The 57,671-nt window shown below is 46.3% G+C and carries 44 protein-coding genes, 4 pseudogenes, 1 riboswitch and 1 other annotated feature (1 of these 50 running past the window's edge); of the genes and pseudogenes, 41 read left to right on the forward strand and 7 right to left on the reverse strand.

Translation table 11 applies throughout. The annotated features are described in order from the left end of the window. Window positions 1-200: 200 nt before the first annotated feature. Window positions 201-1,007 carry a divergent polysaccharide deacetylase family protein gene (locus M3661_RS23925; protein WP_397376548.1) on the reverse strand — a complete coding sequence of 269 codons (807 nt, stop codon included), beginning with the start codon at window positions 1,005-1,007 and terminating at the stop codon, window positions 201-203. Window positions 1,008-1,221: 214 nt separating this feature from the next. Here M3661_RS23925 and M3661_RS23930 point away from each other — a divergent pair, with 214 nt between their 5' ends. The 9 genes from M3661_RS23930 (at window position 1,222) to M3661_RS23970 (ending at window position 12,071) form a co-directional block, all read left to right on the forward strand. Then, complete coding sequence (locus M3661_RS23930; RefSeq protein WP_251489266.1) at window positions 1,222-2,361, forward strand: amidase domain-containing protein; 1,140 nt, start codon at window positions 1,222-1,224, stop codon at window positions 2,359-2,361. A 92-nt stretch (window positions 2,362-2,453) separates the two neighbouring features. Beyond that, window positions 2,454-3,914 carry an oligosaccharide flippase family protein gene (locus M3661_RS23935; protein WP_251489268.1) on the forward strand — a complete coding sequence of 487 codons (1,461 nt, stop codon included), beginning with the start codon at window positions 2,454-2,456 and terminating at the stop codon, window positions 3,912-3,914. Window positions 3,915-4,323: 409 nt separating this feature from the next. Next, the gene (locus tag M3661_RS23940; protein WP_251489270.1) at window positions 4,324-5,505 is read left to right on the forward strand and encodes an NAD(P)/FAD-dependent oxidoreductase; all 1,182 of its coding nucleotides are present in this window, start codon (window positions 4,324-4,326) and stop codon (window positions 5,503-5,505) included. A gap of 35 nt (window positions 5,506-5,540) precedes the next feature. After that, window positions 5,541-6,404 carry an RNA polymerase sigma factor SigJ gene (sigJ, locus tag M3661_RS23945; RefSeq protein ID WP_251489272.1) on the forward strand — a complete coding sequence of 288 codons (864 nt, stop codon included), beginning with the start codon at window positions 5,541-5,543 and terminating at the stop codon, window positions 6,402-6,404. A 129-nt stretch (window positions 6,405-6,533) separates the two neighbouring features. Beyond that, the gene (locus M3661_RS23950; protein WP_251489274.1) at window positions 6,534-7,073 is read left to right on the forward strand and encodes a MarR family winged helix-turn-helix transcriptional regulator; all 540 of its coding nucleotides are present in this window, start codon (window positions 6,534-6,536) and stop codon (window positions 7,071-7,073) included. 131 nt (window positions 7,074-7,204) lie between these two features. Next, a complete protein-coding gene (locus M3661_RS23955) occupies window positions 7,205-7,687 on the forward strand; it encodes a hypothetical protein (protein ID WP_251489276.1) in 483 nt (160 codons plus the stop codon). A gap of 3 nt (window positions 7,688-7,690) precedes the next feature. Continuing rightward, complete coding sequence (locus M3661_RS23960) at window positions 7,691-8,557, forward strand: NmrA family NAD(P)-binding protein (protein ID WP_251489278.1); 867 nt, start codon at window positions 7,691-7,693, stop codon at window positions 8,555-8,557. A 206-nt stretch (window positions 8,558-8,763) separates the two neighbouring features. After that, entirely contained in the window at window positions 8,764-10,314 is a 1,551-nt protein-coding gene (locus M3661_RS23965) for a DNA-binding protein (protein ID WP_397376549.1), read from the forward strand. 143 nt (window positions 10,315-10,457) lie between these two features. Then, window positions 10,458-12,071 carry a bifunctional metallophosphatase/5'-nucleotidase gene (locus M3661_RS23970; RefSeq protein ID WP_251489282.1) on the forward strand — a complete coding sequence of 538 codons (1,614 nt, stop codon included), beginning with the start codon at window positions 10,458-10,460 and terminating at the stop codon, window positions 12,069-12,071. Between the two features lie 253 nt (window positions 12,072-12,324). Here M3661_RS23970 and M3661_RS23975 read toward each other — a convergent pair whose 3' ends face one another. Continuing rightward, window positions 12,325-12,942, reverse strand: a complete 618-nt coding sequence (locus tag M3661_RS23975) for a L,D-transpeptidase family protein (protein ID WP_397376550.1) — start codon at window positions 12,940-12,942, stop codon at window positions 12,325-12,327. Between the two features lie 292 nt (window positions 12,943-13,234). Here M3661_RS23975 and M3661_RS23980 point away from each other — a divergent pair. Further along, window positions 13,235-16,369, forward strand: a pseudogene (locus M3661_RS23980) (non-ribosomal peptide synthetase); the annotation flags it as partial. 15 nt (window positions 16,370-16,384) lie between these two features. Further along, window positions 16,385-17,791, forward strand: a pseudogene (locus M3661_RS30850) (condensation domain-containing protein). A 271-nt stretch (window positions 17,792-18,062) separates the two neighbouring features. On the opposite strand, the gene M3661_RS23985 reads toward M3661_RS30850, so the two are convergent. Continuing rightward, on the reverse strand, window positions 18,063-19,328 hold the full coding sequence (locus M3661_RS23985; RefSeq protein ID WP_251489385.1) for a voltage-gated chloride channel family protein: 1,266 nt from the start codon (window positions 19,326-19,328) through the stop codon (window positions 18,063-18,065). Between the two features lie 128 nt (window positions 19,329-19,456). Then, window positions 19,457-19,517: riboswitch (Fluoride riboswitch) on the reverse strand. A 63-nt stretch (window positions 19,518-19,580) separates the two neighbouring features. Beyond that, window positions 19,581-19,694 (reverse strand): annotated as a pseudogene (locus M3661_RS23990) (ABC transporter substrate-binding protein); the annotation flags it as partial. Window positions 19,695-19,877: 183 nt separating this feature from the next. Here M3661_RS23990 and M3661_RS23995 point away from each other — a divergent pair. The 3 genes from M3661_RS23995 (at window position 19,878) to M3661_RS24005 (ending at window position 23,473) form a co-directional block, all read left to right on the forward strand. Further along, window positions 19,878-20,123, forward strand: a complete 246-nt coding sequence (locus M3661_RS23995) for a hypothetical protein (protein WP_251489284.1) — start codon at window positions 19,878-19,880, stop codon at window positions 20,121-20,123. Between the two features lie 18 nt (window positions 20,124-20,141). Further along, window positions 20,142-21,281: a GerAB/ArcD/ProY family transporter gene (locus M3661_RS24000; protein ID WP_251489286.1), complete on the forward strand. Its 1,140-nt coding sequence runs from the start codon at window positions 20,142-20,144 to the stop codon at window positions 21,279-21,281. Window positions 21,282-21,450: 169 nt separating this feature from the next. Then, window positions 21,451-21,706 (forward strand) — a binding site (T-box leader). Window positions 21,707-21,799: 93 nt separating this feature from the next. After that, the gene (locus M3661_RS24005) at window positions 21,800-23,473 is read left to right on the forward strand and encodes a glutamine--tRNA ligase/YqeY domain fusion protein (protein WP_251489288.1); all 1,674 of its coding nucleotides are present in this window, start codon (window positions 21,800-21,802) and stop codon (window positions 23,471-23,473) included. Window positions 23,474-23,695: 222 nt separating this feature from the next. Here M3661_RS24005 and M3661_RS24010 read toward each other — a convergent pair whose 3' ends face one another. Then, window positions 23,696-24,631, reverse strand: a complete 936-nt coding sequence (locus tag M3661_RS24010) for a DMT family transporter (protein WP_251489290.1) — start codon at window positions 24,629-24,631, stop codon at window positions 23,696-23,698. Window positions 24,632-24,978: 347 nt separating this feature from the next. Here M3661_RS24010 and M3661_RS24015 point away from each other — a divergent pair, with 347 nt between their 5' ends. From M3661_RS24015 to M3661_RS24100, 18 genes and pseudogenes are all read left to right on the forward strand, one after another. After that, window positions 24,979-26,175, forward strand: coding sequence for an exosporium glycoprotein BclB-related protein (locus M3661_RS24015; RefSeq protein WP_251489292.1), 1,197 nt, complete (start codon window positions 24,979-24,981; stop codon window positions 26,173-26,175). A 439-nt stretch (window positions 26,176-26,614) separates the two neighbouring features. Further along, window positions 26,615-27,811: an MFS transporter gene (locus tag M3661_RS24020; protein WP_251489294.1), complete on the forward strand. Its 1,197-nt coding sequence runs from the start codon at window positions 26,615-26,617 to the stop codon at window positions 27,809-27,811. Between the two features lie 293 nt (window positions 27,812-28,104). Next, window positions 28,105-29,094 (forward strand): helix-turn-helix transcriptional regulator, encoded by a 990-nt coding sequence (locus tag M3661_RS24025; RefSeq protein ID WP_251489295.1) that lies wholly within the window; start codon window positions 28,105-28,107, stop codon window positions 29,092-29,094. A 212-nt stretch (window positions 29,095-29,306) separates the two neighbouring features. Continuing rightward, complete coding sequence (locus M3661_RS24030; protein WP_065293852.1) at window positions 29,307-30,734, forward strand: aminotransferase-like domain-containing protein; 1,428 nt, start codon at window positions 29,307-29,309, stop codon at window positions 30,732-30,734. A 27-nt stretch (window positions 30,735-30,761) separates the two neighbouring features. Beyond that, a pseudogene (locus M3661_RS24035) lies at window positions 30,762-31,481 on the forward strand (SDR family NAD(P)-dependent oxidoreductase). 134 nt (window positions 31,482-31,615) lie between these two features. Beyond that, the gene (locus M3661_RS24040) at window positions 31,616-32,311 is read left to right on the forward strand and encodes a FadR/GntR family transcriptional regulator (RefSeq protein ID WP_251489298.1); all 696 of its coding nucleotides are present in this window, start codon (window positions 31,616-31,618) and stop codon (window positions 32,309-32,311) included. 32 nt (window positions 32,312-32,343) lie between these two features. Beyond that, window positions 32,344-33,144, forward strand: coding sequence for an ABC transporter ATP-binding protein (locus M3661_RS24045; RefSeq protein WP_251489300.1), 801 nt, complete (start codon window positions 32,344-32,346; stop codon window positions 33,142-33,144). Between the two features lie 315 nt (window positions 33,145-33,459). Continuing rightward, window positions 33,460-34,005 carry a GNAT family N-acetyltransferase gene (locus M3661_RS24050; protein ID WP_065293856.1) on the forward strand — a complete coding sequence of 182 codons (546 nt, stop codon included), beginning with the start codon at window positions 33,460-33,462 and terminating at the stop codon, window positions 34,003-34,005. A 182-nt stretch (window positions 34,006-34,187) separates the two neighbouring features. Next, window positions 34,188-35,162, forward strand: coding sequence for a DUF4179 domain-containing protein (locus M3661_RS24055; protein ID WP_251489302.1), 975 nt, complete (start codon window positions 34,188-34,190; stop codon window positions 35,160-35,162). Between the two features lie 39 nt (window positions 35,163-35,201). Next, the gene (locus M3661_RS24060; RefSeq protein WP_251489304.1) at window positions 35,202-36,185 is read left to right on the forward strand and encodes a DUF4179 domain-containing protein; all 984 of its coding nucleotides are present in this window, start codon (window positions 35,202-35,204) and stop codon (window positions 36,183-36,185) included. A 260-nt stretch (window positions 36,186-36,445) separates the two neighbouring features. Continuing rightward, entirely contained in the window at window positions 36,446-37,042 is a 597-nt protein-coding gene (locus tag M3661_RS24065; RefSeq protein WP_021255988.1) for an RNA polymerase sigma factor, read from the forward strand. Further along, window positions 37,011-38,231: a DUF4179 domain-containing protein gene (locus tag M3661_RS24070; RefSeq protein ID WP_065293859.1), complete on the forward strand. Its 1,221-nt coding sequence runs from the start codon at window positions 37,011-37,013 to the stop codon at window positions 38,229-38,231. The genes M3661_RS24065 and M3661_RS24070 overlap by 32 nt, the downstream gene beginning before the upstream one ends. 284 nt (window positions 38,232-38,515) lie before the next feature. Continuing rightward, window positions 38,516-40,357, forward strand: coding sequence for a fibronectin type III domain-containing protein (locus M3661_RS24075; protein ID WP_251489306.1), 1,842 nt, complete (start codon window positions 38,516-38,518; stop codon window positions 40,355-40,357). A gap of 167 nt (window positions 40,358-40,524) precedes the next feature. Continuing rightward, complete coding sequence (locus M3661_RS24080) at window positions 40,525-41,301, forward strand: DeoR/GlpR family DNA-binding transcription regulator (protein ID WP_065293861.1); 777 nt, start codon at window positions 40,525-40,527, stop codon at window positions 41,299-41,301. Beyond that, window positions 41,294-42,517: an MFS transporter gene (locus tag M3661_RS24085; protein ID WP_251489307.1), complete on the forward strand. Its 1,224-nt coding sequence runs from the start codon at window positions 41,294-41,296 to the stop codon at window positions 42,515-42,517. The genes M3661_RS24080 and M3661_RS24085 overlap by 8 nt, the downstream gene beginning before the upstream one ends. A gap of 262 nt (window positions 42,518-42,779) precedes the next feature. Further along, the gene (locus M3661_RS24090) at window positions 42,780-43,979 is read left to right on the forward strand and encodes an FAD/NAD(P)-binding oxidoreductase (RefSeq protein ID WP_251489309.1); all 1,200 of its coding nucleotides are present in this window, start codon (window positions 42,780-42,782) and stop codon (window positions 43,977-43,979) included. Between the two features lie 82 nt (window positions 43,980-44,061). After that, complete coding sequence (locus M3661_RS24095; RefSeq protein WP_251489311.1) at window positions 44,062-45,516, forward strand: MBL fold metallo-hydrolase; 1,455 nt, start codon at window positions 44,062-44,064, stop codon at window positions 45,514-45,516. Between the two features lie 187 nt (window positions 45,517-45,703). Continuing rightward, the gene (locus M3661_RS24100) at window positions 45,704-46,351 is read left to right on the forward strand and encodes an NAD(P)/FAD-dependent oxidoreductase (protein WP_065293865.1); all 648 of its coding nucleotides are present in this window, start codon (window positions 45,704-45,706) and stop codon (window positions 46,349-46,351) included. A 153-nt stretch (window positions 46,352-46,504) separates the two neighbouring features. Here the strand turns inward: M3661_RS24100 and M3661_RS24105 are convergent, their stop codons facing one another. Beyond that, window positions 46,505-47,506, reverse strand: a complete 1,002-nt coding sequence (locus M3661_RS24105) for a cation diffusion facilitator family transporter (RefSeq protein ID WP_251489313.1) — start codon at window positions 47,504-47,506, stop codon at window positions 46,505-46,507. Window positions 47,507-47,765: 259 nt separating this feature from the next. Between M3661_RS24105 and M3661_RS24110 the strand changes: the two genes are divergently transcribed. The 5 genes from M3661_RS24110 (at window position 47,766) to M3661_RS24130 (ending at window position 52,615) form a co-directional block, all read left to right on the forward strand. After that, window positions 47,766-48,827 carry a suppressor of fused domain protein gene (locus M3661_RS24110; protein WP_251489315.1) on the forward strand — a complete coding sequence of 354 codons (1,062 nt, stop codon included), beginning with the start codon at window positions 47,766-47,768 and terminating at the stop codon, window positions 48,825-48,827. Window positions 48,828-48,869: 42 nt separating this feature from the next. Further along, window positions 48,870-50,171, forward strand: a complete 1,302-nt coding sequence (locus tag M3661_RS24115) for a WD40 repeat domain-containing protein (RefSeq protein WP_251489316.1) — start codon at window positions 48,870-48,872, stop codon at window positions 50,169-50,171. 177 nt (window positions 50,172-50,348) lie between these two features. After that, window positions 50,349-50,927, forward strand: coding sequence for a DNA-3-methyladenine glycosylase I (locus M3661_RS24120; protein WP_251489319.1), 579 nt, complete (start codon window positions 50,349-50,351; stop codon window positions 50,925-50,927). A gap of 78 nt (window positions 50,928-51,005) precedes the next feature. Next, entirely contained in the window at window positions 51,006-51,965 is a 960-nt protein-coding gene (locus tag M3661_RS24125) for an AAA family ATPase (protein WP_251489321.1), read from the forward strand. Between the two features lie 14 nt (window positions 51,966-51,979). Beyond that, window positions 51,980-52,615, forward strand: coding sequence for an RNA ligase family protein (locus tag M3661_RS24130; protein ID WP_251489323.1), 636 nt, complete (start codon window positions 51,980-51,982; stop codon window positions 52,613-52,615). 164 nt (window positions 52,616-52,779) lie between these two features. Here M3661_RS24130 and M3661_RS24135 read toward each other — a convergent pair whose 3' ends face one another. Next, the gene (locus tag M3661_RS24135) at window positions 52,780-53,526 is read right to left on the reverse strand and encodes a MerR family transcriptional regulator (protein ID WP_251489325.1); all 747 of its coding nucleotides are present in this window, start codon (window positions 53,524-53,526) and stop codon (window positions 52,780-52,782) included. Between the two features lie 87 nt (window positions 53,527-53,613). Between M3661_RS24135 and M3661_RS24140 the strand changes: the two genes are divergently transcribed. From M3661_RS24140 to M3661_RS24155, 4 genes are all read left to right on the forward strand, one after another. After that, window positions 53,614-54,315 (forward strand): CPBP family intramembrane glutamic endopeptidase, encoded by a 702-nt coding sequence (locus M3661_RS24140; RefSeq protein WP_251489327.1) that lies wholly within the window; start codon window positions 53,614-53,616, stop codon window positions 54,313-54,315. A gap of 206 nt (window positions 54,316-54,521) precedes the next feature. Continuing rightward, a complete protein-coding gene (locus tag M3661_RS24145) occupies window positions 54,522-55,307 on the forward strand; it encodes an alpha/beta fold hydrolase (RefSeq protein WP_083189234.1) in 786 nt (261 codons plus the stop codon). Between the two features lie 441 nt (window positions 55,308-55,748). Continuing rightward, window positions 55,749-56,246, forward strand: a complete 498-nt coding sequence (locus tag M3661_RS24150) for a MarR family winged helix-turn-helix transcriptional regulator (RefSeq protein ID WP_021262764.1) — start codon at window positions 55,749-55,751, stop codon at window positions 56,244-56,246. Further along, a protein-coding gene (locus M3661_RS24155) for an ABC transporter ATP-binding protein (protein WP_251489329.1) crosses the window boundary here: on the forward strand, window positions 56,243-57,671 show its 5' portion. It continues 299 nt past the right edge of the window; the window shows 1,429 of its 1,728 coding nt (coding positions 1-1,429); the start codon lies at window positions 56,243-56,245; its stop codon lies beyond the right edge, outside the window. The genes M3661_RS24150 and M3661_RS24155 overlap by 4 nt, the downstream gene beginning before the upstream one ends.

Here is a 57,671-nt window from a genome sequence, read left to right on the forward strand (position 1 = left end):
AGATGGCGATCCACCTGGATCGCCTAGAAAGACGAGGATAACCACCATGGGTTCTCTTACATCCCTAGACTGCAAAACAAAAGAAACCCTGTGCTTTATAAAAAGACAGGGTTTCTCAACAATCTGAGGATGTCCATTCGGACATCCTCTTTTTCTATTCTGCATGTGGATATCGTCCTATTGTTGGGATAATAATCATGTTATTTTCGTGATGCATTGCTCTTTAATACAGAGGCTACTTTTTTGAACTGGATATTTTCTTGGTTCATTTTGACCATCTGATCTTTAAGAACCTCTGCTGTAATTCTCCCACCAGCACCGACATGCCCAATTGCGATACATACATCATGACGGCGGAAATGCTCGCGCATTAGCATGAACTGCTTATGAACAGCCGCCTTCGTATGTACATCATCTAGGAAGATGTGGTTCTCTAAGCTGGGAACCTGCACCTCGTTTGCGATCTTGCCAACAATGCTGCGAAAATTAGTATGGCTGTCCACGAAGAAAAGCCCACGTTCTTTGCATACTTTCAACACATTTCGCATAACACGCTCATCAACTGTAGCCTTAGAACCCATATGATTGTTCATGCCTATGGCGTGGGGGACATTGTCGATAGCTGCATGTACCCGTTTCTGAATTTCAGCATCGCTCAGATCCGTTGTTATTGCTCCAGGCCCAAGCCAATGTTTCTTGCCTGACAATGCTTCCATCGGCATATGAACGATAACATCATGACCTGCGGCGTGCGCACGCTTCGCGTCTCTTTCTGTACTTGGCATGAAGGGCATAACAGCGACAGTCACTTTATAGGGCAGCTCCATAATCTCTGTAGTACCCTTGGCGTTATTCCCGAAATCATCAATAATGATCATTGCCGTTTTTTCTCCGTGCTGCCGATCGGATAAGGATTGTACGTCAACAGGGAATAACGGCAAGCTAAGGAATGCCACTATAAGGCTAAGGGCAATCCGGTATGACAAGCGTTTATTTACATCTTTCACATCAGCACCTGCTTTCTTGCTTGCTTCAATGATATCCTTGCTTATCATTGTTCATCGAAAACGTACAAACCATGCTTATTATTTTTTAGCAGAATCAGTTATTCGATGCAGGGCATAGTAAAAGGGTGCTGTATTTATGTATTTCACGAGCAGGGTGCGAAGTTTATGTGGTCGAAGTGACAAAAGGAAAAAGAGGGAGGAGTTTGTCGTTAACATGTATAGATGGTTTGTTATCCCTATATTCGTTATCGTTTGTGTTGCTGTATCCTCCATACCGCAATACGCATTCTCCGCAGAACAGCAAACAGTAGATAATGAGCTTACAACATTTATTCAGCAATTATTTGCGAATCGAGCCAAATATTTACTTCGTCAGGAAGATGGGCTGCTCCGCGATTTTTATATGCCTGAACGCGCATCAAGCATGAGGGCGATGAAGCATGAACAGATGCGTGCACAATATGTACAAACGTGGGTGAAGCATAGGCAACTTCAATTGGCGGATGCTGCTAGCAGCCCAAGAGTAATTCGGGCGAATAAACGTAATGATCAGGTATTTGTCTCCGCTGTAGATTCATTGCGTCTCGGATATACGTACAATCAACCGTCATGTCAAGTCGAGCACTTCGGGATAGGTACGCGGCATGCGCTTACCCTGATAAGGAAGAATGGATCGTGGAAGGTACTACGAGAATGGTATTTAGACCCTCTGGAAGAGAATCCTGATCTAATCCCGAAATTAACCGAGTTACCGCGCAATTCAGCGTCTAATCGGGTTAATGACAAGACAAACCAAGCATCGGGTCTACATTCAACTTCAACTCGCTACAACCGTGATAAGGCTATTGATTATGCGAATAAATACGCAGGAATAGCTTGGGGGGCTGGTAACAATCATCGCTACAACCCCAGATATCGGGATTATACCGGGCAAGGAGGGGATTGTACGAATTTTGCTTCCCAATGTATTGGCGATCAAGAAGGCGGCGGATTGCGCATGAAGGGTGGATGGCATCACTATCGCTCAGGAGGCAGTAAAGCATGGGTACAGACCGATGCTTTCAAAAACTTCCTCATATACAGCGGGTACGGCAAAGTCATCAAAAAAGGAACCTACACTACAATTGTCCAGACCAGCAATCAGCATCCAAACGGCGCTTGGGCTGGTCTTAAGGCGGGAGACCTGATTGGGTACGAGCTTAATGGCGATATCGATCATTTTTCGATTGTAGTTGGCTTTGATGCTCAAGGTTACCCGCTCGTGAATTCACACACTGCCGATCGTTACCGAGTACCTTTTGATCTAGGCTGGGATAAATATACGATGTACTGGCTCATCCATATTCGTGATTAGCTTGGCAGAACTGGTCAGCACTTCGGCACATACCTCGTCCACTCCGATCATACAATGATGAGGACAAGAAGGAGTGGTCGGAAGGTGAACGAATGTTGTTGTCATCACTCGTAAAGCAAGCTGCACTTCGAAGTGCAGTTCTCGTCATTGGTAAAGGAATAGGCCTTGCAGGCAGAGTAGCCATAACAAGAATGCTCGGTGCAGAAGGCATTGGGTTATACCAGATTGCCTATTCCTTCTTCGGCATGGCCTTGATGGTCATTTCCGGAGGGTTGCCTACTACGCTCGCTTTATTTACAGCGAAGCAGTCTGATCGAGGTTGGAGGGTATTCCAGCTTTTATCCGTTTATACTGCATTAATTGGGATGGGACTCGCATTTTGGACACAATACTATGCGAACAACATTGCTGTGCTGATTGGAGATGTAGAACTTGCATGGGCGCTGCGAGCTCTAGCTCCGGCATTAATCGCTGTACCACTTCTCCAATTAGCACGCGGTTATATGCAGGGAATCCGCAGCTATGAAGCGATTTCCTTGTCCGAATTAACGGAGCAAGCAGTGCGGATTACGGTACTGATTATTTTCGTAAGCCTGTACGCTGCTCAAGGTGTAGGTCGAGCCATAGGCTACGGGTTGTATGGTACGACGATTGCAGCTATTGCCGCATTTTTGTTTTTGACGATATATGCATCTTCCACACGGCGTGCAGCGATAATGATCACATATTCCCCATTGAGCAAAGAAGGGTTAGGTCTTTTCCTAAGATCCTCCTTCGTAATCGGTTGCACGCGAATGCTTGTACCACTTTCAGACTTCATTGACTCCATCCTTATTCCAAACAGACTGCAGGCTGCAGGGTATTCTATACCAGATTCAATCGCGATGTATGGCATTATTACAGGAATGGCTGCTGTCATCGTCTATATGCCGACGATGATAACGGCCTCTGTCTCTTATACAGTAACGATGAAGATAGCAGCGAAGCACGAAGCAGGCATGGAGAGCGGGCGCGATATCGAACGAATTCTCCGATTTGTCTGGACATGGGGAATCATTAGCGGACTTTTTATTTTCCTGTATGCGAAGGAAGCGGCAATACTCCTATTCGGCGTGGAAGCTGCAGCTGAGCCTATTCGATACCTATGTGCAATCCCTCTTATTGTTGGGTTGCGTGAACTTACCACGAGTATCCTGTGGGCCCAAGAGCGCAAGCGGACTCCATTAACGGGACTTGCACTGGGAATCGGCCTATCCGTCTTGCTTCAATTCTTTATTGTTGCAATTCCAGGGTTTGGGTACAGAGGAGCTGCGATTGGAATTCTTCTTATGGAAACGGTAGCCGTTCTTTGGAATTTGCATGCGCTTCGGAATGCTAACGTAACCTTATTCACAATTAAGTGGGTAGGATGGGATCTCATATTGTTTTCTTGTATCATGTTTGTCCTCATATCACCCTTTATTAAGGAAGGGCAACTAACATTGATTGTTCTAAGTGCACTTTTCTATTGGATAAGCGCAGCTTTCCTTATCGTTATAAGATACCGCAAGTAGAAATTTGCAGAATGATAGCGAGATAGGGAGCCCCCTGTGTTCCATATCATGTTAAAAATTCACACAGGGGCTTGATTTCGTTCTCATCAGGACTACAGGAAGAATGGAAGTAAAAATAAGTCATCAATGAATCCAAATGGGATTCGGCGAGGGAAAAAGCGGCGTCTTGAGAAAAAGCCAGGCTGAAACCATAATTGTTTACACAATTCCAGCTCACTTGATGATAGTAATTAGGATCCATAAGTGCCTCCTTGTAAATATCAGTCATCTCAGCATCAGTCTATCCGCGAATCCCTATAATGCTCACGGCTATAGCCTAATTTCACATAGAAACAAATTCATTTTCTTCTGTCACAAACAGCTGTGCTATGTCGTTCTATGTGCAAATCGATCTTAAGGAGAGAAGCACATGAGAGAACAGACATGCATCATAATTGGAGGCGGCTATGCCGGATTGAATGCTGCACACGCTATGTCAAGTAGTATGAAGGGCATGAAATACTCCTCCCTTCATATTTTTCTTATTGACCAGCAAGCACATCATTTGCGTAAAGTACTCCTGTTTAAGCCTGCTGCCACAGACTCGGCCATTACGGTTCCATGGTCGGATGTATTGCCTAGCAGAGTTACATTCATTCAAGGGAGTGTTACTTCCATACAAGGAGCCAACAAGCATGTACTATACGAAGGCCGGGATGGCCAATTACATCGTATCTCATATGACTTTCTCATTGTTGCTCTTGGGAGTACTATTCGAAAACCGGCTGAAGAACAAGGAGGAATTGCGCTTACCCATGATCATGCAGCATTGCAGATCCAACAGCAATGGCGAAGCAATATGCAGAAGGCAGCAGGAATACAAGATCAGCTCGAACGCAAGCGTCTCATGTCGGTTGCTGTAGTAGGAGCAGGAATTAGTGGCATTGAGACTTCTGCCGAATTAGCTTACGCAATGCGGATGGAGGCTATTGAGCTCGGATTAGCTGCGAATGACGTTCGAGTTTCTTTAATAAATGCGCAGGAGCGGTTATTCACCGAAGGCCCCTTGAAGGTAGCTGCCAAGTTGGAAGCTGCACTGAACGAGTTAGGTGTTGCTGTAATTCACCACAGTCGAGCAAGTCATGTGAGGGATGGAATGCTGCACTTTGTTGGCCGCGATCCGCTGCCAGTTGGCGTATGTATTTGGACACTGGGCCTTCAGCCTAATCCAGTCCTTCGTTCACTTGGTTTACCCGTAACTGAAGAAGGGAAAGTCATCGTAGATGCAAGTTATCGAGTTCATGGCCTCCCGGGAGTATATAGTATCGGTGATTGTGCGCATATCGTTGATCCGAAGAATGGTAGTCCAGATCGTATGACATGCAAGGAAGCTATTCCACAAGCAAATCGGCTAGCCAAAATCATAGCAGCAGACATTGCCCATCGTCCTGCGCCATTACACCAGTCTTATATGGAGTTATTTTGTATTGGCCTAGGTCCAGAAAGTGGATTGGTGTGGTGCCGGCAATGGGGAATAGATTTCGTACTGACAGGCAAGCTCGGATGGAAGATACGAAAGTTCACCTGGGATTCTGCTAGTTTGATAAAATAATGGCATCAATTGTGATTACAAGGGAGAAGGACAATATGGATACGACAGAACTTTATCATCAATATAAAGCACTGCTGTTCACACTTGCGTATCAGTTGACTGGTTCAACTGTTGACGCAGAAGATGTTGTGCAAGAGGTATTCGTCAAAATCCATAAGTTAGACGGAATTGAGCTTGAACAACCGAAGGCATATTTGTGCAAAATGGTTACGAATCAGTGCTATGATTTGCTAAAATCGGCTCAGCGCCGACGAGAGCAATATTTCGGTACTTGGCTGCCAGAGCCTGTTGCGACAACCTACGAGGATCCGATGAATTCAATTGTACGTTCTGATTTGCTATCCTACGCGATGCTTGTGCTGCTTGAACGATTAGCGCCTGTGGAACGCACGATCTTCATCTTGCGTGAAGCGCTCGGGTTCGACTATCCCGCAATTGCACAAATTGTGAATAAAAATGAGGCGAATTGCCGCAAGTTGTTAAGCCGAGCCCGCAATAAGATGGGAATTTCGGAGGAGGAGCCTATCCCTCATGAGCTGGCTAGTGAGGAATGGGTAATGCGTTTATTACAAGCACTGAGGTCGAATAGCGTGGATGCCGTCGTGTCTATGCTGCATGAAGATATCGTTGTTCTGTCTGATGGAGGCGGCAAGGTGTCGGCTGCTGCACATCCAATTACAACGCCAGAACGAGTCGCACAATTCCTCATCGGACTTATGAAGAAGACTGCCCAACAAGAGTTCCTTACGCATTACGAATTTCCCTCTATTAATGGGCAAGCGGGAGTGATCGTTCATACCAATGGACGACCCGACACCGTTATCCTGCTTCATTCGGAGGGGGCTGCCATTCGCAATATCTATTTCGTACGCAACCCAGATAAGCTTGTACGACTCTAATTGTGAATGACCTCTCATAAAATCAGACTGAGAGCCGATCGACCGTTGTTAAAGAATCTACAAGTAGTTGATTCGGCTCTAAAATAATGAGGACTTGACAATTATATAGTTAGGAGCCATACTATATGTATGACCAATCAACCATTATTTACTAAGAGCAATGAAACCGCACCTACACTCATTCAATCCAAGCGGCAGATTGATCGCTACAACCTCGACGTTGACGCACAAGCCATTCTTGTTGCTGCACGGTTAATGGAGGCTGGTGCGAAGCTAGGACATGCGGCAGAAGTTCATTTCTCCAGATTCGGACTATCAACAGGTCGATATCGCTTATTAGCTGACTTGGAGGACAATGGGGGAGAGGAGCTGCCATCGCAATTAGCCAACAACCTCGGTGTGACTCGTGCGACTGTCACGGGCTTAATCGATACCTTGGAACGCGATGGCCTCGTCACTCGGCGTACTAGTGCATCAGACGGTAGGCAAAAGTCAGTTGTTCTCACAGATCAAGGAGCTAATAAGCTTCGTGAGATGGCACCGGAACATTTTGCAAGGCTGGAAGCCATGGTAGGACAGCTTACTGCTGAAGAACGCACCGTGTTTCTCGACCTACTCGGAAGGGTTACCGAAGGAATTTCAGCACTTACCGTGGAATCTATCGTCTAAACAGGGACAGTGGATGATCGTGAAAGGGGCTAGTCTTGACTAGCCCTCCTTTCCACCCATATAGTTAGGAACCTAATTATATGAGGTGTAGGAGTGAGCAATTTTTTTAACAGAAAGGGTGAAGACAAACATTGAACAGATCAGATGATGCAAGTGAGACCAAGGATGGTAGTAATAGGATATCTAAGCCTTCTGTTCTCTGGCGCGATATCATGATAGCTTATGCTGCGCCGGCGTTGATGGCCGGGATTGGAGGAGTGGTGATCGGTGACCAGATTCTGTTCATTGCCGCCTTTACTTCGATAGGAGGGACATCTGCCGTAACAGCATGGATCATTGGTCGTTGGCTGAAAGATTGGGGATTACATACACAATGGTTGAACAGGTCGCATCTTCTTGTCATTGCAACGATATTCGCCTTTTTAGGAGTAGCAACAGGGTTGCTGATAGCTTTGGTTGTTACAGAACTGTCGATTTATGCATTTTCACAAGAGATTGCATGGTTGGATCGGGTGTGGATAGATTTTCCTCTATCTGTCACGATAGCGAGCACAACTACAGTATGCCGCTGGTATAAGGCAACACACAAACATACATCGAACAGGAGCGTGTAAGAAATGATCGTAGTAATCGGTGCAACAGGAACCATCGGCAGAGAACTGCTAAACAGTCTGATTCAAGCAAACGTACCCGTACGGGCCATCAGCAGAGAGCCTGACAAACTCCGGATTCAATTAGGCGCGGGCAACTATAAGCATGTGGAGATTGCCCGGGCAGATGCATCCGACGCAGCAACATTGCGCTCTGCATTCCAAGGGGCGAGCCAACTTTTTCTGTCTATGTCAAATAGTCCGAGACAAGTGGAATTAGAGAGCTCTGTCATCCGAACGGCTATCGAAGCCGGCATTGAGCATATTGTAAAGATTTCTAGCCCGCTCTATAACGCTCTTGCTCCAGTGGAGATTGCCAGATGGCATCTGGAAATCGAAACCTTGCTCAACGATTCAGGTATATTGCATACCGTACTGCGACCCTATGCTTTTATGCAGAACTTACTTCGATTGAATGGGCCGATTCGCAAGCACAATACCTTCTACGGCTCAATGGGGAGCTCAGCATGCAACTACATCGATTGCCGAGATATTGCGGATGTCGCCGCAGAAGTACTGACGAATCACAAGAAAGCAGGACGCATCTATACACTCACTTGTTCAGAAGTGTTCAATTATGAACAAATTGCGGCCAAATTCACAGCAATGCTCGGTCGTCCTATTACGTATATCAACATGGATTCGAACACACAGCGCCGTTCCTTAATGGAACAAGATCATATGCCGCTATGGCTTGCGAATCACGTTGTAGAGATTCAAGCCATGTCTGTAGCTATTCCGGAGCATCCTACAGATACAGTTGCTCGATTGCTCGGCCAAGCACCGAGAACGCTCGATAACTTTCTCGAAGAACATATTGGCCTATTCCAGTAGTAGTAGATGCATTTCGCCGCTTTTGATTTCTTACTTATACCAGTTGTAATATTTTCAATATAATTCATAAATATTGATCGATTAACATAATCTTCGCATGAACATAAGTTTCCCTTAACATACGAGCCCCATAATAATGTTGAACGGAGAGGTTCAATCCCCCGCATCACAAAATGAGGAGGCGAAGAAGAATGAATATGCTAACTGTGTTGAAACGCAAATGGTTCAAAGTTGTACTTGCTGCATTAATCGCACTGCCCACGTTGTCCTTGGGAGCAGGGTCTAACGCTTATGCGGAGGGGCCAGCCGATCCGGCGCCGTATATCACGGCAAAGGGTACACCGAACGGCAAGAAAGTATTGTTCGATAACACTCACGGTCAAACGGCTGGCGCAGCAGACTGGGTAATTGATGGCGGCTTCTCAGATTTCGCTAACGGCATTGCAGACAAAGGCTATGAGGTTAAGGAATTGCGCAAGTCTACGCCAATCACTTATGATGATCTGAAAGATTATCAAGTGTTTGTTATTGGCGAGGCCAACATTCCGTATAAGACATCCGAGCAAGCAGCAATGCTGCAGTATGTCAACAGTGGGGGCAGTATCTTCTTCATCGCAGACCATTACAATGCGGATCGCAACAAGAACCGCTGGGACGCTTCTGAAGCATTTAACGGCTACCGCCGTGGAGCATGGAGCAACCCAGCACAAGGGATGAGCACAGAGGAGGCCAACTCAGCTGCTATGCAGGATGTTGCAAGCTCCGATTGGCTGTCCGACAACTTCGGTGTTCGTATTCGCTACAATGCACTCGGTGACATTAATGCTAACGTGATTGTCGATCCACAGCAAGCATTCGGCATTACGAATCAAGTAAGCAGTCTTGCCATGCATGCGGGTTCAACGGTTGCAATTACAAATCCACAAATTGCGAAAGGCATCGTGTACTTGCCTGCGGTAAGCAGCAGCCAGAAATGGCCAAATGCAGTAGATCAAGGCGTATATAACGGAGGCGGTGTCGCAGAAGGGGCTTATGTATCTATCTCGAAGGTCGGGTTAGGGAAAGCTGCTGTCATTGGTGATTCCTCTCCAGTAGAAGATGCAACACCGAAATATTTGCGCGAAGAGAATGGACAGACGAAAAAAACATATGATGGCTACAAAGAGCAGGATGATGCCGCACTGCTCATGAACCTTATTGACTGGCTTGCCGAGCAGGAGTCATACACAAGCTTCACACAGGTGCCAGGACTGCAGCTTGACACACCAACTGCATTGCTGCCGTTCGAGACGCCGCACCTCAGTACAGAGCCGCAGCCTGAGCCATGGGCAGCCCCTGCAGCGGGCTACAAATGGTGGGATTCTTCCACATTCAAGAAAGGCTCATATGGCGCTCCGAGTGGGGGACAGAACCCATCTGGCAATCCTGCGATGACACATCCTGCAACGGTAACTGCAGCGACACCTTTCAATGTAACGATTACAGCAGGCGGCTTAGCGCCGAACAGCAGCATTACGCTTCAAATCGGCGTATACTTAACGGGCGGGCAGCAAGTCGGTCAAGTGCAGCAAGATAATGGCAGTTGGCCTACCGGATATGGCTATAACAGCGTCACACTCACAGCGGATAGCACTGGTACTGCCGTGAAGACATTCCAAGTGCGGACACAATCAGGCAAGAGCGGGGCAGCCAGCATTCGTCTCCGCAAGGATAGCAGCAATGTATATCAAACTAATCCAATTACAATTGCACCTTAAGCTATAAATGTCATGAATTGTCTGACATAGCAAGATCGTGTAGAGAAGTCCCGGCGCGGTTGCCAGAGCTTCTCTATCCTTTCTTTCGAAAGACACCAGTCAAGATAGGGTAGATGCGTCCAACACAGATGAGGAGAATCCATATGAGCAATGAAACAGCAGCACCTCTTCGCGAAACCAGTGATTCTTGCATAGTAGCCATTATACATACAAGTGACATTCACGGAACCGTTATGCCTTATCGTTATGCGGATCAGCAGCATATTGAAGCAGGGTTAGCCAGAATGGCGACCGCTATTGACACTCTGCGCCATCAGTATAAGGAATCTGTACTGATCGACAATGGCGATCTGCTTCAAGGCACACCGCTAACCTATTATCATGCTCGCATACAACCAGAGCTGCCTAATCCAATGGTCGCCTGCATGAACCAGATCAAGGCAGATGCTGCCGTCATCGGGAACCATGAATTTAACTATGGGCTTCCCTATTTGAAGCAGGCGATTAAGGAGTCTCAGTTTCCATGGCTCAGCGCAAATCTGCTTCGAGCAGAAGACGGAGAGCCTTACTTTGGCAAGCCCTATATTGTAAAGGAGTATGCGAATGGACTTAAGATTGGCATATTGGGCCTAACAACCCGGTATATTCCGAACTGGGAATTGCCGCAGCATATTGCAGGAATTTGCTTCGAAGACGCGGTTGTAGCGGCGAAACGCTGGGTGAACATTCTTCGAAATGAAGAGGCGGTTGATCTCGTTGTCGTTTCCTACCACGGCGGATTCGAGCGGGACATGGATACTGGTGTACTAACAGAAGCTGATACGGGTGAAAATCAAGGCTATCGAATTTGCATGGACGTTCCCGGAATCGACATCCTGTTAACCGGTCATCAGCACCGAATGATTGTAGATGAGCAGGTGAACGGGGTATGGATCGCGCAACCGAGCTCCCATGGGCAAGGAATCGGATTCATGGAGATCGGTATGACCAAGCTTGAAGGGAAATGGGCACTAGAACAATGTCAATCTCAGTTCATTTCTGTAGAGGGAACAGTCCCGGACGAACGTATCTTGGAAGCGATCCATGACATCGAACAGAAGGTTCAACACTGGCTGGATCAACCGATTGGTACTATGGAAGGCAATATGTTGGTCGATGATCCGTCGCAAGTCCGGCTTGCAGACCATCCGTTGATCGCATTCATTAATCGGGTTCAAATGGAATACGGATGTGCCGAAATATCGAATACCGCTCTCTTCGATGATAGTGCGCCAGGATTCTATGGAGAGATTACGATGCGACAGGTGCTGGCCAACTATATGTATCCGAATACGCTAAGAGTCATTCGCGTCTCGGGTCAAGATATTAAGGACGCCTTGGAGCAATCTGCCTCTTATTTTGCATTATCGGAACAAGGGAATCACATACAGGTTAGTGAAGCATTCTTATATCCGAAGCCCCAGCATTATAATTATGATATGTGGTCAGGCATTGAATATGAGATTCAAGTCTCACGACCGATAGGACAGCGCGTTACTACGCTAACCGTTGGTGGCGCGCCAATTGAGATGAACGCTGAATATGATGTGGCTATGAACAATTATCGAGCCGGGGGCGGGGGGAATTACGTCATGTTCGCCAATAAGCCAATTGTGCTTGATCTGCCGACAGATATGGCTGAATTAATCGTGGATTATATTAGGAAGCGGGGAACCATTACAGCCGAGTACAGTCATAATTGGAGAGTTGTCTTGTAGGATTTGAAGCAAAATACCATCTTTCAAATCCGAACAAAGGTTATGACTACGAACTAAGGGAGGCTGCTTGAACAGCTTCCCTTGTTTTTGGGGATTCACTCACTTAGAAGCATTTCGCAACCGCACATTCGGATATTCGCCGACATGTAAAAGAAACAGCATGCACCCTATCGTCTCAGAATGACGATAGGGTGCATAAGCAGTATCTTGGAAGCATCCTAAAACAGCTAATGTGAAGAGTGCAGACCCACGGTCATTCTACCAATCCAAGATGTACATAAATAGGGAAGGAAACAACGCCATTTGGCTCTAGATGGTGATCACGTTGATAACGCTTGAGGGCCTGTGTCGTGCTTGATCTGAACTTGCCGTCACACCTTCCTGTGTAATATCCTGCACTTTGCAGCCTCGACTGAATCAATTGCACATCTCCGCCAACATCACCTTCCGCTAAATCGCGTGGATTATGCCTCAAATCACCCAGTGCATGTCCCATAATCGTTACTTTCGTGCCAATCGGAATCATCTCATACAATTCAATAACATCTTTATTGCGCATACGAATACAACCATGACTCGCGTGACGTCCAATGGAATAGGGCTTATTGGTACCATGGATACCATAGTTCCCCCATGTCACATTCAAGCCGAGCCAACGAGGGCCAAATGATGGCCCCCAGTTCTCTCCCTTAAATACGATGCGGAATTCACCCGCGGGAGTTGGGGTAGCGGGATCACCAACTGCGATATGATAAGACTTGATTGTCTTGTTATGCTGTTGCACAACAAGGCGATGAAGGTGGGGGAAGATGATGATCGAGTAGTCATCTCGCTTCGATTCAACGGTATTCAAAGGTTTTGCTTCAACCATATTTGGCACGAGGGTGACCATTGCACATGGAATGGATATACTTAACAGCAATAGCCGACATAAAAGTACATAAGCATGTAAATTCATCGATTTATTTCTCCATAAGGTTTTACACTACGCTGGGGATAGTTTCTCCGTTATTGCGAAATTTATACAATTATAGCTGTATTCTCGGTATTTACAAGAAATTATCAAATGAACAATTCTTTTTAGAAAATATTTGATTGACCCTCTTTCCAATGACATGTTTCAATGTGCTAGTAGATGAATTTGACAGGGAAGGGCGAGTCTGATGAATGATTGGTCACTTACACATCCTCAACTTAGAATTTGGTACATGGAGAATATGCAGCCGAATACAAGCTTAGGCATTATTTCAGTATCGTTGCGGCTGAAATCGAAACAAGGCAATCTGGAGATTCCTTTCCTGCAGCAAGCTGTAAATGAGCTCTTAAGACGAAATGAAGTTCTGCGTCTTCGCATCGTAGAGAGGGACGGACAGGAGCCAAGACAATACATCAGCAAGTATCAAAGCTATGAGGTTCCAGTCATTGATGCTGTCGGTATTGACGTACAATCATGGGAGAAGGCGAGAGCTCAGATGCCAATGCCGTGGAAGGATACCGATCTATTTGAGTTCATTCTGTTGCGGATAAATGCTACGGATTGTGTATTATACCAGCGTTTTCATCATTTCATTCACGATGGAATCTCCCAGCAGCTTATCATTGATGATATTCTTGCCTATTACAGTTGCCTTGTACAAGGTGCAATCTTGCCTGATTCACATCGACCTTCCTACTTGCAGTTCATCGCTAGTGAGCTGGAATACGAGCAATCTGAGCGCCGGGAGAAAGACCGACAATATTGGCTGCAGGAATTTGAAGCACATCCCTCTGACAGCGCACATATAATCTCGCCACTCCAACTGCATGATCCTACCTGTAAATCCAGTCGTATATCTTATCCATTGTCTGCATCCATGCAGCAGCATGTATATCAATTCTGCGAGAAACATCAAGTTAGTCTATTTACATTATTCACCGCACTACTCGGCATTTATTTATACAAGTGGAATGGGAACCAAAATCAAGTCATCGGCACGACATTAAGCAATCGAACGAATAGAGCAGAGAAAAACATGTTAGGTATGTTCGTCAGCACCGTGCCACTGCGCCTCCAGATAGAAGGGAAACAAGACAGGATCTCCTTCATTAAGCAAGTGAACAAAAAGCAATTCTCAGCGGCAAGGCATCAGAAATATCCATTCAATCAGCTTGTACAGGACATTCGCTCCAAGACAGGCGAAAGCTCGCCCCTCTTTCACGCATCCATTGAATATCGAGAGACGGATACGTCGAATGTAAACAGCAATGAGCACGTTCAATATGAATGGGAGCACATCCATTGTGGCTATGAGGAAAATGACTTCCTGCTCCGGGTACAGCGAGTCGCGGCGACGAATGAATTGTCCCTGCACTTTGATTATCAGATAGCTAAGTTCAATTCAGAAGAAATTCAGCGGCAGATTGAACAGTATGTATATGTAATCGAAGAAGTGCTTGCACAGCCTGAACGCTCTATCGACTCAACCGAAATTTGCACGCCTGAGCAGCGTGCAGAGCTGATGACTTCCTTTCAGGCAGCGAAAACACAAGAGTCCAATCCCACTCTCTTAGTCGTCCAAGCGTTCAATGAGCAGTGCGAACGAACCCCTGAAGCTATAGCCATTCGATGCGACCAGAAATCCATCACTTATCGAGAATTAAGTACCAGAGCTGACCGATTGAGTGCGCATCTAAGGAATAAAGGTATCGGGCAGGACGATGTCGTAGGCATCCTGATGGAGCGATCTATCGATACCATCGTCAGTATGCTCGGGATATGGAGAGCTGGCGCGGCTTACATCCCACTAGATCCTGCACTGCCTAATGAACGAATCTCATTTATGCTCACAGACAGCAGTGTCAAGGTCATCGTTACGCATCGAGGCCTAGACAGTCGTTTCTATATCGATAGAGCAATCGATTGGGTGGATCTAGATTGCATCACAGACAGCGACAAGCAAGAAAGTAGGATAGAAAGCAAGCTATTAAGTGACAATCCAATAGCTGACATTCAAGTCACTCACCCTGCTCTAAACAGCCTTGCATATATCATCTATACCTCCGGGTCGACCGGCAATCCGAAGGGGGTGATGATCGAGCATCAATCATTCGGCAGCACTCTGCATTATCGGAACCAAGAATACAAGACAAGGGTAGGAGACACCGTGCTCCCGTTGATTTCCTTCGCGTTCGATGGTTTTGTGGCGACGTGCTGGTCACCGCTTATTACGGGAGCGACAGTTGTGCTGGCAGTTGAGGAGGCGATGAAAGACTTCTATGCCCTACGTAACTTGATTATACAAGAGAAGGTCTATCATATTATTTCCACACCAAGCCTATATGGGTCTTTACTCAATGGATTATCAACAGAAGATATGTCGAGTCTTCGGATTGTTACCTTAGCAGGCGAGCGGGTCAGTGATGCGGTGATAGAGAGAAGCAAGCAGCTTCAGTCCGACACTGAAATTGTAATTGAATACGGCCCTTCCGAGAACAGCGTTGTCACGTCGATCAAGAAAGACGCGCAAGCGGGAGGAGCCTATAGCATTGGCAGACCGTTAGCGAATAGCTTCGTATATATCGTGAATGAGCATCTTCAGCTGCAGCCAATTGGGGCACAAGGACAGCTATGTATCACCGGAATAGGACTTGCTCGCGGATATCTCAATCTACCGGAGCAATCAGAGCAGCGCTTCATAGCGAACCCCTTCTTCGACTCGGATGGATGGAAGCGAATGTACTTGACCGGTGATTATGCCAGATGGCTTCCTAACGGGGAACTCGAATTCATTGGTCGAACAGACGACCAAGTGAAAATTCGTGGTTATCGAATTGAAATTGGTGAAATTGAATCGCAGCTGCAGCGCTTGCCAGGTATTCAAGAAGCTGCCGTGCTCATGGTCAAACAAGGTGCTTCCGACTCGACGCTATCTGCCTATATTGTGTCGGATCAAGGACTCGTGATCTCAGACATTCGTACTCAGCTGCTGAATCAGCTCCCTATCTATATGGTTCCTGCACACTTCATGAAGATTAACAGCATGCCGCTAACACACAATGGCAAGATTGACCGCAAGGCACTGCTTCACATGACCGAACTGTCTTCTGGCAAGCAACCGTATATTGCGCCTGCTACCGAACGTGAGCAGCTGCTGGCGGAGCTGTGGGCAGAGACGCTAAATAGGCACCCAATCGGGTTACACCACAGCTTCTGGGAACTCGGCGGTGATTCCATCAAAGCGCTTCAACTCATGGGACGATTGCATCAATACGGATATACCTTGCCAGTAAAGGAACTTCATTCATACCCAACGTTGGGTGAGGCAGCCGCCCGCATGAGATCTACAGATAAGCGCACTCAGAACGAGATCATAACTGGAGTCGTTCCATTCACACCTATACAACAGTGGTTCTGGGAGCAGCGGTTCGCGAACCCGCATCATTGGAATCAGTCATTCGTTCTATTCAGTAAGACGAGATTTGTGCAAGAGCACATCGAACATGTATTTGACCATCTTGTTCTTCACCATGATGCATTGCGAATGACCTAACGCCCAGATGGGAAGTCGATCGTTCAGACCATCCGCCAGCCGGATGAAGGGCCCTTCTATCATTTCGTATCATACGATCTAGAAGATGCTGACCATCCTGAGCGAGAAATGGAACAGATTGCAACTCAACTGCAGCAGAGTATTAATCTCTACAAGGGCCCAATTGTCAAGCTTGGTCTATTCCGTACGAAGGGTGGGGATCACCTGCTGCTCACGATTCATCATCTGATTGTAGACGGATATGCTTGGCGTGTGCTCCTCGAAGATTTTACTGATGGATACGATCAGCTTGTGAACGGACATCCACTGCGTGTTAGGCCAAAGTCAACTTCTCTGAAGCAGTGGGCAGAGAGATTACTCACCTATGCTCAGCAGGATGAGGTTATTCAGGAACTTCCTTATTGGCTTACGCTTGAACAATATTCTGGAGATCCATTACCGCTCGGTATACGCAGCGATGTGCAAGCTGCCGATTTTGGCGTATGGAGCGATAATGGCATGATTGCGGTTGAATTCTCTTCGGAAGCAACCGACACACTGCTTCGGAGCAATAATACGTCAGCAAGCCCGGAAGCATATGACCTCATGCTAACTGCGTTCGGAATGGCGCTTGCGGATTGGAGTGGCGGACGCACATTTCGCTTGGATGTTGAAGGCCATGGAAGAGAAGCAATCGGGGAAGAGATCGAGGTGTCGCGTACGATCGGCTGGTTCATGACGATGTATCCAATCATTCTCGATATGTCACGAGCCGATTCCCTTCCCGCAGCTGTCGAACAGACTCGGCAAATGCTGCGCAGCATTCCGAACAAGGGAATGAATTATGGGGTACTGAAGTATTTGACCAAGCATGAGTCAGCAAGCGGTACAGCAATTTTGGAGAGGAAGGCAAATATAAATTTCAATTATATGGGTCAATTCGGTAACGAACTGAATAATGAAAAATTTACGTTCTCATCGATGCCGCCAGGTGATACAATCGGGCTGGACAATGGACGAATGTATCAATTAGAGGCGGTTGCCATGATTGTAGGAAGGCAGCTTGTCGTTCGGTTCGTGTACAGCACACGAGACTATGAGCATTCCAATATTCAGGAGCTCGTCAATCGATATAAGGCCCGTCTCGAAGCATTGCTTGAACTACACAAGCACGGATATGCACCAGGACAGAGCTCCGGTCTAACCGTCTAAGCGGAACAATGACCGATGCTGCTTCGACTATATCCGTATCTTCATCCGAATAAGTAGGAATGAGATAGCCTGAGTCATCACAAGTAAGATGGGAAAGTCCTCCTATTATCCATTGAATGTGACGCAATCCACAATTAAATCGGATAGTCATGAAAAAAAGGTCGAGCGCAGGGCGCCTTATTACCCTGAACTCGACCTTTCTCTTATTAGATAGGATCCCGCAGAAGGTAAGCTAACGAATTGGACAGCCTCATTCGTGGTTATCGTCATATTACTCAGCTCGATCTTGTTGTCGCTGCTCCGTTTTGACTGCGCCAATCGTACTTCCTGCTGCAATCCGTATCAGCCTCGCTTTAGATACTCCAATTTGTTGCGAAGTATAGATACCGGTATGACCTGAAAATAAATAGCTGATCAAGCAGGCGATAAACATATAAATCGCGCCCTCGGAACCGAACAATTCAATTCCCATCAGGAAGCAGGCGATCGGTGTATTCGTTGCTCCACAAAATACGGCAATAAAGCCTAATGCAGCCAAGAAGGGAGCATACAACTGCAAGATACCCGACAATGCATTGCCTAATGTAGCCCCGATGGCAAATAACGGCGTGACCTCACCGCCCTGAAAGCCAGCACCTAATGTAAACGAAGTGAAAATGAGCTTCCCAAGAAAGGCAAATGGAGATACGTCCTCCGTAAATGAGCTCTGAATAAGCGGAATTCCTAAGCCAAGATAATCGCGTGATCCGACGATATATACAAATGCGATAATAACAAGTCCGCCTACTGCACTTTTGAGCATCGGATTTGCGAATAACTTGGTATACCCTTTTTTCAAATAGTGGGTAAGTTGACTGAACAGCCGGCTCGTAAGTCCGAACAAGATGGATGCCATCACTACCTTTCCCAGTACAATCAGCGATAACTTCGGAAATTCATTGACGACATAATGGACATGTGATACTCCCCATACTGATGAGGCGAAAATATTCCCGACAAAGCTCGCTACGAATGCTGGAACCAAGGCCTCGTGACGGATGAGTCCGATGGCCAGCACTTCAAGTCCAAATACTGTACCCGCAAGCGGGGTACCGAATATAGAACCGAACCCACCGCTAATGCCGCAGATGAGTAGAATTCTACGATCAGTATGATCGACTCGCAGCATTTTGCCAAGCCATTCGGATAAGCTGCCGCCCATCTGGACTGCCGTCCCTTCACGGCCTGCGGAGCCGCCGAACAGATGCGTAACGAGCGTACCGAATAAGACTAGCGGCGCCATACGCAGTGGAATCGCTTCTTTGCCATCATGAATCTGTTCAATAATAAGATTGTTGCCTTTCGCGCTGTTCTTACCGAATTTCAAATACATGTAACTGACCACAGCACCGCCCAGCGGCAACAGGTACAACAACCAAGGATGCTCGATTCTCGTCCCCGTAACATAGTCCAAGCTGATGAGAAATATCGCAGAAGCAGAACCAGTCAATAGCCCGACGATACTCCCAAGTAAAATCCACTTTAATAAAGAAGCCATAATAGCGGCGTATGTAGATTTCTGTAAGACAGGTACGAGCAGCACTCTCCATTTCTTCACAACATCTCATCATCCTTTCTGTCATTACCATTCTGGACAAAAAAACAGACTCCTACCAGGGAAGTTATTCTCTGGTAGGAGTCATTAGCCTAGACGGCGGTTATGGCGAACTCCATCGCCTATTCAACTTAATATAGATGTATTTTATTTCATTTCATCCGCATAGTCAATTCGAATCCGAAGTAAAACGCGCTTAAAACCTAATTCTCCGTACAGCAATTGCGGTAAGCCTGTCGAAATCATAACGAACAAGCGGTTGCCGGGATACATCGTAAATACGGATGCAGTCTCATTCGACACTGCACCGCCCGTTCCGCCTGTGAAGGACATATTAAGGAGCGATCAGCTTCGTACATTGCACAAGAGCTCCTAACAATGATGATGAGCTCCTTGCATTGAAAAATTTTTCCCAATTCGTTTAAAAAAATGCTCAACGACGATAATTGAAATAGATTGATCACAAATATCCACAATATAGGGAATGGAGGATTGCGGCTTATTTTAGCTAGTTTAGGGATACTCATTATTGCAGCCACCATTATTTTCGTGGAATACCCAGCATTATCGAAGAGCGGAAGTAAACAAGAAGCTGTCGCATTCGTTATACTGCTTACAATCGGCACAGTACTTGGCATCGCTCTGGCATTTCATGTTAAGGTACCAAGCCCGCTTGACATGGTTGCAGCCATCTATAGACCAATTACAAGCTTTATTTCAACGATCTTGAAGGGATGAACGAGAGGAGCAATCAGAATGGGAAGTGGGGAACAGATTAATATCAGCGTTCGTCAGTTTACAATTCTCGTCTTCTTATATTCCGTTGGAACTGCGATTTTAGTTATCCCTTCAAGCTTGGCGGAAGAGGTGAAGCAGGATGCATGGATTGCTTCGATTATTAGCATTGGAATAAGCATGCTTCTTGTGAAGCTGTACAGTATCGTCGCACAGCATCATCCGAGAATGACACTCGTTGAAATGATTGGGAAGCACTTTGGCAAATGGCTTGGGACAGCTATTTCGTGGTTCTTCGTTTTCTTTGCATTAATTACTTCGTCGGAGCTGCTAAACTATATGGGTTTCTTCATGACAACCCAGATATTGCCCAATACTCCTATGATCGCTACGAACATCATATTCGCATTCATCGTTGTTATGGGCGTGCGCTTAGGCTTAGAGGTGCTCGCAAGATCTGCAGAGATTCTATTTCCATATTTCATACTCTTGCTCATCATTCTTTTGTTATGTATTGCGCCACAGATCGATATACATAAGATTCAGCCTATCTTCGAGTCGAGTATGAAACCGATGATCCGTGCGACATTATTGTTCAGCAGTATATACTTGTTTCCAGCTGTCGTCTTCTTAATGATCTATCCGTCATCCACTCCAGAAGTGAGCAAAACGACTAGAGCGTTCTATATCGGAGTGCTTCTAGCCGGTATTGTGTTGACAATCATTATCGCCTGTACGATCCTGGTTCTCGGATCAGAGACAACTTCACGGCAATTATATCCGAGCTATGCGCTGGCAAAAAGAATTATGGTGGGGACTTTTTTTCAGCATGTCGAAGTAGTTGTAGCTGTCATATGGTTCATTACCATTTACTTCAAAATGTCGATGTATTTTTACGTCTCATGTGTAGGGCTGTCACAGACATTACGACTGCACGATTACCGGATACTTGTATATCCGTTAGGTCTTCTATTAGTTGTTTTCTCCATAATTGTTCATCCGAGCTCGGTGCACTACAGCGATTATAACAAGACAACCTGGATTCCGTTCGTTGCTACCTTCGGAATCTTAGTTCCGCTTCTGCTGCTCGCTGCTTCTATTCGACACAAGCGGGTACAATCGAGAGAGGAATCATGTCATCAAGAGGGGAGTAAGGAGTAAGGAATACGAATAAGGCCATGTTCTGTGATGCGCCATTGCCATCATGTTCTCACAACCATTTTCTGATATGAAACTATGAATTGTACAATCCATCGGTGAAGGAGAAGAAGGCTGTTTAACATCCGACTTTACATTGGTGGAATGATTTGTTATTATCTATCCCAATATCAGAAACGCGATGATGAGAAGAGTAAGGAAATATGCACATATACAGAGAGCTCCTGCAGCTGAGAAGGAGCAATGAGCTGTTTCCCGAACCAAGCCTCTGAGCAGCATGCCGGATCTGTGCAACCGTGGGATGGCATGACGGGAGCTCCCGTTATAGAGCTAGAGTATAAGCATGCTTCTTATGCCGTACTTGATGAGATTAATATGGCGACATATTAATGAACCCGGGGTGGTACCACGATAACTTCGTCCCCAAGACTTAACGTCTTGGAGGTGAGGTTTTTTTATTGCGTTTTTTAGATATGTGTTTACACTCGATTCACCCCACAAGTTCATGAGGAGGCGTCACCATGAATCAAGATACTGCCTATTCAACCGACCATTATTTATACAGACTCATACATGAGGAACAAGAAGCTTCGCCGTTCAGTCGAAGCATGTGCACGCGGTTCCCCCCAGAGCCGAATGGCTATCTTCACATTGGGAGCGCCTATGCCATTCACACAAGCTATATGCTTGCGAAGCAGTATGGAGGCTCATTTCATCTTCGATTCGACGACACGAATCCTCTGAAGGAGGACATCCATTACGTTCACTCCATCATTGAGGATATGAAATGGCTTGGATATGACCCCGATTATATTTATTATGGATCGGATTATTCGGAGCAGATTTACCAAGCAGCAGTGACCTTAATTAGAAAAGGGAAGGCCTATGTCTGCGATCTTGCGCCAGACGAAGTAGCGAAATATCGGGGGACGTTGACAGAGCCTGGCCGAAACAGCCCTTATCGCAGCCGCACGATACAAGAGAACTTGCAGCTATTTACTAACATGAGACAAGGAGTCTTTCCTACCGCATCTAAAGTGCTTCGCGCCAAGATCGATATGAGCTCGCCGAACATGAATTTGCGGGATCCGATTTTATATCGAATTATTCATGCCGCACACTATCGAACAGGGGATGACTGGTGTATATACCCGATGTATGATTTTGCCCATCCGATTCAAGACGCCATCGAAGGCATCACGTACTCGTTATGCTCGATTGAATTCAAAGACCATCGTCCTCTGTACGAGTGGGTTCTCCGCGAACACGAAGTTCCAGAGCCTCCAAGGCAGCGCGAATTCGGACGATTGAATCTCACGGGTGTCGTAACAAGCAAGCGTTACTTGCGGCAGTTAGTCGAGGAGAGACTTGTTGAGGGCTGGGACGATCCAAGATTGCCAACGATTCGGGGCTTTCGTAGAAGAGGGTACACGTCAGAGAGTATACGCGCATTCATCGAAGAGATCGGCAGCATTCGGACGGAGAGCACCGCGAATATCTCGCTGCTGGATCATTGCGCAAGACAGGATCTTCAAGACCGAACAAGCGGCATCATGGCAGTACTACACCCGTTAAAGGTTGTCATAACAAACTATCCAGAGGATAAGGTAGAATGGCTGCAATTGGAGAACAATCCTCATAATGAGCAGCTGGGCCAACGGGATGTTCCCTTTTCGAGAACCATTTTTATCGAGCGAGATGATTTTCTGGAGCAGCCACCAGGCCAGTTCCACCGACTACGTCCCAATGGCGAGGTTCGATTGAAGGGTGCTTATTTTATCCGGTGTGATGAAGTAATCAAAGATCCAGCAACCGACGAAATTACAGAACTTCGATGCACATACGATCCGGTTACGAAGAGCGGCACAGGCTTTACTGGACGGAAAGTGAAGGGAACCATTCACTGGGTGTCAGCTGCTCATGCTGTGGAGGGCGTCGTACATTTGTACGAGAACCTCTTGCTAGAAGAGTCTGTACCGAAGGATAACGACATCATCTGGACTGACCGAATCTGCCGAGACTCACATACTCGTATCTCTAACGTTATGTTGGAGCCTTGGGCAGCACAAGCTCTAGCAGAACAGCGATTCCAGTTTATCAGACATGGCTATTTTGCCAGAGAGCAAGGTTGGGAGAACCAACTTCTCGAATTTCACCGGATCGTACCGTTGAAGGATTCATGGGTCAAGAAATAAGCTCTGTATGGAGTGAATCATTTGGATGCCACTCGTGCTGTATAATCTGCTTGTTATTTCATTGCTGTGAAAACGTTTGGTGTGGAAGTTTCGGCGAAATAACACGATAGATCTTTGCTTTTCTGCGAAAATGTATCATTTTATTTGGAGAATATGAACGAAAATGGAGAAAGAGCTCTCTCGATGCAACACATTCGGGAGAGCTTATTTTATTGCTGTGATTCACCCAGACTGTACTCCTTGGAGATCTGTATGGCTTTTCTTTGGCCGCTGGAACAATTGCTTCAAGCTGTCGTAATTGATAAAGGCTGTACCGACAATAATGATTACTGCGCCAACAGCCGATGCCCATGTAATCCTCTCCCCATAGAACAGTACGCCAACCACGAGCGCGAGCATCGGAGATACGTACAGCCAAGTAGAAGCGAATATTGGTGTCGTCTTGGCGACAAGCCAATAGAACAGACTATGCCCAATCATCGAACCAATCACAATTAAATAAAGCAATGAGCCAAGTGCACGACCAGATAGCATATTCCCAAAGTTCCAATCCTCCGTAAATGCGGATAGAGTAAGTAGTAGAGCTCCTCCATATATCATCTGAACCGCATTAAGTGCAAATGGTGACGTAGTTGCAAAGCGCTTCGCAACCCGTTTGGAGTAAATTGCACCCCCTGCATAGAACAATTGACCTATGATAATAACGATGCTGCCGACAATAACCCATACGCTTGCCGATACTGAGATCCCAGGTATAAGCATAAGAACAACTCCCAGAAATCCTATTACACAACCTAGTAAAGCGTGAATGGTGGGTTTGTGACGAATAAAGATCAGCTGCAGCACAAGTACTAGAATAGGCGCTGTAGCTGACAGAATCGCTGCGATCCCCGAAGCCACGAATTGTTCTCCCCAATATAGAGCAGCAAAGGTGCCGAATGTAAGACCTATCCCTGTAAGGAGCGAATCTTTGTGCAATAACAAGGACAGGCTTGCTTTCTTCCTCCATAGCATCCAACTGAACAATAGGATTCCAGCAATGAAAAATCGAAGCCCCCCTGACAGGAAAGGCGGGGCAGAGGCGTCCACACCAATTTTCACCGCCAGGAAGGTTGTGCTGAAGATGAGACAAACGAGCACATAATTGAAGATAACCATGGTTCCTCCTCCTTTTGGATTGATCATACACGCTATGGGATAGGACAGATTACTGCAAATAGAACAGATTACCCCATACGTTAATTAATGGAAGGAAGATAAGATGTATGCATGTCCATACGATGAGAGCAAGTGTAATAACGATCAGTATCCACCTTACTATCGTTTCATTGGATGTAAACACGATGTTGGTTTCCATCCTAATTATAGGAGTACACGTCTGTAATGACGCGTAGAAACGGAACATACTATATGTCTTTACCTTGCGTTTTTTACCCAATCATTTCTTTCATATGTTCATATAATTATAGGGTAATTGAAAATACAACTTGTGGGAGGGATTTCATTTGTCACAATCTAATATCCCTAATATTACTCCTATTATTTCTGTAACTAGAGACGATGCAATCAATTTATTGTTATCTTCTATTGCTTTGGAAGAGCTCGGATTAAGCCACATTATTAATGCTGAAGGTGAAAAAATTCAGTTTGCTTTAGGTACTCTGCCAGGTGTAACTTCTCCACCAGCTACAATTAGCGACATTTTACTTGTAAACCAAAGTGTAAGAAATACAATTCAAGACTTAACCAAAAAAGAATTTCTTCTCCAGAATAAACTAGATAGCATCTTGTCTACACCGATATCTGTAGGTCCAACAGGGCCGACAGGCCCTACCGGCCCTAGTACTGGCGTTACTGGTACTACAGGTGCAACAGGCGCTACTGGAGCTGCTGGTGTTACAGGTGCAACTGGAGCTACAGGAGCTGCTGGTGTTACAGGTGCAACAGGCGCTACGGGAGCCGCTGGTGTTACAGGTGCAACAGGCGCTACTGGAGCTGCTGGTGTTACAGGTGCAACAGGCGCTACGGGAGCTGCTGGTGTTACAGGTGCAACAGGCGCTACGGGAGCTGCTGGTGTTACAGGTGCAACAGGTGCAACAGGCGCTACGGGAGCTGCTGGTGTTACAGGTGCTACAGGTGCTACAGGAGCTACAGGAGCTACAGGAGCTACAGGAGCTCCTGGTACAGGAGCTATTATCCCATTTGCTTCCGGTGTACCTGTACTATTGACCACGCTCGCAGGCGGATTGGTAGGAACAGGCGGACTGATTGGATTTGGAAACTCTGCGCCGACCGTAAGTGCATTAGGTGCAACGATCGATCTGACAGGAGCGGCAGGTTTGCTTCTGAACATGGCATTCTCGATGCCACGTAATGGCATAATTACGTCTATTTCTGCTTACTTTAGTACGACAATAGCCCTTAGCCTAATTGGAGCAACTGCAACGATACAGGCCCAATTGTGGCAATCGACTACGCCAAACAACACATTCTCTCCAATTCCAGGAGCTATCGTTACATTAGCACCAGCTCTTACTGGAATACTAGCAATTGGTGCAATCTCCCATGGAGTAACGACTGGACTAGCTATACCTGTAACAACAGAGACTCGCTTGTTAATGGTCTTCTCGGTTACAACAACAGGTCTGACACTTGGTACTACGGTTGCAGGATATGCAAGTGCTGGTGTAGCAATTACGTAATCATTTTCATTAGGACGAAATAATTAATATTACGCATTGAATTGGCAGCAATACACTTTTCATGAAAAGGTGTGGAAGCTGCCGATTCTTTGCTTTGTTCATATGAATCCATTTCAAGTTCGATAGATGGTTCACGGTTCACCCGCTTTATTCTTGCAAAGGTAATCTGCCTGCTCTACTAAATTAAGTAACATGTCAGAATCTATCAGCAATTCAATATCGAATTGTGTTAATTCGTTCTGAACCTACATATTGATCAGGAGCAACAAAAAATATTGTTCGTTTACTCAACAACACAATTATTTCTCTCCCGGGATCAAGAAAAATCCGTTTACCGGCATAATCAATCCGTTTTGCGGTAGCAGGATCAATCCTTTTTCTTATACCATCTAGAGGGAATCATCCGAAGAAGATGTATGGGAGAGGAGGGCCATTTAAGATGGCTAGAATTCGATTTAGCGTATTTTTCAGTGTATTTGTCTCGATGGTTGCGTTAATGATCATTGCGCCGGTCATGCCGCCGCTCATTCGTGAATTGGGATTAAGTGAGGTGCATTCAGGCATCATCATTTCATTAGGCTCTGTCGCCATGGCCGTTATGGCTCCTGTATGGGGACGACTCAGTGATCTCAAAGGGAGAAAGCCGGTTATCTTATTGGGCTTCATCGGAATGTTCATCAGTTATGTCATTTTCACTGCAACGATGTATGCCGGATTACATGGAGCAATAGAAGGGGGGCTGCTCCTTGGACTTCTAATCGCTGCACGAGCCATGGTTGGCCTGTTCATTCCAGCTGTACCTTCATCCGCACAGGCGTATATGGCTGACGTAACCGATGAGAAGGGGCGTTCTTCAGGCATGGCCCTTATAGGGGCAGCAAACGGGCTTGGTCTTGTGCTCGGTCCTGCAATTGCCGCTGTATTCGCATTTATTGGGCTGATATGGCCTCTGTATATTGGGGCATTATTACCGATTATCGCATTCTTTGTCGTGCTCATGTTAGTTCCTACTCATAAGCAGTTGAATCACACCAAGCCGCCCAAAGTGAGTCCGTTCCAGAAAGGGATACCTCTTAACTTACTGGCCGGGATGATTACCATGCTCAGTATCATTACGCTGCAGGTAGTCGGCGGTTTCTATTTCCAAGACCAGCTAGCGCTAACTACGCAAGAGACTGCCCGCATGGTATCCATGGGATTAATGCTGACAGGATTCGCAATGATTTTGACGCAGGGCATTCAAATGAAATCATCGAAGCTGCATCCCAAGCAGCTGCTGCTCGTCGGATCGCTGCTCCTTCTATGCAGTATCGCACTGTTCCTGTTTATAAATAGCTTGCTCAGCTACTATATCGCATTCTCCCTGTTCGGAGTAGGGGCAGGATTGTTGATGCCCGGCTTCATGACAGGCGCATCGCTTGCGGTATCCAGTGAACAACAGGGAGGGGTTGCAGGACTTATTGCGGCCGTACAAGGAATTTCTGCGGTAATTGCACCTATTCTAAGCACGATGCTGTATCGGCTGGATAAGCATGTTCCATTTGCAATCATGGGTGTACTCGTTCTTATATTGAGCATTACAATGGTTACTGTACTGAATAAGCCGACCATTAGCAATTCAGCTATCGAGAAATAAAATAAGACTCAAACCGTAGAGTAATCAGCAGCTAAAAATAACAAGAACGGCAAGAAGCCAAGTGAAATAATAAAAAGCGATTTTATATTTTCACTGATTGATAATGATAATCATTTGCTTTAATATGGAGATATATACATGGATATGCTCGATTTGGACTAACCATTGGGGGACGGCACAACAGGATCGTCACAACTAAGCCTGCTAGGTTTCATGGGAATATACCGACACAGGATTGCTTTGTTCATGTACCATACAGAAACTTATATAGACATGGAGTGGAGGAGAAGGTCTTGAAACTGCACATCGATTCCCGCGACTTAAGTGATGCATTCGGAGATTTCATAGATATCACTCCTTCACTTCGGCCAAATGACCAGAAGCGCATCTATTCCATTCCGACACCTAGCGGAACAGGGCAACTACAGCGGTTTCTCTTAAGAAAAGGGCTAGAAATCAACTTCTTCAACGCAGAATTTCATCGTCCGGTAACGATGGACGTCGATATCCATTATCCGCATCTTGAAATTTCATATACGACTTCAGGCAGCGGCAGCTGGTCAGCATCATCGCAAGAATATGCAATGATCCCGGGGATGTCCTCGCTCATCTATGTCAAGGAAGCCAACATGATTGCGCAGCTGCACCCTAATGAACGGATGCAGCATATGGAGCTCCGGATTGATCTCAGGTATTTCGCCAACGATCTTCCTGAGCTTGAACGATTGACTCGCAGCTCCGTCTTCTGTAAGCAAACGGCTGGCTCAGCCCAGATCTCATTGCTTGTAGAACAGATGAAGCAGTGCCCTTACCAAGGCGCGCTCCAAAAGCTATATTTGGAAGGAAAAGCGCTTGAGCTGCTGGCGCTTCATTTAGCTGCCTTGGAAGAAGAGGAGCCAGCGCAACAGACCACTTCCAAGCTGACTGCCGAAGACATTCAATGTCTGTATGAAGCGAAGGATATCTTGACAAGATCGTGGAAGCAGCCGCCCAGCCTGCTTGGGCTTGCGCGCTTAACAGGACTTAATGATTATAAGTTGAAGCTAGGTTTCAAGACATTATTCGGGACTACTGTATTTGGTTACGTACGGAAACTGCGCATGAATGAAGCAAGACGAGTGCTGGAACGAGGGGAAGCCAATGTAAGCCAGACGGCAATGATGGTTGGGTATCATAATGTCAGCCATTTTGCTTCTCTCTTCCGGAAAACCTATGGCTACAACCCAAGTGAATGCGGCCGATTGACCGCATCAACTTCACAGCATGAGCTGCACAACATTTGAGTAGAATGCACTAGGGATAGTGTTCGGATAATTATTGAAGGTTTCTAGGGTACATGTCTGGGATGCATGCTTCAATACTGACAGTCAACAATTGATTTGATTCCCTTTGGTTTGATCGTAAATGTGTAAAAATAGAACAGAATGCTTTAAATAGAACAGATTGAAGATGGGTGTAGTGCAATATAAGTTCAGATGGGAGAGGAGGCGTGCCGATGCGATCCAAGCAAATATACGATTACATATTGACGAATATTGAACGAGGAGAGTGGGGGGCTCATGATAAGCTCCCTTCGGTACGATCCCTTGCCGCTGAACTCGGCGTGAATCGATTGACCGTGTTCAAAGTCTACAAATTGTTGAAGCAGCACGGTGTGGCCTATGTCAAGGAGAAATCCGGCTACTACGTAAGCCCATCTAAGTCAGCAGTTGAACTGGATTATTTCAATAGTAAGAACAGCTCAACAGCCATACAGTTAACAAGCAATCTGTCCGATATTCACCGAGTGGCGGCTAACTATCAATTTTCTCAAGCTATAATCGATCCGAATTTACTGCCTAATCTGTTCCTGTCCGAATACGTAAAGAAAGTATTCGATAAGTACCCCAAGCTCATGGGAAGCTATTCCACACCGCAAGGGGATGAGGAACTGCGTGATGTGCTGTGTCAATATTTCATGCGGCAATATCGAGTCGATCTGACTATTGACGAAATTCTGATCACAACAGGTGCACAGCAAGCAATTGATCTCCTCGCCAGAATTCTAATTAGACCGCTCGATGCCATTCTCGTAGAGCGGCCAACATACAGCGCTGCGATTGACATCTTCAGAGGGCATGGCGCCCGATTGATACCGGTGGAGTTCACGCCGGAGGGGTACGATTTGGAAGCGATAGAGAAGCTGATGAAGCAGCATCGTCCACGAATGTTCTATATGAACCCAACGTTCCATAATCCGACGGGTTATACGCTTCCTCCATCCCAGCGCAAGCAGCTTGTAGAATTGGCTGAGCGGTATCGTTGCATGCTTGTGGAAGATGATGCATTTCATGATATTTATTTCGATGAGGGTCCGCCGCAGCCTTTATTCATGTATGATACCTATGGATGGGTTGTCTATCTGCGAAGCTTCAGCAAGTACGTTGCTCCTGGTTTGCGCATATGCGCGGTGTTCGCTCGCAAGTCGATGATCGATCCGCTGATTACAGCCAAATCGCTTGCAGATAACGGAACACCACTCGTCACACAAAAAATATTTCTTCATTATTATCAATCTGAACGGATGCAGCAGCACCTAGAGAAGTTGCGGATCGCGCTGCAAATTAGACGGGACGTAATGGAAGAGGAACTATCGGCAGCCCCCATTGATTGGAGATGGACAACGCCGCAAGGCGGATTGAACATATGGCTTCGTCTGCCAAGCGACATTTCCTGTGGCGCACTCTTACACAACTGCTTCCAGCAATCCATTTCCTTTGTCCCCGGTCATATATGTGATCCGCAGAACGACATGCAATCGTGGATTCGTCTAAGCTACTCACTTATGAACGAGATCCAAATACGAGAGGGAATTCAGCAGTTAGCGCAAATCGCCCAGCGAGTAGGAATAACCGATTCACTACCGATGGTTAATCCGAAATAATCCGAATCCTGAAAGGGGAATAGAATAATGAAAAAATACATTATTTTCGGTGCAAGTAAGGGACTAGGTGATACGTTCGTAAAAGGTCTGCCCAAGCAAGGAGATCAAGTGTGGGTTGTCTCCCGTAATCGTCCAACCAGCATAGATCTGGAAGATGGGGTCAAGCGAATCTGGATTTAGGCTGATCTGTCGCAGCATGAGGCTTCCTCTCGTATAGCGAATGCAGTTGCAGAGGATGTGATTGATGTAATCATATACAACGTGGGCATTTGGGAACAGAACGGTTTTGAAGACGATTACAATTTCGACAATGATGATCCTGCGGAAATTGCTAGAATCATTCAGGTCAACATTACATCAACAATAACGTGTATCCAGTCGCTGCTTCCGAATATTCGCAAGTCAGAAGCAGGCAAGATCATCTTCATTGGTTCGACGGCTGGGCTAGATCATACGAACAATTCACAAGTTTCCTTCGTTGCGTCGAAGTTTGGACTGCGAGGAATAACGAATGCGCTGCGCGAGCATGTACGACAAGATCAGATTGCCGTTACCTGCATTAATCCAGGCGAGCTCGCCGCTGAAATTCCTTATGAAGAGGGAGCAGAAAAGGCACTCTCTGTCTATGACAGTACCCGCATCCCAGTGCAAGATATCTTATCACTCGTCACATGCGTAATCGGACTATCCAAAGCAGCCTGTGTCAAAGAAATCAATATTCCTGCGATGCAGGATACGAATGCATAAATTCGAATTTACTATCTAAAACCGTGCGATGCACGGTTTTTTGCTTTTCATACGCAGGATTCGAGTTACACCTAACTATTGGATTGACATTTGTAAAAAAAGGAATATACTCCTTTATAACAGGAGATGATCTGATGAATTTGAATACACCTAAATTCACTGCCGTCCCTCGCCGCAAGCTGGTGGATCAAGTGCTAGAACAGCTCCATGATGCGCTTAACCACCACTATCGTCCTGGCGATCGTATGCCGACTGAGCCGGAGTTGATGGAGATGTTCGGTGTAGGACGTTCGACGATCCGCGAAGCCGTCAAGATTCTGGTGCATGCTGGTGTGCTGGAAGTGCGACAAGGGGACGGGACGTATGTTCGTTCACGCCCCTCTGATTCAGACTCGTTGGAGCAGCGGCTGCTTAGAGCGGAGACCGTGCACATTACCGAAGTGAGAAGCATGATGGATGCTCAGGCAGCACGCTTGGCATCAGAGCGGCGTACGGACAAGGATCTTGAGCGAATGAAGCAGCTTCTTGAAGAACGAAAGCTCGCACTGGAGGCTGGCAATTACGCTGCCTATGTAGATCATGATGTGGAGTTCCATTGTTCGATTGCAGAAGCGAGCCATAATCCTGTGCTGATTGATCTGTACCGTGCCTTCTGCAGCGCGCTTCACGGTGAACTAAGCCACCTCATCGTCTACACGCAGCATTATGAAGACCGATCGGAGCTGCACGATCAACTGCTGCAGGCGATTGCGAATAGAGACGCCGATACCGCCGTTCGCTTGTCGCTTGCCAATCTGGAGCCGCAAGGCGGCCGCAGAAACAGCAAATAACTGCCGGACACACAAGGGAGAGGAGAGATGTTATGGTTATTGATGTTCGCGATGTAACTTGGAATAGGGATAACAAGATGATTCTGGAACAGGTCTCTTGGGAGGTGAAGCAGGGAGAGCATTGGTGCTTGCTCGGGCTTAATGGCTCGGGGAAGACAACCTTGCTGAATATGATTAACGGCTATATCTGGCCGACCTCAGGCAGCGTATCCGTCCTCGGAAAGAAATTCGGCACATTCGATCTTCGCGAATTGCGGAAGCAGATCGGTTGGGTAAGCACCTCGCTGCAGCAGAGACTCCATGGACATGAAACGGTTCAGAAGATCATTCTTAGCGGAAAGTTCGCTTCAATCGGACTATACGATAACATCGAAGAGTCTGATGAGGACAAGGCATTAACCTTAATTAAGCTGCTCGGCTGCGAGCGACTGCTAGGGCGCACTTATGATACATTATCCCAGGGCGAGCGGCAGCGTGTGCTCATCGGGCGTGCGTTAATGGCTTCCCCGAAGCTTCTGATCCTCGATGAACCGTGCACGGGACTTGATATCTTCGCGCGTGATCAACTGCTCCACATGATTCAAGCGATTGCACGCGAGCCTGAAGCGCCAACACTCATCTATGTCACACATCATGTTGAAGAGATCATGCCTTGCTTCAACAAAACGCTGCTTATTAAACAGGGATCTGTATTTTCATCAGGCAATACGGCCGATCAGCTGACCTCGGCTCATCTGAGCGAATTTTTCGATTCGACTATCGAGGTGCGGCAAGAATTGGGACAACGTTATTCCCTTCAATTGCTGTCAAATGAACAACATTATCATAAGTAATGACAGAAGCGGGCGAGAGTGCCCGCTTTAGCGAATCAACTTCCACCTCCTTAGCTTTGTGCGATCCGGGAGACGACATCCTTATTTTCATACAAGCAGAGAAACTTGCTGTTCAGCATATCTAATTAGAATGAAATTAGTAGAGCTGTCTAACGCTGCTTATTTGCAGCACAGACCATGCAAATTGCCATGAGGATACTCATATCCCCATGGTTTTTTTGTGGAGACTAGTATATTCCGGTTCAATATGGTAGAATTCGAACAATTTCTTGTTATTAAAATCATGAATCATAAAGGAACATGGGGGACATCAGTATGCCACAACTTGAAACGAATAGATTATCATTAAGACCTCTGGACTTGAGCGATGCTGCGAGAATTGAACAATTAGCTGGAGATTATGACGTCGCCAAGACGACGTTGAATATTCCGTATCCATATCCGAGCGGTGCAGCCGAGCCATTTATCAACAGCATGCTGGAAGCTGAGAAGAATGGTAGGGTGGTTATTTTCGCAGTCTGCGAGAAATCATCTGAAGACTTAATCGGCATTATGAATATCAGCATCTCAGCAATGCATAACCGAGGAGAATTAGCATACTGGATTGGGAAGCCTTATTGGGGCAAAGGGTATGGCACCGAAGCAGCTCAAGCGATTCTATCTTATGGGTTCGAAGAACTAGGGCTTCATAAAATATTCGCTGAAGCATACACCTCTAATCCTGGATCGTGGAGAATCATGGAGAAGATCGGCCTCGCCTATGAGGGAACACTGAAACAACATGTGTATCGATTCGGGCAGCATTACGATCTGGCATTCTATGGAATGTTAAGAGATGAATATAGACAAAGAACGAGCTGATGTGCTCGTTTTTTTGTTGCCGGATTTCTCAGTTCTTTTTAAAAAATCATGCCTTCTGTCACAAAAGAGCCAACCGAAATTGTTATATAGAGTAGAACAGAGACATGTTGCGTTCTTATATCCATGATTCTTCTACCTTGGGGAATCGATCAATACGTAAGAGATTGGAATGGTGAATTCGTATGAATCATGTAGAGGGCAGTCCTAATTCGAAAAACAAGTTCGGCTTGATCAAAAAAACCATCATTGTCACTTCCACTGCAGCACTGCTTGGCATCGGAGCATTCAGTTCCAGCATGCCAGCTACAGCAGCACTGAGGATAGATGGCTTCAATGAGAAGTCGGCTATCAAGCAGGGGTACCTATACAAGCCTAATCTGAGTGTCAAGCATGATGGAATTACCCTAACTTTGACCGATGTTCGCTACGATGGAACGATATTATCCTTCGCATTGCGTCCGGAAGGAGCGAATCTTGATTTTCCCTTTACCATCAACCCGGAGAAAGAGAAACTCAAAGGTTACATCAAGTCAGAGTGTGAGGTGCTTGCCGATGGCAAACCCATCACCATAAGCAGCTCTGAGACCTTTGGAGAAAATAAGAGCTATCAATACTATGCAAAAGGGGTGAAGCTCCCTGACGAATTCGAGCTCTCGATTAAGGCCGGAGTGACGAAAGTGAAGGAAACTTATGATTTCAAAATACCGGTGAAGTTGAAAAGCAAACCGCTCGTTGTGAAGCCAAATAATGCATCCAAAACTTCCGGAAAATTCAGCTATACCGTTAAGCAGATTATTCTATCGCCGTTCTCTACACGGCTCATCCTGGACAGCGAAGGTTTGCCCCCTGCTTCAGCCGAGCAATCCGGGAAGTACCATGCAAGTCCGGTTTATTATGAGTTATTCGACAACAACGGCAACGAGATATTGCCTGAAATGATCGGATTCTTCCATAAAATGCCGGAACCCAAGTACCATGTTGATAAATTCTACTATCCAACAGATAACAAGGCGACATCCATCACGATCAAGCCATATACGTATACGATTAACAGCAAAAACTGGGCTGTCCTCGAAGAGAAGGGGAGCAATAGAAAAAAGACTTATAAGAAAACGTATTTGAAAGACTTGGAGCTTACGATTCCAATCAAGCGATAACACAAAAATGATTTCCAACAGAAGGGATGATAGATACAAATGAAGTCAATCAAAAAAACGGCAATCGCAATATCTGTGGCAGCACTGCTTGGGACGGGGGCACTCGGTTCGAATTTGCCCGCAGCAGCAGCGCCGAAACTAGACGGCATCAATGAAAAGACGGCTATCGAGCAGGGTTACCTGTACAAGCCTAATTTGAGTGTGAAGCATGACGGAATTACCTTGAAGCTGGAAGAAGTGAAGTACGACGGTTCTACATTATCCATCTTAGTCAAGCGAGAAGGAGCAAATCTGGACGGTACGGTATCCCCATATTTCAGCATGGAGGATCTAAAAGAAAATCCGAACAATGAATTTATCAAAAAAAATGCCGTCCCTGAGCAGGATCAGCTAAAGGGTTACATTAAGCTAAGCCCGAAGGTATTAGTTGATGGAGAGCCGATAAAATTGAACAGTGCCAGTTTCTCTGGTCCTCAGAATAATTTTTATTATGTCGCAAAAGGAGTCAAAGCGCCCGAGAAATTCGAGCTTACCATTAGGGCTGAAGTTACAAAAGTTAGTGAACCATTTGAGCTCAAGGTTCCGATCGAGTTGAAAAGCAAACCGCTCGTTATCAAGCCAGAAGCATCCAAAACGTCTGGGAAATTCAGCTATACCGTCAAGCAACTCGAACTGACGCCATTCTCGACCAGACTCATTCTAGACAGTCAAGGTCCAGTGCCTGCTTCTGCCGAGCAATCTGGGAAATACCATGCAAGCAAGGTCTACTATGAGCTTATGGATAACAAAGGGAAGGAAATAAATCAAGAAACGATCGGATTCTTTAATAAAAAACCGGAAACCAAATACCATGTTGATCAATTCTACTATCCGATTGACGACAAGACGACATCTATCACGATCAAGCCGTATACATACACGGTAAACAGCAAGGATTGGAGCATCCTCGGAGCGAAAAAGGGCAGTGAAGGAAAGAGAACCTATCTGAAGGATTTGCAAGTTACGATACCGATCAATCGATAATAGATACAACACAAGGGTTGCTCCAGAACCATGTAGGCATGGCTGGAACTGCCCTTTTTCCATATGGTAACAAGTCGTCGTCTGAGGCGATTATTACGCACATCTTCGAATTTGTATCTACTATGCACAGTAGTATTATGCTAACATAAAACGGTCGCTTATTTTACAGAGCATAGAATAAAAAATTTCATTGAACGTGTCACAAAATGAACGGTTCAGATTGTTATATATAATAAGACAACAAGAAAGGAGTTGAGCACTTGCAATCTACCAGCCCCGGGGAGTCAGTAGTGCAGCCTATTAATGTTGAAGAAATCGTTACGCGAGTACAAGCTGGTGATAAACAAGCTTACCGAACGATCCTACACAATTTCGAACGCCAAATGTATACATACTGCTACTATATTTTAAAAAATCATGCGGAAACGGAAGATGCTGTTCAGGAAATATTTATCCGTGCCTACGAGAATTTACATCAATATAATAGGCAGGTTTCTTTCTCTGCATGGTTATATAAAGTCGCCTATCATCATCTGATAAATTTGAAGAAGAAGAAGAGCCGTTGGCTTAATTTGATTAAGCAGGTGGAGAAGGAGACAGAACAACAAGAGATTGCCTTTTCCCAGCATGAAACGGTAGTAAGCGATCTCCTAACCTATCTTACTGCAGAAGAGAGGCATATTTTGCTCTTGAAGGCTGTGGAGCAGTATACATTTGAAGAGATTAGTGAAATTATGGGCCTGAAATCAGCAACGCTGCGCAAGAAGTATGAAAGATTACGTGCAAAATTAATGGATCGAATTAGTGAAAAAGGAGAGAAGGCCCATGGGACATATGCAGCGCACGGAATACGCTGAGATGGACGGGATCGAACAAATGATTCGTCAATCCTCACCGCCTCCCATTCGAACCGATAAAATCATGGATCGAATCGAACAAATGGAGTGGACAAGCTCATTACCATTCCATCGTAAGCCGAGTATACTAAAAAGAACCTTATTCGCTGCTTCTGCCGCAGTCATTCTCGGAGTAGGAATGGTCGGAGTTGGATATGTATCCCCAACGATGGCGGAAGCTTTGAAGAAAGTGCCGGTTATCGGACTGCTATTCTATGAGGCGAGCGAAGACGCCGTTCAGAAGGCGATTGAGCGCGGGATTATATCCACGCCAAACGTTAGCGATACGCATGATGGAATTACGTTAAAGGTAACTGAAGTATTATTTGACGGTACTCGCTTGTCATTCCGCATAGAACGTGAGGGCAAAGATTTGCCTCAGTATCTGGCTTCTCCATATGTAGAGGGCTTTTCGAATGAGGAAAGAGTTGCGCTCTATAATAAATTCTACGAGACAAACAAAAGTATGGCGGAATCCTTCGGCACTCCTGATGAGAAACAGGAGAGAGGGTATATTCGAAGCCCGGAAGTTCTAATCAACGGTGAGCCTATCAAATCCTCTGGCCAACTCAGCAGCTATATGATGGATGATAAGCCGATGTATATGCTGGAATTTAGACATGTCGCAACCTTACCGGATGAATTTGAACTGACTGTGCGGACAAAAGTGACACAGGTTAAGGAAACGTATGAATTAAAAATTCCTGTGAAGGTTGAGAACAGAGCCATGATTTTGAAACCGAATGCAACCAAGTCCGACGGCAAGTTCTCGTATACAGTGAAGCAGCTTGATATCTCACCTGTATCCACTCGTATCGTACTGGACAGCAAGGGTCCAGTTCCGGCCTCTGCGGAACAAACGGGGGATTATCATGCAAGTAGAATGTACTATGAGATTGTGGATGATCAGGGACGTGTACTAAGACCATCCAAACTTATCTATACACCTGTTCTGCCAACAACCGAGTATCACCTCAACGATTGGTATGCGCCAGCAGGGATGAAATCGAAATCCATCACAATCAAGCCTTACAACTTTACAATTAGTAACAAGGACTTTAAAATAAAACGAACCAATAAGGAAGATTTTGGAGATCGAACATACTGGAAAAACCTAGAGATGACGATCCAAATTCCGCAATCCAAATAATAAATAGTCAGGGCCGACTCTGAGAACCATGAAATCATGGGGAAGAAGTTGGCCCTGTCTCATTTTTATATAGAGAGGTATTTCTCCCTCTTTTATTGCAATTTATCCCTTATGATCCATACTTCTTTTCTAGATAATGATGGTGTAAGGCTGAACCGCACTGAACATCAGTGCAGATGATCATGCAGGTGTGTCTTATATGTCATGAAATAGGAGGGATAACCAAATCTGTTGAGAACATTTTGCAAACGCTATCATCATGGATTAAAGGAGGACGATTACGTATGTTACGCACAGGGAATACATCCCGCCGCAAATGGATGATTGTCTTACATGCAGCTCTAGCATTGATGCTCCTGCAAGGTCTGGTACTCTGGGCGCCGCAAGCTCAAGCTGCCGTATCCAGCAAGACGATTGTAGGGTACTGGCACAACTTCGATAATGGTTCCGGGTTCATCAAGCTCCGTGACGTATCTCCTAAGTTCGATGTCATTAACGTCTCCTTCGCAGAACCAACCTCTGGCGTCACGAATGGTACAATCGGCTTCACGCCTTACAATTATACGGATGCCGACTTCAAGGCTGATGTCGCTTACTTACAGAGCCAAGGCAAGAAAGTCATTATCTCCATCGGGGGCCAGAATGGGCAAGTGCAACTACCGAACGCCGGAGCCCGAGATAATTTCGTCAATTCAGTCATTGCGCTCATTGAGAAATACGGCTTTAACGGACTTGATGTGGACTTCGAAGGACATTCCCTCTATTTGAACGCTGGCGACAGTGATTTCAAAAATCCCACCACTCCAGTTATCGTCAACCTCATTGCAGCACTCCGTACGATTAATAACCACTTTGGAACCGATAACTTCTACCTGACCATGGCTCCTGAAACCTTCTTCGTTCAATTAGGCTATACCTTCTATGGCGGCAGCTGTATTAGCTGCGACAACCGTGCAGGCGCATATTTGCCTGTCATCCATGCAACCCGCGATATTCTAGACTGGCTTCAGGTACAGAATTATAACTCAGGCCCGATTATAGGACTGGATGATCAGTATCACACGATGGGGAATGCTGACTTCCATGTGGCAATGGCCGACATGCTCTTGACCGGATTCCCTGTTGCCAAAAATCCAAACAACTTCTTCCCGGCACTGCGTCAGGATCAAGTTATGCTCGGATTGCCTGCAAATGCGAATGCGGGGGGCGGGTTCACTACGGTTGCAGAAGTGCATAAAGCACTTGATGCGCTCATTAAAGGCGTACAGTTGTCCAGCTACAAGACACGAGGCAGTTCGACTGGATATCCGAACTTCCGTGGGTTGATGACATGGTCAGTGAACTGGGATAAATTCAATAACTTTGAATTCTCAAACAGTCATCGTGCTTATCTGGATGCATTAACTCCGCCTATTCCCGATACGGAACCTCCTTCCGTACCAACAAACGTAATCGTTACAGCTAAGACATCCACCAGTGTCAGTCTCAGCTGGACGGCCTCCACAGATAATGTTGGGGTGACCGGATATACCGTCTCCTATGGGACTCAATCTGTGAGCGTTTCGAATCCGAATGCTGTCATCTCGGGATTGACGCCAGATACAAATTATACCTTCACGATTACTGCGAAGGATGCGAAGAGGAACCAATCCGCTGCAAGCGCACCGCTAACGGTGAAGACAGCTCCAGCGGGATCAGGTGGAGATACAACACCCCCAACCGCCCCAGGTAATTTACAGGTAACAGGAAAATCTGCAACTTCAGTAATACTCAGCTGGTCGGCATCGACGGACAATGTTGGTGTGACTGGCTATACCGTGTCTTATGGAACGAATGCTGTCAATGTGACGGACACAACCGCAACTATTACAGGATTAACGCCAAATACAAACTACGTATTTACCGTAACTGCTAAGGATGCAGCCGGGAACATTTCCACTGGAACCAGTGTTCAAGTAACGACAGATGCACAAGGCGGGGTTCAGCCATGGGCTCCAAATGTCAGCTATAAGGCAACCGACGAAGTCACTTATGGCGGAAAGACTTATGTATGCCGGCAAGCTCATACATCATTGCTCGGTTGGGAACCGTCTAACGTTCCAGCCCTGTGGCAGCTCAAATCCTAATAGAACGGAAGTAGGGGAGTTCTGAATCGATCAGAACTCCTTTTTTCATGTAGGTAAACTGTGTCGCTTCTCCTATTGACACTTCCCATTTATGGCTTATAATCATGATTAATACTTATATTTACTTAATAACACTTAACTTTACTTAACAGAACAGGGGAGAATCCATGTTTCAAGAGGAACGCTTGGCAGCTATATTAGAGCACCTGAAGAGAAACAAGCGCATTGAAGTGGAAGAAGTATGCGAACTGCTGTCTATATCACGAGATACAGCACGTAGGGACATTATCAAGCTTGAGGAACAAGGCTCTATCATTCGAACACGGGGCGGAGCCGTCCTGCCTACCATATCGAAGGAAATGCCCAATTACGGCCAACGGTTGCAGAAGGAGACGACGTCCAAGCAGAAGATCGGTCAGGTTGCCGCTACTCTCCTTCACGACGAAGATTATTTATACATGGACTCATCCACGACGGTACGATTCGTGGGAGAACATATGAAGACCAAGGGTAATGTCATCGTTACGAATTCCATCGACATGGCCGGTATGTTGGCGGAGAGAAATGAAGCTCGCATTCAGCTTCTTGGCGGCCTATTGGACAATAATCAACGGATGATTTATGGATCGCGGGCGATTGAGATGCTGGGCGACTATCACTTCGACAAGGCCTTCATCGGCACTTGTGGATTGTCTATGAATGGACTGACGACCGACTTTGAAGAAGAGACATATTTCATCCGTCAGGTGATTCGCAGTGCAGACCAAGTCATTGTCCTTGCTGACCACTCCAAATTCGGAAAGACGATGTTCCATCGTGTCGTGGGCTTAGAAGATATAGATTTTATCGTCACAGATCGTGAGCCAGATGCGGAGTGGCAGCGTTATGTAAATGAAATAGGCGTCGAGATTATCATTGCTGACAGAGAGGTGCACCATGATTAACAGACTGATTTGGATGGGTTGTCTATCATACATTGTAACTGGGGTAACACTTGTTATTATGGGCGCAGTTCTCCCTGAGCTGCTTCTGAACTATGGCTTGAATTATACAGACGGGGGAATACTCGTCTTCGTTCAATTCGTCGGAATGCTGCTCGGCGTTCTCAGTATGCCTGCTATTTCTCGAAGGTTCAGTCGGAAACGAGGAGTTATGATCGGATTGCTGATGATTAGCGCCGAGCTTCTGCTGTTTTTCCTCCCGCCATGGCCAGTCGTTATTTTGATAGCCGGATTTGCGGGGGCAGGAGCGGGGCTTGTGGAGTCAGGGATCGGTACCATTATTCTTGTCGCTGTCAAAGAGAAGCAAGCCATCGCGATGAGCAAGCTGGAGGTTACTTTTGGCCTCGGCGCCTTGATGATACCATTCGTGGCAAGCTTCTTAATCGCACGTGGGATATGGACATACTCTTTCCTGCTGCTCGGCATAAGCGCACTTCTCACGGCAATCGCCTGGCAGCGGATGTCATTCGGTCATGTCGATGCCATGTTGACGCGCACAGTAGGTAAGGGCTCCGAATCCAAGCGTGAATCTTACTCAGGGAAGTCCATTCCTTTCCTTGTCCTATGCGCCTTCTTCTTCATGCTCTATGGAGGAAGCGAAGTGTCTGTTGTGCACTTCTTCCCATCCCTGTTTATCGAGAGATGGGGCGTCGCAACCTCTGATGCAACATTGACGGTTACGGTATATTGGACGGCGATGGTTATCGGTCGTGCGCTATGCGGTGTACTTGCCGAGAAGATAACGTACTATCGATTTTTATGGATCACGACAGTGCTCAGTGTCCTTGTATTGCTCATTCTGCCTTTCATCTCACAGGCATGGGGAGGGTACGTCATTAGTTTTCTCCTCGGGCTTGGAATGGCAGGCATGTTCGCGATCATGCTGATTTATGCGAATAGTGCCCTTCCCGGCATGACTGAGCGGACAACGAGTATTTTGCTGGCGGCAAATGGACTAGGTGGTTCGCTTCTGCCGATTGCAGTCGGTAGAATGATGGACATATGGCCGGTTCAAGCCGTCATGTGGCTTTTCTTCGGGGTGATGGTGACGATGCTGCTGCTTGTATTTGGTTCCAAGCGCCTGAACTTGATCTTGTCGACGACCAAACAAACGGGCCAAATCCATGCTCCTGAAGCGATCAGCAAAAACCATTCATAGCGTTAGTACTAGAGTACATGCAAAGCTAAGATAATAAAATTAATCGAATGAAAAGCAATTCCTGCCTCGCAAGATGGAAGCGGAATTGCTTTTTTGTTGTGCAATCATAGAATGAGGATTCCAGCCATATATTTTGACCATCGGTACATTAAGTGGATTCACTATCCCACAATAACTCCTTTGGAAATGAGGGCAAGCAAGAATGCGCGAGAATACCCATGTGCACCAGCTAGCAGCACTTGTAAGCAGGGGAGGACATTGAATGTCAAAAAAGCTTCACTATACCGTTGCCATTGTCGGGGCAGGCAGCGCCGGATTGTCGGTTGCGGCCCGCTTGCTGCGCGAATCGAAAGTGTTTCACGGCTCAGTCGTGCTGCTTGATCCGCAAACCAAGCATTATTACCAGCCCTTGTGGACGCTTGTCGGCGGAGGCGTCGTCAGCAAGGAGACGACCGAACGCAGCCAGCAATCGCTGATCCCAAAGGGAGCCGACTGGATTCAGGAGGCGGTCGAGGAATTCTATCCTGAGGTCAACCGATTCGTTACCAAGGCAGGTACCGTCATCCAGTACGAGATCCTCGTCGTAGCAGCGGGAATTCAGGTGGACTGGGAGCGGATCAAGGGACTGAAGGAGTGCATCGGACGGGATGGAGTGTGCAGCAATTATGATTATCGATACGTCGATAGCACGTGGAAGTCCATTCGCCAGTTCCGTGGCGGCAATGCGATCTTCACGCAGCCGAACTCGCCAATCAAATGCGGGGGAGCGCCTCAGAAAATTATGTATTTGGCCGACGATGCATTCCGGCAGGCTGGGATTAGAAGTAAGTCGAACATCATCTTCGCATCGGGCAATGCGTCTATCTTTGCCGTTCCGAAATATGCTGCGGCACTTAATCGGGTGATCGAACGAAAAGACATTGCGACCAAATACCAGCTTGATCTGATCTCGATTGATTCGGTGAGGAAGGAAGCTGTGTTCGAGCACGTGGTTACGAAGGATCGGGAGACGCTCCAATACGACATGATTCATGTCGTGCCGCCCATGTCGTCTCCCGACTTCATTCGAAATAGCCCGCTTGCAGGAGCCGCAGGATGGGCCGAAGTCGACAAACATACGCTGCAGCATGTCCGGTTCAAGAACGTGTTCGCGCTCGGAGATTGCAGCAATCTCCCGACTTCCAAGACGGGAGCAGCCATCCGCAAGCAGGCTCCCGTCGCAGTACAAAATATCATCAGCTTGCTGGCTGGACAACCGCTTGCCGCACGTTATGACGGCTATACATCATGTCCGCTCGTTACCGGCTATAATCGGCTTATTCTGGCGGAGTTCGATTATGATCTGACTCCGCAGGAAACATTCCCGTTTGATCAGTCGAAGGAACGGTACAGCATGTACATGCTGAAAAAAAATCTGCTGCCTAAAATGTACTGGCACGGCATGCTGAAGGGCCGAATGTAAGAGAAGTCTACGAAAAATTCATATTGTTAAGTTAATCAAGTACCCGTGGTTGTTTTATTTAGAAAGGGGAGAGTATTGCCTAATGCTGCTGCGTTATTTTTATGATGACAAGTTAGCTCACGCTTCCTACCTGGTCGGCTGCCAAGCTACGGGGGAAGCGATCGTGATCGATCCGGCTCGCGATGTAACGCCATATATCACAACGGCTAAATCCGAAGGCTTGAACATCATCGCTGCTGCCGAAACTCATATCCACGCTGATTTCGTGTCCGGAATGCGCGAATTCGGAGCGGAGCATGAAGCAATGCTTTATTTATCGGGCGAAGGCGGTCCGGATTGGATCTATACGTATGTGAGCGATGCGAGCGGGAATAAGGTCAATCATCGCCTTGTGCAGGATAGAGACCGATTCCACATCGGCAATCTCGAATTCGAAGTGCTTCATACCCCTGGCCATACGCCTGAGAGCATTTCGTTCCTGTTAACGGATCGGGGCGGTGGAGCCGATTCTCCGATTGGCATTTTTACCGGCGACTTCGTGTTCGTCGGCGATGTGGGACGCCCTGATCTGCTGGAGAAGGCAGTAGGGCTGGCAGGCACGGCAGAGGAGGGAGCAAGGCAAATGTTCCACTCCTTACAGCGCTTCAAGGAGCTTCCCGAATACGTGCAGATGTGGCCTGCCCATGGTGCGGGAAGCGCATGCGGCAAGGCGCTGGGCGCAGTTCCTTCATCGACGGTAGGCTACGAGAAGCGCTTCAATTGGGCTCTGTCCTTCACGAACGAAAATGAGTTCGTCAACTCATTACTAGCTGGGCAACCCGAACCGCCAACTTATTTTCCGAGAATGAAGCACGTGAATCGGGTAGGGCCTACATTACTTGGCCAGCTTTTTGTTCCAGAGCAGATCGAGGGGAGTGTAGAAGAAGTTGCGAGTTTCGTGCAAGCAGGAGCAATCGTCGTGGATACTCGCCCATGTGCTGCATTTGGTGCCGCGCATGTAAAGGGAACGATTAATGTGCCATACAACCGTTCCTTTACTTCATGGGCCGGTTGGCTCCTAAATGACGAACATCCGCTGTATGTGATGGGGGAGGAGGAGCAATTGCCTCATATTGCCCGAGATTTGCGATCCATTGGCATCGATCGAATTGAAGGTCTGATCGAAGCAACGAAGATGTGGGTGGATAGCGCCCTCCGTTCATCTTCCAAAGAATTGCTGGAATCTTATCCTGACGTTACTCCTGCGAGCATCGCAGACCAGGTAGTTGGCGGCGAGATCGCAGTTGTGGATGTGCGCTCAAGTGCAGAATGGGAGGAAGGCCACATTCAACATGCCAAACATATACTGCTTGGCAAGCTGCCGGAACGTGTTCGGGAGGTTCCGACTGAAATGCCCGTGCTCGTTCAATGCCGAACGGGAATGCGTTCCGCCATTGCGGTCAGCATTCTTCAGGCGCATGGCGTTACGAATGTCTTCAACCTGCAGGGCGGCATCGTCAGGTGGCAAGAAGAGGGATTGCCTATTGTGACGCGATAGATGGCAAGATCTTGGCCCATACATTTCAAGGAATACCATAAAATAATGAGTAAAAAGCGGGCAAAGCATGCTCGCTTTTTTTATTGGCTGTACAGGGAGTAACCCATTGACTATATACTATAGGGGGGTATACTATATAAGTAACAAAACACGAACATACGCCCTAAGTATATAGAGGAGGGATCGGATGTCACATCTTGCGAAATTTGCAGTAACTCCCGGTTTTGAGGAAGGAGGAAGTCTTTTTACGCCTAAGCAGTTGTCACTGCTTGGTTCTATTGTAGGCAACAAGGCAAAGATCGAGTTGACTACCTTCAAACAACTCTATGTCGAAATGGAAGAAGAGCGGATGGATGAGGTACAGCAGCGGTTGAAGGAAGTAGGGTTAGAGATCTATCCAGCAGGCTTCTACACCAAGAGCTTGATTACCTGTAATTTCTGCAGAGGATCAGAAGACACGAATATGGAGCTTGCCAAGCAGTTGAATGAAGTGATAGCCGGAATCGAGGTTCCCTACCCGATCCGGGTAGGCTACTCTGGATGTGCACTCGGAACAGGAGAACCGCTGCTGAAGGATATCGGGATTGTGAAAATGAAGGATGTATTCGATATATACATTGGCGGAGAGCCGAAAACAATCAAGCCAACCCTCGGACAATTGGCGATTTCCGGAGTGACGGCGGAGCAGTTAATCCCATGCGTCACCCGAATGATCGATTTCTTTCAAGCGAATGGCAAGAAGAAGGAGAAATACGCTAAGTTTATTCAACGGATGTCGATCGAAAAGATTATCGAAGAAGCTGTAAGAACCGAAAGCAAAAATGAATCAAGTTAACCTTGCACGCTAGGGAAGATCTGCATGTATATGATATCGTTTATCGTTCTGATAACCTTTTATTTATAGTTGAATGATGCTTCATACACTTGTGTATAAAAAAGAGCGGTCGGATCAAGAATCTTCTTGAATCATACCGCTCTTGTATATGGATTATGAGAATTCGTTCAACGCTTCAGGCGTCCAGTCCGTAACCCCGTTATCCTCTAAAACACCCAAAATAACGTCTGTAATATCTGGATCCGCCATCAGCTTGTCTTGAACGCGGAAAATAATATCATCAGCGTCGGCTAAGGTTAAGCCCTTGCGCAGTTCGATCATCGCATCGACGTGATAATAGCGCCCTTCCTGCGTAATTCGCAAATCATTAATATCCGTAACGTCTGAGTCAGCAAGAATAAGGAAAGCTACCTTCTCCGCAACATCGCGAGGAGCTGCGACCCCGATAAGTCCAACCATATTGTCATACCCGACTCGAAAAGCAACGCCAATCATTAATATCCCGATTAGAAGCGTCGCAATTCCATCCAAAGCCTTAAATGCTGTCAAGGAAGTGACGACAACTGCGCTCATGGCCAATAAGGCACCCGTAACAGCAACCAGGTCTTCATAAAATACCAAGCGAGTGGGTGGTGCAGAACGACTAACATGCTTAAATGAAGCGGGGATAAATGCAATACCTTTTGTTTCAACTCTTGCTTCCTTCGTAATTTCCTTCATCGCTTTGAGCAAAATAGCTCCATCAACAACTAAATTGAATATTAATGCCGCGATATTTATCCAGAACGCCCCACTGCTCGCTTGTACGGGGTGCTGAAGTAAATGCAGGCCCTCACGTATCGTCTCGTAGGCCATAATCGTTACAACGATAACAGCCACCATACAAAAGAGGTTGATGACTCGACCGAATCCAGTAGGGAATTGGCGAGTGGGCTTCTTCTCCGCAAGTATACTGCCGACGAATACAAAGCCTTGATTCACGCTGTCCGCCAGAGAATGCATGGAAGATGCGAACATCGCTCCACTGCCGCTCATTGCAGCACCTGCGCCTTTTGCAGCCGCAATAATGGCATTGCCTATCATTGCAATTGCAGAGGACTTATTTCCTTTCTTAATAAGCTGTAATACCGTTTCTCGTTCCGATTCGGGATCCATTGCTTCCTCCTAAAATGATGAATAAGATAACTGAAATTGTTACCTAAGCTTACTAATTTTATTACAAGAAGCTAAATGCAATCAATTATTAATACGATTAAATCAAAAATAGTTTCAAGATTTCATTTTTGCTTCTATCATTGATATAATTACCAGGATAGGAGATTGATAGAATTACAGCAACAGAGCGTGTCCGCAGTAAGCTGTTTGTTCGTATTACCAATTTACATAGATTGAGCCTTTGGGGAGGGAACGGTACATGAACCAAGAAGCAAGCACCGCCGGATGGGATGCAATTGATCAAGCAGTCACAGCAATTTATGGCGAGCAGGAGCCTAAGCATTACGGCACGATCATTTCATATGCTCTGGGTGGACATGACCCCTTGGATGGATTAAGTGCATACAAGGCGGATTTTCCATACCCGCATTGGCATTTTGTAACCTATGGTTTTTCAGAACTTTATGATAAAGAATTAGACGATGAAGAATGTAGCGGATACGGGTTTGAACTTACATTCAGACTGGTTAGGCAGGCTGAGGATGAGGAACCTCCCGCATGGGCGCTTAACCTACTGCAAAATATGGGGAGATACGTATTCAACTCCGGCAATGTATTTCGATCGGGAGATTATCTGGATGCGAACGGGCCGATATGCTTGGATGCAGATACCCAATTAACAGCACTCGCCTTCGCTGAAGATCCTGATTTGCATGCAATCGATACACCGAATGGCAAGGTAGAGTTCATTCAGATGGTAGGGATTACGAATGATGAGCTTGAAGCGATGCAAACTTGGAATACATTAGGCCTTTTGAATGCATCCCAAACGCACCTGCCTTATTACATTACCGATCTGGAGCGGGAGTCGCTTCTTCGCATGCCAGAAGTGGCCGAAGCTGCTGAGCGAGGAATGCAGAATGACGGTTCGAACACCGGAATCTTATTCGTTCAGCAATTAGGATGGGAATCTGGCAAGAATGGATGGTTAGGCAAGAAGCCGGCTAAGCTCCTCATCGGCGCAAAGCAGGCCGTCATAATCGGTAAGCTGCTGCAGGGGCGGATCTTGAAGCGCAAAGAACTTACACTGGTTGGACCTGAGGTTACAATCGTAATAAAATCGGGCGATCGTACTTCTCACGAAACGACGGAAAATGGGATTCAGTTGTTCGTAGATGATCGTTCGGCTGCTGAACTAAGTGCTAAGCTTGAGCCGAAGGCTGGCATGATCGAACTTGCGTCTACACAGAGCATCATCGTTCAAATTGAGATAACAGAAATTAAGGATCAAGAAGGCAACGTCGTCGAGATTATTGGATAAGGCTGACACGAGAGACATGAATGGGTATGAGGAGGAGTTGTCATGAGCTGGCTAAGAGAAGAAATTGCGATGAAGTGGCGCACAGAAGGAAAGCGGTATGCCTCGGAAATTAATGAATATGTGCGCGTCGGGATGGAAAGCAACTGGGAACAGGCACAACAAGAGCCAGGGGATGATCAGCGTTCGGGCATGGCCGCAGACATCGTTGACATGATACGGGTTGCCAATCAAGCAGGTGATACCGAACGGCTGCGACAGGAGATTCCGCCAGCATCCTGGCCAATTACACCCGATTATGAGGAGAAGCAGCAAGCTATTAAACCAATTGTCTGTCTGAATGATGGTACTGTTCTTGTGCGTACTTATGGCGGCGGCATCTATCTCATTCAACAGGATAGAATTACTGAGCTTCCTGACTTCTATCATATTGGATGCTCCTCGGACGGAAACTATTTCGCGCTTAGTAATGAACAAGGAATACGTATAATACGAGGAATCGTTACAAGCTTGGGGGAGGGCGAAGAGATTGCCGCTTGGTCCTGGCAAGTTATTCAGCAACGTATTAAGGCAATCTTGAATGATTCTGAATCTCTTGCCGATGCAGAACATCCGGCAAGCCATATTGAGGAGGCTATCCCATTCGACAATGGCTCACGTCTTCTTCTCGTAACCGATTGCGGCATCTATTTGCTTAGCAAAGACCAAGTCGAGCTGCTTCATCCTGAACTGACGGAGATGCAGCAATATGATTACGAGGATACTCACATCGATATGGTGCACGGCGCTGTGTCTCCAGATGGACGCTGGCTTGCGTACGGCAGCCAGTGCAGTGAACATCTATTGAGAGATGCAGCGAGTGGGAAGGTGTATACGTTCGAGCCGCAATCCAGTTATCCGCATTATGCGCTGTTCGCCAAGGACAGTAGCGAAGTGTGGTATAATGCATGCCATTTCTATAATGGGGCAACGATTCAAGTCCCGCTTGCAGACTTGGGGCAGCTTGATGCTGGGACAGAACACGAGTGGCCGATCATGAATGATGAGATGCGTGTATACGCCGCTGCTGCATTGACAGATGGTCATATATTGGGTGATGCCTATGGATATTTGCGCAAAATTGACAGTGAAGGTAATGAGATATGGCGATATTTTGTCGGCAGCACCTTATCCGGTATTGTCGCATCTCCAGATGAATCACGATTAGTGGTAGGCACATACGGAGGAATGCTGCATCTCATTGACTTACAGAGCGGTGTCAAGAGTGAGTACAGCATCGGTACTGCGAATATCATAGAGATTGACCGCTGGATTCTATGGCGAGATGAAGAACCGCTCCGCTGGTAGCTGAAGTAAGGTAGAAGTGCGGAAAAGTACGGCATAAAACACTCTACTGATCGAACCTGCTAACCGGTTAAGAACATGATATCCATGTTCTGCGCTAAGAGAGTTTGTAATTTGGCAGCATTACACTATAAAATCATGATGTAAAATCTCTTATTGAATAAGGAATGGTCTACAACGATGTGTAAACGATGCGCTTGGGTAAAAGAAAATGAGCCTCTATATGTGGACTACCATGACAAAGAGTGGGGAGTTCCCGTATATGACGATCGAAAGTTATTTGAAATGCTGTGCTTGGAAGGTGCGCAGGCGGGGCTCAGTTGGTGGACAATCTTGCAGAAGAGAGAACATTACCGTGAAGCCTTCGATCAATTCGAGGCAGAGAAAATCGTGCAGTACACAGAAGAGAAGCTGGAATCCTTGCTCGATGATGCAGGGATCGTTCGCAACAAATTAAAAATTCACAGTGTCGTTAAAAACGCACACGCTTTTTTACGACTCCAGAAAGAGCACGGCTCCTTCTCCACGTACATATGGAGCTTCGTCGATAACCAACCCATTGTAAACCATTGGGCGAACATCAAGGAGGTACCCGTTACAACTGACATCAGTGATCGAATGAGCAAGCAGCTTAAGAAAGACGGGTTCTCATTCGTAGGGAGCACGATTTGTTATTCCTTCATGCAGGCGGTTGGCATGGTAAATGATCATACGCTGGAATGCCTCTGCCATCCGTCACATCAAACGATTCGATCTTAGTTTTTGGATAGATGTCTGTTTGATGTATGAATAGAGGTTTCGATTATGAAAAGAGATTTGAAAGGAGGTGAGAAATCGATGAGTTCCATTCACATGCTGGCCGGCATACCGGGTAGCGGGAAGAGCCATTACGCGAAGGAGCTGTGCAAGCAGCACAGGGCTGTTCATGTAGCAACCGACTCCATACGTCAGAAGCTGTTCGGAGATGAGGCAAAGCAAAAGAATACGTATGTCGTATTTGATGAAGCGTTCTCTCAGATTGAGCAAGCATTGGTTTTTGGGCGCAATGTAGTATTCGACGCAACCAATGTCAGCCGCGAACGAAGATTGAAGTTCTTGAAGCGGTTCAGGGAGGTTCCGGTGGAATGTCATGTGTGCAGCACGCCCTATGATATCGCCATGCAGCGGGCTCAATCTAGGAAGCGTAGAATCGACGAGAGTGTAATGTCCAAGTTTGCTAAGCACTTTGAGTTTCCGGTCCTTGGTGAAGGCTTTCAACAACTTCATATCGTGCATGCTCCAGCTGACGCTATGCTTTCGCGCTCGGAGCTGGAAGAGCTGCTTGTGGATAATCCGGATCACGACGAATTGTTCAACTATTTGTCCAGCTCTCCGCATTTTCGGGTAATGGTAGGATATGATCAACAGAATCCGCATCATTCGAGAACGTTGTCCGAGCATACCTATGCGGTACTGGAATATGTACGTGCGTTCTACGAAGGGGATAACATGCTGGCAATGCAGTTCGCTGCACTGTTTCATGATGCAGGCAAGCCATTCTGCAAGGTGTGGAAGCAAAGCCGGGGATATTACTCCTATTATGGTCATGAACATGTATCCGCAGCGATCGCCTGCCATGTCCTGAAGCAAATGGGATACGACGAGGAATTTGTCCTGCAGGTCGTCAATCTAGTAAGCTTCCATATGGAGATCCTGCACGGCGGAGACACCGGAGCATCTCATATTTATCATTTGTTAGGCGATGAGATGTTGGCCCAATTGTATTTTTTTGCGGAAGCCGACACTTTCGCGAAATAAGGAGGTGAAACGACATGAAAATCAAATATCCGAAAACGATGCACCTTCCCTGGTCCAGAAGCTATACGAATGACGATAAAATCTTGCGGAATACGGATCATTTCATCGGCCGCGAGGTTGTTGTTACAGAAAAGATGGACGGGGAGAATACAACGATGTATAACAATGGCATTCACGCTCGTTCCCTGGACAGCAAGGATCATCCTTCTCGGCACATCGTCAAAATGCAGCATGGCGGCATTCAATACATGATCCCGGAAGGCTATCGATTATGCGGTGAAAATGTCTATGTGAAGCATTCGCTATCTTATACGGACTTGCCGAGTTATTTCATGCTGTTCTCGGTATGGAATGAGCAGAACATATGCCTATCTTGGGACGATACCCTCGAATGGGCTGAACAGCTTCAGCTTACTGTTGTTCCGGTGCTGTATCGGGGAATATGGGATGAGGAAGCTGTCAGGAAGTGCTATACGATGCAATCCCGCTGCGGTGGGGAACAGGAGGGCTATGTTGTTCGACTGGCGTCTGCATTTCATTATGATGCATTCAAGGAAAGTGCAGCAAAGTTTGTCCGCCGCAACCATGTGCAAACCGATGAACATTGGTTAAGCAAGCCGATCGAACCAAATGGTCTTGTGAGACAATAATCGAATTTTCGCTAATTTACAATACTAGATTTCAAGAAAGGAATGGGAATCATGTAATTGATAATAGAAGTACCGATCTATAGAGGATTTATCCTAACAACAAACTAAAAAACCAGCTTCCTCCATAAGCGGCAAGCAAGCTGGTCTGCTATCGAATACCGTATTTATTTTACCCCTGCTTTTTCTTGCTCCAAGGCATAGGTCGTGCTTCTTTCTAAGAACTCCAATACCTCATCTGATATCGGAAATAACCCCGTCTCACTGGCAGGACGTTTTCTTACTTCCCAGAACTTCTCGATTAACTCCTCATCACCCTCAAATGTGATCATCGACAGCTCATTCAGCTCAATTGCAATTTTGCAGCCTTCATCCGATTCTGGCGGGATAGACTGCTGGATACACCATTCAATCCGCCGCAGTAAGGACACATACTGTTGAGTGATTGGGTCGCTATTGCCTAGATTCGGAAGAGTCTGGCGCAAAAACTCGCTTTCTTCTTCTCCGAAGTAATCCATCCACTGCTTCGAATTCTCCGGTGCGTTCTGCACAAGACTCGATACCTTCTCCCAAGAGAGATTTCCCTCTATATCAATCATATGTATGAGTGTAGCTGTATTGGAAATACTCGTCTGCAGCGATGTTAACTGCTCCTGAAGCTGATTATAATGGGCAGTTAGGATGTGAAGGTAAGACAGCTTGTCTATCAATTGCTGAATATCCTCCAGTGGGAGCGACAATGACTTCATGAGCGTGATCTTCTCAAGTGTAAATAAATCTGCTTCCGAATAATAGCGTCGACCGTTGTCTTCCTTATGACTCGGCGTAAGCAAGCCAATCTGATCATAATAACGCAATGTTCGTACGGATACATTTCTCATCTTCGATACTTGTCCTGTTGTCCAGCGATTCATGTCAGTCCTCCTGAAAAAAGTGCTTGCAGGTTACGTAACGTCACCTAATATAGTTGAATTATAACATAGAGGATTGAGGGATGAAGATTGAAGACAACCGAGATGTGGAAGAAAAGTGATCCTTGGACTTGGCGCCAAATGCTGGCTTTGCTGGCACTGGAATTCGTATTTGTGATTTGTGTGATTAAATACCCGCTGCAGCAATTGTACGCTGATTGGTTGCAGAACACGCTATATGCGGGCACGTTGACGGGACTTACGATAGCCATAACGCTAATGCTGGGCATATATTTCGTTGCTTTACGGCCACAGAAATTGAGCTGGGCAGAAGTTGGAGTAAAGTCATTTTCGGCTAAAGATTGGTGGAGAATCATACTCTGGATACTTGCACTTATTATACTCAGCTTGGCAACCGTTTATCTTACCAGCTTTCTAGGGACTACGGTGGAGAATAGTAAAACAGAGAGCCTAAAACAGCATGTTACGTTATTTACTTTGCTGCTTGGTGTCATATCGGCAGGGATCATTTCACCAGTATATGAAGAAATCTTCTATCGCGGCTTCATCTATCGCTGGCTGCGCACACGTGTTGGAATCGGAGGAGCAACCCTTCTAAGCGCGTTAATCTTTACTGCAGCGCACTACCCGACGACAAATGCGATGCCCGTTAATTTTGTTGGCGGAGTCCTATTCGCATGGGCGTATGAACGTACGGGTTCCGTATGGCCTGGAATTCTTGTCCATGGCATAACGAATACGATTGGTGTTCTATTAACGGTGGCAGGCTGATGCTGATTTATTGTTATTTTCAACGACAAAGACAACTGTGTCTAATCACGCGGTTGTCTTTTTTTATGGAAGGAAATGTCTTGAACGTCTAACTCTGTCGTACTATTCTATACTTACTTGATGAAAATGAGCGAATTTCAACACCATGTATTCAATCCGGAAATTTGGGGAGAATCTCACCTTATAAAAAGAGGAGACGGAGCAATATGCCGCATATTACTTGCAATAATATGGACATGTTTGTCGAGCAGCTAGGCGTAGGATTTCCCGTTATTTTTCTACATAGCGGATTTTCAAGAGGGATTCTCGCATTTGCCAGCCAGATTCTTGATTTTCAAAGTAAGTATGCTTGTTATTTTCCCGACTTCCGCGGACATGGCAGAACAAGAAGTGACAGCTTGGAATGGAGTACGCCGCAGCATGCTGAGGACATCATTGCACTCATGAATCGATTAGGGATTCAACAGGCGCATCTGATCGGCTACGGCATGGGAGGAGGGGTCGGCTTGTATTGTGCGATTCACCATCCTGATCGTGTAACTTCGTTAACTTCAATTGGTCAGAGCGGGTATGTTGCTTCGTATGGATCTGAGGAATTTGAACCGGAGTGGCTGCTTGAGAATGATGGCCATGCATTTATCCGGCTAATGGAAGATAGACATAGAGATGCACATAAGGGTAACTGGCAGGAATTTTTGCGCCAAAAGCTTAAAGATTGGCGAACGTATCCACAGTTAAGTGAAGAACAATTCAGAGGCATAAGTTGTCCTACCTTGTTCATTGCTGGTCAGCATGATCCCTATGCACCAGAAGAAGATGTAATGAAAGTGACTACTCTTATTCCCAATTCACGATACGTCATTATAGAGGGAGCAAGTCATCGCCCCCATATGATTCGTGAACAGCCTATCTTCGTAAACGATACTATTTTGTCGTTCTTGGAAGAAGTAGGACGTGCGAATGAACAAGCAAGTGTAGTATGCCACACATAGTCATGTACGATGAGAAAGTGGGCATATGTGAGTTTGTTATCTTTCTGCATAGCGGCTATTCCCGCGGCATATTGGCATTTTCAAGTCAGATGTTGGATTTCCAAAAACAATTTCGTAAATGATGTGACTCATCAATATTTGTCCAATCGAATCCGTACAGGTGATTATTCTGACGAACCTCGTCCAGCTTTGGGCGGGGTTTTTGTATACTTCCTAACAGTGATTACCGACTCTAAGAAGGGGGGGGGAAGGAGTTAATCATGCTTTATTTGTAAACAGAATGACTGAGAACATGGAAGGATCTGAATTTGACATCATCTATTTTAGAGGTATATAATTCAGTAATAAAATAATAGGTAACCTAATTATTTGATTATCTAATAGTTAGCTAACCTAATATAGAGATGAAACGTGTTCTAGAATCTATGAGGTGATGCGGAAATGTTCGATCCAGATACAACGGCGTATAAGCTCGTCCAATCGTTCATGCGATTCAATCGGGCCGAGTGGAATCAACGGATGTCAGCAGGCAAGAAGCGCAGTGAGATGATGATGCTGTTCTGCATCAAGCGCCATGCGCAAGAGGGAGAGCCGGCTATGCGGGTATCCGACATCAGCAACCATCTGCGGCTCACTTCTCCGACGGTTACTCAGACCTTGAATGTGTTGGAGAAGAAGGGACTTGTGGAGAGGTTTATGGATAAGGAAGACAGGCGTGCCGTTCGAGTACAACTGACCGAAGAGGGATTGAAGACAACAGAAGAAGGTCAGAAACAATTCGAGGAACAGATTAACGGGCTGATTCAGCATCTAGGTGAGGAGGATAGCCTTCATCTCGCGGATTTGTTAAAGAAAGTATACGAATACTATGACATCCGCAGCCAACAACGAGAAAAAGAAAAGACACATGATGATGGAGATGGAGTTGAGGAAGCATGATAAAGTTGTTTCGGTATTTGAAACCATACCGAGTGCCGATAGGCGTCATATTAGCGCTTGTCTTTGTACAATCGCTGTCGGAGCTATATTTGCCGACACTCATGTCTGATATTGTAAACTTCGGGATTTCAAAAGGAGATGTCCCGTACATTTGGAAAATTGGCGGTCTCATGCTGGCGGTAGCAATCGGAGGAACAATCTGTGCGATTGTGAGCAGTTATTTGTCAGCCAAGGTTGCAATGGGGTATGGAAAATTAATGCGCGGCAAGGTATTTAACCACGTTCAGCATTTTTCCTTGCAGGAGTTCGACAACATTGGTACTGCTTCGCTTATTACGCGTACGACCAATGACATTACACAAGTACAACAGGTGCTTGTCATGATTCTTCGCATGATGATCAGCGCTCCGATGATGTGTATCGGCGGGATTATTATGGCCGTTAATAAAGATGCCAAGCTAACGTTAGTGCTAGCCGTTGTTATCCCAATCTTGGCACTTGCAATCTTTCTCGTAGCTAGTAAAGGGATTCCCTTGTTCAAGGCGCAGCAGAAGAAGCTCGATAAGCTGAACCAAGTGCTTCGCGAAAGCTTGATTGGTATTCGGGTAATTCGTTCCTTCAATCGCACCGAGCATGAGAAGGATCGTTTCAACGAAGCCAATACAGACCTAACACAGACAGCGGTAAAGGTAAACCGCATTATGGCATCGCTAATGCCAGTCATTATGCTTGCCTTTAACTTCTCGACTCTTGCGATTATTTGGTTCGGAACAGATCGAATTAATGCAGGCAGCATGCAGGTTGGTGATCTGATGGCATTTATCCAATATGCGGCTCAGATTATGTTCTCTCTTGTTATGGTATCGATCATTTTCGTTATGATACCGCGCGCCTCCGCATCTGCCACACGAATTAACGAGGTGCTTGACATGGAACCAGTCATTCGTGATCAGGATCATGTAAAGAAAGCGGAAGGACTTCGCGGATACATTGAGTTTGATCGCGTGACGTTCAGCTATCCGGGTGCAGAGAATCCAGCATTGTCCAATATCTCATTTAGCGCCCGCCCTGGAGAGACGACGGCCATTATTGGCGGTACAGGTTCCGGTAAATCTACGATGCTGAATCTCATTCCGCGATTCTATGACATTGATAGTGGGCGCATCCTGATTGATGGTGTAGATGCCAGAGAGTTATCTCAGGAGGGCTTGCGAGAGAAGATTGGGTACGTGCCGCAGAAGGCCGTACTATTCTCAGGCACAATTGCAGATAATATTCGCTATGGCAAGCAGGATGCGACCGATGAGGAATTGCAGCATGCAGCAGTAGTTGCGCAAGCTGCTGATTTCATTGCAGCTATGCCGGAAGGATACGATTCAGCTATTTCCCAAGGGGGAACGAACGTATCAGGCGGCCAGAAGCAGC

The sequence above is a fragment of the Paenibacillus sp. MER 180 genome (assembly GCF_023713665.1).
GTDB classification, from domain to species: Bacteria; Bacillota; Bacilli; order Paenibacillales; family Paenibacillaceae; genus Paenibacillus_B; species Paenibacillus_B suaedae.

Excerpts from the sequence above, each read along its gene's own strand:
- M3661_RS23930 (WP_251489266.1), top strand. The coding sequence starts at position 1,222 with ATGTATAGATGGTTTGTTATCCCTATATTCGTTATCGTTTGTGTTGCT.
- M3661_RS23935 (WP_251489268.1), top strand. The coding sequence starts at position 2,454 with ATGTTGTTGTCATCACTCGTAAAGCAAGCTGCACTTCGAAGTGCAGTT.
- M3661_RS23940 (WP_251489270.1), top strand. The coding sequence starts at position 4,324 with ATGAGAGAACAGACATGCATCATAATTGGAGGCGGCTATGCCGGATTG.
- sigJ (WP_251489272.1), top strand. The coding sequence starts at position 5,541 with ATGGATACGACAGAACTTTATCATCAATATAAAGCACTGCTGTTCACA.
- M3661_RS23950 (WP_251489274.1), top strand. The coding sequence starts at position 6,534 with ATGACCAATCAACCATTATTTACTAAGAGCAATGAAACCGCACCTACA.
- M3661_RS23960 (WP_251489278.1), top strand. The coding sequence starts at position 7,691 with ATGATCGTAGTAATCGGTGCAACAGGAACCATCGGCAGAGAACTGCTA.
- M3661_RS23970 (WP_251489282.1), top strand. The coding sequence starts at position 10,458 with ATGAGCAATGAAACAGCAGCACCTCTTCGCGAAACCAGTGATTCTTGC.
- M3661_RS23975 (WP_397376550.1), bottom strand. The coding sequence starts at position 12,942 with ATGGTTGAAGCAAAACCTTTGAATACCGTTGAATCGAAGCGAGATGAC.
- M3661_RS23985 (WP_251489385.1), bottom strand. The coding sequence starts at position 19,328 with ATGGCTTCTTTATTAAAGTGGATTTTACTTGGGAGTATCGTCGGGCTA.
- M3661_RS24000 (WP_251489286.1), top strand. The coding sequence starts at position 20,142 with ATGGGAAGTGGGGAACAGATTAATATCAGCGTTCGTCAGTTTACAATT.
- M3661_RS24005 (WP_251489288.1), top strand. The coding sequence starts at position 21,800 with ATGAATCAAGATACTGCCTATTCAACCGACCATTATTTATACAGACTC.
- M3661_RS24010 (WP_251489290.1), bottom strand. The coding sequence starts at position 24,631 with ATGGTTATCTTCAATTATGTGCTCGTTTGTCTCATCTTCAGCACAACC.
- M3661_RS24020 (WP_251489294.1), top strand. The coding sequence starts at position 26,615 with ATGGCTAGAATTCGATTTAGCGTATTTTTCAGTGTATTTGTCTCGATG.
- M3661_RS24030 (WP_065293852.1), top strand. The coding sequence starts at position 29,307 with ATGCGATCCAAGCAAATATACGATTACATATTGACGAATATTGAACGA.
- M3661_RS24040 (WP_251489298.1), top strand. The coding sequence starts at position 31,616 with ATGAATTTGAATACACCTAAATTCACTGCCGTCCCTCGCCGCAAGCTG.
- M3661_RS24045 (WP_251489300.1), top strand. The coding sequence starts at position 32,344 with ATGGTTATTGATGTTCGCGATGTAACTTGGAATAGGGATAACAAGATG.
- M3661_RS24050 (WP_065293856.1), top strand. The coding sequence starts at position 33,460 with ATGCCACAACTTGAAACGAATAGATTATCATTAAGACCTCTGGACTTG.
- M3661_RS24055 (WP_251489302.1), top strand. The coding sequence starts at position 34,188 with ATGAATCATGTAGAGGGCAGTCCTAATTCGAAAAACAAGTTCGGCTTG.
- M3661_RS24060 (WP_251489304.1), top strand. The coding sequence starts at position 35,202 with ATGAAGTCAATCAAAAAAACGGCAATCGCAATATCTGTGGCAGCACTG.
- M3661_RS24070 (WP_065293859.1), top strand. The coding sequence starts at position 37,011 with ATGGGACATATGCAGCGCACGGAATACGCTGAGATGGACGGGATCGAA.
- M3661_RS24075 (WP_251489306.1), top strand. The coding sequence starts at position 38,516 with ATGTTACGCACAGGGAATACATCCCGCCGCAAATGGATGATTGTCTTA.
- M3661_RS24080 (WP_065293861.1), top strand. The coding sequence starts at position 40,525 with ATGTTTCAAGAGGAACGCTTGGCAGCTATATTAGAGCACCTGAAGAGA.
- M3661_RS24085 (WP_251489307.1), top strand. The coding sequence starts at position 41,294 with ATGATTAACAGACTGATTTGGATGGGTTGTCTATCATACATTGTAACT.
- M3661_RS24090 (WP_251489309.1), top strand. The coding sequence starts at position 42,780 with ATGTCAAAAAAGCTTCACTATACCGTTGCCATTGTCGGGGCAGGCAGC.
- M3661_RS24095 (WP_251489311.1), top strand. The coding sequence starts at position 44,062 with ATGCTGCTGCGTTATTTTTATGATGACAAGTTAGCTCACGCTTCCTAC.
- M3661_RS24100 (WP_065293865.1), top strand. The coding sequence starts at position 45,704 with ATGTCACATCTTGCGAAATTTGCAGTAACTCCCGGTTTTGAGGAAGGA.
- M3661_RS24105 (WP_251489313.1), bottom strand. The coding sequence starts at position 47,506 with ATGGATCCCGAATCGGAACGAGAAACGGTATTACAGCTTATTAAGAAA.
- M3661_RS24110 (WP_251489315.1), top strand. The coding sequence starts at position 47,766 with ATGAACCAAGAAGCAAGCACCGCCGGATGGGATGCAATTGATCAAGCA.
- M3661_RS24115 (WP_251489316.1), top strand. The coding sequence starts at position 48,870 with ATGAGCTGGCTAAGAGAAGAAATTGCGATGAAGTGGCGCACAGAAGGA.
- M3661_RS24120 (WP_251489319.1), top strand. The coding sequence starts at position 50,349 with ATGTGTAAACGATGCGCTTGGGTAAAAGAAAATGAGCCTCTATATGTG.
- M3661_RS24125 (WP_251489321.1), top strand. The coding sequence starts at position 51,006 with ATGAGTTCCATTCACATGCTGGCCGGCATACCGGGTAGCGGGAAGAGC.
- M3661_RS24130 (WP_251489323.1), top strand. The coding sequence starts at position 51,980 with ATGAAAATCAAATATCCGAAAACGATGCACCTTCCCTGGTCCAGAAGC.
- M3661_RS24135 (WP_251489325.1), bottom strand. The coding sequence starts at position 53,526 with ATGAATCGCTGGACAACAGGACAAGTATCGAAGATGAGAAATGTATCC.
- M3661_RS24145 (WP_083189234.1), top strand. The coding sequence starts at position 54,522 with ATGCCGCATATTACTTGCAATAATATGGACATGTTTGTCGAGCAGCTA.
- M3661_RS24150 (WP_021262764.1), top strand. The coding sequence starts at position 55,749 with ATGTTCGATCCAGATACAACGGCGTATAAGCTCGTCCAATCGTTCATG.